At 61.3% G+C, this 56887-nt stretch carries 50 protein-coding genes, 1 tRNA gene and 4 pseudogenes (1 of these 55 cut by a window edge); 26 read left to right on the plus strand and 29 right to left on the minus strand.

All coding sequences use genetic code 11. The features are described from left to right. Positions 1 to 71: 71 nt before the first annotated feature. Positions 72 to 398 (minus strand): annotated as a pseudogene (locus tag CIC12_RS30905) (IS6 family transposase); the annotation flags it as partial. Positions 399 to 458: 60 nt separating this feature from the next. Next, the gene (locus tag CIC12_RS30910) at positions 459 to 1400 is read right to left on the minus strand and encodes a terpene synthase family protein (RefSeq protein ID WP_168670068.1); all 942 of its coding nucleotides are present in this window, start codon (positions 1398 to 1400) and stop codon (positions 459 to 461) included. A gap of 314 nt (positions 1401 to 1714) precedes the next feature. Between CIC12_RS30910 and CIC12_RS33965 the strand changes: the two are divergent. Beyond that, positions 1715 to 1874, plus strand: a pseudogene (locus tag CIC12_RS33965) (IS6 family transposase); the annotation flags it as partial. 64 nt (positions 1875 to 1938) lie between these two features. Here CIC12_RS33965 and CIC12_RS30915 read toward each other — a convergent pair. Continuing rightward, positions 1939 to 2064 (minus strand): annotated as a pseudogene (locus CIC12_RS30915) (recombinase family protein); the annotation flags it as partial. Between the two features lie 88 nt (positions 2065 to 2152). Here CIC12_RS30915 and CIC12_RS33490 point away from each other — a divergent pair. Next, positions 2153 to 2377: pseudogene (locus tag CIC12_RS33490) on the plus strand (IS3 family transposase); the annotation flags it as partial. A gap of 159 nt (positions 2378 to 2536) precedes the next feature. Here the strand turns inward: CIC12_RS33490 and CIC12_RS30920 are convergent. Both CIC12_RS30920 and ppnP read right to left on the minus strand, forming a co-directional pair. Further along, positions 2537 to 2621 (minus strand) — tRNA-Leu (locus tag CIC12_RS30920). A gap of 209 nt (positions 2622 to 2830) precedes the next feature. Then, positions 2831 to 3151, minus strand: a complete 321-nt coding sequence (gene ppnP, locus CIC12_RS30925; protein ID WP_168670070.1) for a pyrimidine/purine nucleoside phosphorylase — start codon at positions 3149 to 3151, stop codon at positions 2831 to 2833. A gap of 589 nt (positions 3152 to 3740) precedes the next feature. Between ppnP and CIC12_RS30930 the strand changes: the two genes are divergently transcribed. Next, on the plus strand, positions 3741 to 5504 hold the full coding sequence (locus CIC12_RS30930; RefSeq protein ID WP_168670072.1) for an MOSC domain-containing protein: 1764 nt from the start codon (positions 3741 to 3743) through the stop codon (positions 5502 to 5504). Between the two features lie 5 nt (positions 5505 to 5509). Here CIC12_RS30930 and CIC12_RS30935 read toward each other — a convergent pair whose 3' ends face one another. Then, on the minus strand, positions 5510 to 6094 hold the full coding sequence (locus tag CIC12_RS30935; RefSeq protein ID WP_168670074.1) for a TMEM175 family protein: 585 nt from the start codon (positions 6092 to 6094) through the stop codon (positions 5510 to 5512). A gap of 183 nt (positions 6095 to 6277) precedes the next feature. Next, positions 6278 to 6910 carry a CGNR zinc finger domain-containing protein gene (locus CIC12_RS30940; RefSeq protein WP_168670372.1) on the minus strand — a complete coding sequence of 211 codons (633 nt, stop codon included), beginning with the start codon at positions 6908 to 6910 and terminating at the stop codon, positions 6278 to 6280. Positions 6911 to 7078: 168 nt separating this feature from the next. Here CIC12_RS30940 and CIC12_RS30945 point away from each other — a divergent pair, with 168 nt between their 5' ends. The 4 genes from CIC12_RS30945 (at position 7079) to CIC12_RS30960 (ending at position 9628) form a co-directional block, all read left to right on the plus strand. Further along, on the plus strand, positions 7079 to 7774 hold the full coding sequence (locus CIC12_RS30945; RefSeq protein ID WP_168670076.1) for an alpha/beta fold hydrolase: 696 nt from the start codon (positions 7079 to 7081) through the stop codon (positions 7772 to 7774). Between the two features lie 67 nt (positions 7775 to 7841). After that, the gene (locus CIC12_RS30950) at positions 7842 to 8696 is read left to right on the plus strand and encodes an alpha/beta fold hydrolase (RefSeq protein ID WP_168670078.1); all 855 of its coding nucleotides are present in this window, start codon (positions 7842 to 7844) and stop codon (positions 8694 to 8696) included. A gap of 3 nt (positions 8697 to 8699) precedes the next feature. Continuing rightward, positions 8700 to 8819 (plus strand): zinc-binding dehydrogenase, encoded by a 120-nt coding sequence (locus CIC12_RS33730; protein ID WP_168670080.1) that lies wholly within the window; start codon positions 8700 to 8702, stop codon positions 8817 to 8819. Between the two features lie 38 nt (positions 8820 to 8857). Continuing rightward, the gene (locus CIC12_RS30960) at positions 8858 to 9628 is read left to right on the plus strand and encodes an SDR family oxidoreductase (RefSeq protein WP_168670082.1); all 771 of its coding nucleotides are present in this window, start codon (positions 8858 to 8860) and stop codon (positions 9626 to 9628) included. A 61-nt stretch (positions 9629 to 9689) separates the two neighbouring features. On the opposite strand, the gene CIC12_RS30965 is transcribed toward CIC12_RS30960, so the two are convergent. Continuing rightward, entirely contained in the window at positions 9690 to 10289 is a 600-nt protein-coding gene (locus CIC12_RS30965; protein ID WP_168670084.1) for an NUDIX domain-containing protein, read from the minus strand. Positions 10290 to 10371: 82 nt separating this feature from the next. Here CIC12_RS30965 and CIC12_RS30970 point away from each other — a divergent pair, with 82 nt between their 5' ends. From CIC12_RS30970 to CIC12_RS30995, 6 genes are all read left to right on the plus strand, one after another. After that, positions 10372 to 11127, plus strand: a complete 756-nt coding sequence (locus tag CIC12_RS30970) for a DeoR/GlpR family DNA-binding transcription regulator (RefSeq protein ID WP_168670086.1) — start codon at positions 10372 to 10374, stop codon at positions 11125 to 11127. A 140-nt stretch (positions 11128 to 11267) separates the two neighbouring features. Continuing rightward, a complete protein-coding gene (locus CIC12_RS30975; RefSeq protein ID WP_168670088.1) occupies positions 11268 to 11723 on the plus strand; it encodes a hypothetical protein in 456 nt (151 codons plus the stop codon). 618 nt (positions 11724 to 12341) lie between these two features. Continuing rightward, positions 12342 to 14888: a sensor domain-containing protein gene (locus CIC12_RS30980; RefSeq protein ID WP_168670089.1), complete on the plus strand. Its 2547-nt coding sequence runs from the start codon at positions 12342 to 12344 to the stop codon at positions 14886 to 14888. A gap of 335 nt (positions 14889 to 15223) precedes the next feature. Next, the gene (locus tag CIC12_RS30985) at positions 15224 to 15661 is read left to right on the plus strand and encodes a PRC-barrel domain-containing protein (RefSeq protein ID WP_168670091.1); all 438 of its coding nucleotides are present in this window, start codon (positions 15224 to 15226) and stop codon (positions 15659 to 15661) included. Positions 15662 to 16246: 585 nt separating this feature from the next. Next, entirely contained in the window at positions 16247 to 16822 is a 576-nt protein-coding gene (locus CIC12_RS30990) for a Fur family transcriptional regulator (protein WP_342030593.1), read from the plus strand. 85 nt (positions 16823 to 16907) lie between these two features. After that, on the plus strand, positions 16908 to 17096 hold the full coding sequence (locus CIC12_RS30995; RefSeq protein ID WP_168670095.1) for a hypothetical protein: 189 nt from the start codon (positions 16908 to 16910) through the stop codon (positions 17094 to 17096). Between the two features lie 69 nt (positions 17097 to 17165). Here the strand turns inward: CIC12_RS30995 and CIC12_RS31000 are convergent, their stop codons facing one another. From CIC12_RS31000 to CIC12_RS31020, 5 genes are all read right to left on the minus strand, one after another. Then, complete coding sequence (locus tag CIC12_RS31000; RefSeq protein WP_168670097.1) at positions 17166 to 17471, minus strand: H-NS family nucleoid-associated regulatory protein; 306 nt, start codon at positions 17469 to 17471, stop codon at positions 17166 to 17168. Between the two features lie 210 nt (positions 17472 to 17681). Continuing rightward, positions 17682 to 19034, minus strand: a complete 1353-nt coding sequence (locus CIC12_RS31005; protein ID WP_168670099.1) for an MFS transporter — start codon at positions 19032 to 19034, stop codon at positions 17682 to 17684. Positions 19035 to 19238: 204 nt separating this feature from the next. Then, a complete protein-coding gene (locus tag CIC12_RS31010; protein ID WP_168670101.1) occupies positions 19239 to 20171 on the minus strand; it encodes a 3-keto-5-aminohexanoate cleavage protein in 933 nt (310 codons plus the stop codon). A 40-nt stretch (positions 20172 to 20211) separates the two neighbouring features. Next, complete coding sequence (locus tag CIC12_RS31015) at positions 20212 to 21009, minus strand: SDR family oxidoreductase (protein ID WP_168670103.1); 798 nt, start codon at positions 21007 to 21009, stop codon at positions 20212 to 20214. Between the two features lie 120 nt (positions 21010 to 21129). Continuing rightward, the gene (locus CIC12_RS31020; RefSeq protein WP_274597590.1) at positions 21130 to 21849 is read right to left on the minus strand and encodes a GntR family transcriptional regulator; all 720 of its coding nucleotides are present in this window, start codon (positions 21847 to 21849) and stop codon (positions 21130 to 21132) included. Between the two features lie 265 nt (positions 21850 to 22114). On the opposite strand from CIC12_RS31020, the gene CIC12_RS31025 reads away from it, so the two are divergent. Beyond that, on the plus strand, positions 22115 to 22378 hold the full coding sequence (locus CIC12_RS31025; RefSeq protein WP_168670105.1) for a hypothetical protein: 264 nt from the start codon (positions 22115 to 22117) through the stop codon (positions 22376 to 22378). Positions 22379 to 22752: 374 nt separating this feature from the next. Then, a complete protein-coding gene (gene cqsA / locus CIC12_RS31030; RefSeq protein WP_168670107.1) occupies positions 22753 to 24042 on the plus strand; it encodes an alpha-hydroxyketone-type quorum-sensing autoinducer synthase in 1290 nt (429 codons plus the stop codon). A gap of 43 nt (positions 24043 to 24085) precedes the next feature. Here the strand turns inward: cqsA and CIC12_RS31035 are convergent, their stop codons facing one another. Next, entirely contained in the window at positions 24086 to 25087 is a 1002-nt protein-coding gene (locus CIC12_RS31035; protein ID WP_168670109.1) for a response regulator, read from the minus strand. Between the two features lie 2 nt (positions 25088 to 25089). After that, the gene (locus CIC12_RS31040; protein ID WP_238812973.1) at positions 25090 to 26433 is read right to left on the minus strand and encodes a sensor histidine kinase; all 1344 of its coding nucleotides are present in this window, start codon (positions 26431 to 26433) and stop codon (positions 25090 to 25092) included. Positions 26434 to 27043: 610 nt separating this feature from the next. Here CIC12_RS31040 and CIC12_RS31045 point away from each other — a divergent pair. From CIC12_RS31045 to CIC12_RS31055, 3 genes are all read left to right on the plus strand, one after another. After that, positions 27044 to 28024 (plus strand): hypothetical protein, encoded by a 981-nt coding sequence (locus CIC12_RS31045; protein WP_168670378.1) that lies wholly within the window; start codon positions 27044 to 27046, stop codon positions 28022 to 28024. A gap of 504 nt (positions 28025 to 28528) precedes the next feature. Further along, a complete protein-coding gene (locus tag CIC12_RS31050) occupies positions 28529 to 30742 on the plus strand; it encodes a beta-glucosidase (RefSeq protein ID WP_168670111.1) in 2214 nt (737 codons plus the stop codon). Positions 30743 to 31061: 319 nt separating this feature from the next. Then, positions 31062 to 31937: a class I SAM-dependent methyltransferase gene (locus CIC12_RS31055; protein ID WP_168670113.1), complete on the plus strand. Its 876-nt coding sequence runs from the start codon at positions 31062 to 31064 to the stop codon at positions 31935 to 31937. Positions 31938 to 31983: 46 nt separating this feature from the next. Here the strand turns inward: CIC12_RS31055 and CIC12_RS31060 are convergent, their stop codons facing one another. After that, positions 31984 to 32460 (minus strand): YqhA family protein, encoded by a 477-nt coding sequence (locus tag CIC12_RS31060; protein ID WP_168670115.1) that lies wholly within the window; start codon positions 32458 to 32460, stop codon positions 31984 to 31986. 355 nt (positions 32461 to 32815) lie between these two features. On the opposite strand from CIC12_RS31060, the gene CIC12_RS31065 reads away from it, so the two are divergent. Then, complete coding sequence (locus tag CIC12_RS31065) at positions 32816 to 33667, plus strand: glycosyltransferase family 2 protein (protein ID WP_168670117.1); 852 nt, start codon at positions 32816 to 32818, stop codon at positions 33665 to 33667. 45 nt (positions 33668 to 33712) lie between these two features. Here CIC12_RS31065 and CIC12_RS31070 read toward each other — a convergent pair whose 3' ends face one another. Then, complete coding sequence (locus CIC12_RS31070) at positions 33713 to 34549, minus strand: DUF2182 domain-containing protein (RefSeq protein ID WP_168670119.1); 837 nt, start codon at positions 34547 to 34549, stop codon at positions 33713 to 33715. After that, positions 34546 to 35313, minus strand: coding sequence for a DUF899 domain-containing protein (locus CIC12_RS31075; protein WP_168670380.1), 768 nt, complete (start codon positions 35311 to 35313; stop codon positions 34546 to 34548). The genes CIC12_RS31070 and CIC12_RS31075 overlap by 4 nt, the downstream gene beginning before the upstream one ends. A 140-nt stretch (positions 35314 to 35453) precedes the next feature. On the opposite strand from CIC12_RS31075, the gene CIC12_RS31080 reads away from it, so the two are divergent. Together CIC12_RS31080 and CIC12_RS31085 are read left to right on the plus strand one after the other, a co-directional pair. Next, the gene (locus tag CIC12_RS31080; RefSeq protein WP_168670121.1) at positions 35454 to 36674 is read left to right on the plus strand and encodes a helix-turn-helix domain-containing protein; all 1221 of its coding nucleotides are present in this window, start codon (positions 35454 to 35456) and stop codon (positions 36672 to 36674) included. A 9-nt stretch (positions 36675 to 36683) separates the two neighbouring features. Continuing rightward, positions 36684 to 37370: a Vgb family protein gene (locus CIC12_RS31085; RefSeq protein ID WP_168670123.1), complete on the plus strand. Its 687-nt coding sequence runs from the start codon at positions 36684 to 36686 to the stop codon at positions 37368 to 37370. Positions 37371 to 37475: 105 nt separating this feature from the next. Here the strand turns inward: CIC12_RS31085 and CIC12_RS31090 are convergent, their stop codons facing one another. After that, positions 37476 to 37892 carry a hypothetical protein gene (locus tag CIC12_RS31090; RefSeq protein WP_168670125.1) on the minus strand — a complete coding sequence of 139 codons (417 nt, stop codon included), beginning with the start codon at positions 37890 to 37892 and terminating at the stop codon, positions 37476 to 37478. Positions 37893 to 38252: 360 nt separating this feature from the next. Between CIC12_RS31090 and CIC12_RS31095 the strand changes: the two genes are divergently transcribed. The 3 genes from CIC12_RS31095 (at position 38253) to CIC12_RS31105 (ending at position 41901) form a co-directional block, all read left to right on the plus strand. Continuing rightward, positions 38253 to 39551 (plus strand): TAXI family TRAP transporter solute-binding subunit, encoded by a 1299-nt coding sequence (locus CIC12_RS31095; RefSeq protein ID WP_168670382.1) that lies wholly within the window; start codon positions 38253 to 38255, stop codon positions 39549 to 39551. A 321-nt stretch (positions 39552 to 39872) separates the two neighbouring features. Further along, positions 39873 to 40946 carry an AI-2E family transporter gene (locus CIC12_RS31100; RefSeq protein ID WP_168670127.1) on the plus strand — a complete coding sequence of 358 codons (1074 nt, stop codon included), beginning with the start codon at positions 39873 to 39875 and terminating at the stop codon, positions 40944 to 40946. Between the two features lie 367 nt (positions 40947 to 41313). Beyond that, positions 41314 to 41901: a hypothetical protein gene (locus CIC12_RS31105; RefSeq protein WP_168670129.1), complete on the plus strand. Its 588-nt coding sequence runs from the start codon at positions 41314 to 41316 to the stop codon at positions 41899 to 41901. A 70-nt stretch (positions 41902 to 41971) separates the two neighbouring features. Here CIC12_RS31105 and ggt read toward each other — a convergent pair whose 3' ends face one another. From ggt to CIC12_RS31140, 7 genes are all read right to left on the minus strand, one after another. Further along, positions 41972 to 43564, minus strand: coding sequence for a gamma-glutamyltransferase (gene ggt / locus CIC12_RS31110; protein WP_168670131.1), 1593 nt, complete (start codon positions 43562 to 43564; stop codon positions 41972 to 41974). Between the two features lie 157 nt (positions 43565 to 43721). After that, positions 43722 to 44534: an amino acid ABC transporter ATP-binding protein gene (locus CIC12_RS31115; protein WP_342030594.1), complete on the minus strand. Its 813-nt coding sequence runs from the start codon at positions 44532 to 44534 to the stop codon at positions 43722 to 43724. 1 nt (position 44535) lies between these two features. Further along, complete coding sequence (locus tag CIC12_RS31120; RefSeq protein WP_168670133.1) at positions 44536 to 45303, minus strand: amino acid ABC transporter permease; 768 nt, start codon at positions 45301 to 45303, stop codon at positions 44536 to 44538. Between the two features lie 15 nt (positions 45304 to 45318). Further along, on the minus strand, positions 45319 to 46137 hold the full coding sequence (locus CIC12_RS31125; RefSeq protein ID WP_168670135.1) for an ABC transporter substrate-binding protein: 819 nt from the start codon (positions 46135 to 46137) through the stop codon (positions 45319 to 45321). A gap of 84 nt (positions 46138 to 46221) precedes the next feature. Then, a complete protein-coding gene (locus tag CIC12_RS31130) occupies positions 46222 to 46890 on the minus strand; it encodes a GntR family transcriptional regulator (RefSeq protein WP_168670137.1) in 669 nt (222 codons plus the stop codon). Between the two features lie 288 nt (positions 46891 to 47178). Continuing rightward, the gene (locus CIC12_RS31135) at positions 47179 to 48420 is read right to left on the minus strand and encodes an NAD(P)/FAD-dependent oxidoreductase (protein ID WP_168670139.1); all 1242 of its coding nucleotides are present in this window, start codon (positions 48418 to 48420) and stop codon (positions 47179 to 47181) included. A 53-nt stretch (positions 48421 to 48473) separates the two neighbouring features. Beyond that, positions 48474 to 49262: an ABC transporter substrate-binding protein gene (locus CIC12_RS31140; protein ID WP_168670141.1), complete on the minus strand. Its 789-nt coding sequence runs from the start codon at positions 49260 to 49262 to the stop codon at positions 48474 to 48476. A 226-nt stretch (positions 49263 to 49488) separates the two neighbouring features. On the opposite strand from CIC12_RS31140, the gene CIC12_RS31145 reads away from it, so the two are divergent. Beyond that, complete coding sequence (locus CIC12_RS31145) at positions 49489 to 50466, plus strand: ornithine cyclodeaminase family protein (RefSeq protein ID WP_168670143.1); 978 nt, start codon at positions 49489 to 49491, stop codon at positions 50464 to 50466. Between the two features lie 78 nt (positions 50467 to 50544). Beyond that, positions 50545 to 51189 (plus strand): helix-turn-helix transcriptional regulator, encoded by a 645-nt coding sequence (locus tag CIC12_RS31150; RefSeq protein WP_168670145.1) that lies wholly within the window; start codon positions 50545 to 50547, stop codon positions 51187 to 51189. A 166-nt stretch (positions 51190 to 51355) separates the two neighbouring features. Here CIC12_RS31150 and CIC12_RS31155 read toward each other — a convergent pair whose 3' ends face one another. The 3 genes from CIC12_RS31155 to CIC12_RS31165 form a co-directional block, all read right to left on the minus strand. Further along, positions 51356 to 53164 (minus strand): NAD(P)/FAD-dependent oxidoreductase, encoded by a 1809-nt coding sequence (locus CIC12_RS31155; RefSeq protein WP_168670147.1) that lies wholly within the window; start codon positions 53162 to 53164, stop codon positions 51356 to 51358. A gap of 83 nt (positions 53165 to 53247) precedes the next feature. Beyond that, positions 53248 to 54408 carry a sigma-54-dependent Fis family transcriptional regulator gene (locus tag CIC12_RS31160; protein ID WP_168670149.1) on the minus strand — a complete coding sequence of 387 codons (1161 nt, stop codon included), beginning with the start codon at positions 54406 to 54408 and terminating at the stop codon, positions 53248 to 53250. 545 nt (positions 54409 to 54953) lie between these two features. Further along, on the minus strand, positions 54954 to 56887 hold the 3' portion of the coding sequence (locus CIC12_RS31165; protein ID WP_168670151.1) for a glycosyltransferase. It continues 2059 nt past the right edge of the window; only the last 1934 of its 3993 coding nucleotides appear in the window; its start codon lies beyond the right edge, outside the window; the stop codon is at positions 54954 to 54956.

The following is a 56887-nucleotide window of genomic DNA, read 5'->3' on the forward strand; positions in this document are numbered from 1 at the left end:
ATATGGCGGATGGCTCTGTCGCCTTGCCGAGTGCATGACGAGATATCGTCAATGACCGTCGTGCCTCTGAACACGGTGGACGGAGCTTGGGCTATGCCGGTGAAAAGATGCCCGGCTTCACGTCGCGCGGCGAGCTGTTTGCGATACGGCGAAGCGCGCAGCAGATGCCGCTTGAGCGCGAAGTGTTGCCGGATCGGGGCTGAGCTCGAGAGAAAGGCACGCGTGCGCTCAGGCAGACGGAAACCTCGCATCCAGCGCTCGCGTTCACGCGCGGGCCGGTGGCTGTTTTCAGCGCGGTTGTTCACGCGTGCGCGAGCATTGACGAACACGTGCTTTACGTTTGCGAGTTCCGGGATCTCGAATCTGTAAATCCTCCACGGCGTAGTTGGGGTTTTACGGAATGCCAATCAGATAGCCGTGTGTCTATGTGTGCTGCAGTTGGGAGCTGCTCTGCATGATCAGGATGAAGCCAGAATGATAGCGGTGGTATGGGAACTGGCGTATCTCGGACACAAGGTGTGCCAGTAGCTGAATCCTTCCGCACAGTATTGCAAGGCTTCGCCCCAGATCCTGACGTTTCCGCTGCAATTTCGAACCCTGCTGTCAAGGGAAATGACCGATTCATTATGGATTCTGATTATCGCGGCCCTCGCTTTGTCCGTTTCACAACCGTGAATGTTCGAATATACGTTTATCAGGTTGATCCATTCTGAATCTTTGTGAAAACTGACGACCTCATTCGCCATTCCGACAATCTTGCAGGAATCCCGTACCATTTCCCTGGTTTCGCCGGAGTCAGCTACTCTTACGCCCGCGAAAACCTGAAGCAGCAGTGCAGTCTGTACCATGCCAATCGTCATGAGTCGTCGGTCGAAATACGTTCCAAAATCTCCCATGACGGCGTGCCAGGCACTCGCGCGCTCCATGACCGCGGCATCGAACCATGTCTGCATGCTTCTTGCCAAGCATTCCAGATACTCCTGCGAGCCGTTCCTTTGGCGCAAATCCGATACGACGCTCCACCACGCACGCATATAGGGATCGGCCATATCCGGCGTTTCACGTAAGGAAAATATCCGGTATATGATCTCGCCGTTGCCTCCCCCCGTCTCAATGACAAAATCATCCCAGAGCAGCCATAGCGTGATGTATTTTGCATAGAGCAGCAAATCGGCATGCCCACCATTCGGATAGGAGCAGCCTGCATATGCCCCGACATCCATGGCGACTACCCTGTCCAGTCTTTCCTTGTCACGCAGGAGTCCGAAATCGTTCATCCACGAAATGACTTCCTCTGCCAGAGTTCCTGAATAAGCGGATTGACGGACATGTATGAGAGCCAGTTGCGGTGTGGATGGAGAACTGACGGACACATCGACAGCCTTTGGTAGGTTTTTCATGAAGGGTACCCGTGTATCGAATCGCCCATGAACGCGGACTGTATTCAGATTGCAGAAACTGACGGCCGACAGGGTGTCTGTCAACCGTCAGTTTAGTGCGTCACCTGCTTGAAGTTGACCAGGGTTCCATTCCCGAACCCGATCACATCGGCTTGCTTGCGTCTTTCACCGAGGTAAATATCTGCAGACTTGCCGGGTCAAGGTTGCACACGGTGTGGTTTGTATCTGAGAGAGCGTGCTCCTGCGACGCGACTTTCGCACACCCAAAAGTTTAGGATATTTAAAAGGAATTCGTGGAAAATGGTACGCAGAAACGGGCAATCAAGCGGCGCATCCGCCCCATGCTCGGGTTCAGGAAATTTCGCCGCGCCCGCCTCCTCCTGGTTGGCACTGAGGTCATGCATATAATTGCCGAAGGGCGGATGGAGAACGTCGGCATCGACCAGTCCCGCCGAACAGTTTTACTCACTCTCGATACAAGTACTCCTAATCATATCTGGACCTAGTTGTCTTGCGATCTTTATCACGACAAAACCGGCCCGGTGCGTCCGGACTTCACGCCACTTGCGGTGTCCTCGAACACGCGCTTGCACCCAGCCTTTGTCAGGCCGTCGCGTTGCGGGTCGAGATGCTGATCATCCGTCGAGACACGGGCATTTCCAATGAACGGCCAGTTCCAGTTTGTCCGATGAAAACCCAGTACGGTCGGACATAGAAAAATGGAAGCTGATGCTGGATGCCTTTATGCCTTCGGGGTCGAGCCGATCTGCGAGGTTTTGCGGATTGCCTGTCGGGCTATCGGGAGTCATGCAGCACAGCTTCGCGATCCATCGCGCCGCTGCGCTCGTGCGATACGCGATGCCCGTCTGCGCTCCAAGATCCAGCGTGTCTGGTAGGCCAACATGCGGGCCTACGGAGCCCGGAAGCAAATGACGCGGAAGCGTATCGCGGGGGCTCGCTGCACTGTCGAACGGCTGCGGGGTTGTTTTCCGCCCGCTGTGCGCTCGATATGCTAGAACCCCTGATGGGGGTTGTTATCGGTGGTAAACCATTGGATACCATGGCAAACAAAAACCCCGCTCAGCATTGTCTGGCGGGGTTGTGTCGTGAACCGTTGAAATCGGTTGAAGGGTATCTGGTGCCCAGGGCGGGATTTGAACCCGCACGCCTTTCGGCGCTACCCCCTCAAGATAGTGCGTCTACCAATTTCGCCACCTGGGCAAGGGGGCGCCATTGTAACGGGCGAATCATCTTTTGTGAATGCCCGTATCGTTACCCGCCAATGGGATGTGAACAACCGTGGTTCAGACGTACGGTGCCCAAGCGAACTCCAACGCCGCCACGCAGATCGTAGCCACCAACGCGGGGCTTCCATACGACCGCACGGGCGCAAAACCGCGTGCGGCAACGGACGCCGCGCGCGTCCACCTTTACAGATAGCTGCAAACGTAATCGAGTGTTTCGATCGCGTCGATATCGAAGCGGCTCTTGCCGGGCACCGAGAACGATTCGCCCGCGCTATACGTCTTCCACTCGTCGCTGCCTTCGAGGCGTATGCGACACTGGCCGGCCTGCACTTCCATCAGTTCCGGCGCGTCGGTGCCGAAGTTGAGCGCGCCTGGCAGGATCACGCCGAGTGTCTTTCGCGAGCCGTCGGCGAAGAGCACGGTGTGCGAGACACACTTGCCATCGAAATACACGTTGGCTCGTTTGATAATGGAAACCTGATCGAACTGCGTTGCGGCCGTCATGGCGAGTCTTCCTCTGGGTCGTCGTGAATGGATAGGTTGGCACCGGGGAATCGCGGCAGCGGTGCGCGATCTGCGGCGCGGGCCGACCGCGCGAGCTTCGCTCCGGCGCGAGCCCGCCATCATACAGCTTGTCGGCGATCCCAATCGCGGCCTGGCGTGCAAAGACGCATGCCCTCGGCGAGCCTGCCAATCTGCTCGTGCCCCAGCACCGTGCACCGAGCGCATGCGTTCAGATTTGCGCACTCAAGCGTGCGCATCGCGCCAACCATACGCTCGACCAGCAAGGCGTTTACTTACCCGGCAAATAGTTTCACTATGGTCATCGCATGCGTGATCATCCAGTGTCCAATAGGCCGGAACTTCGCTAACGCCGTTTGAACTAACCTGGCAAAAGCACGCGTCACCCCGCCCGCCGATGGCGTTCTACGAAGAAGACGAGCGGATCGTCGGTCATGCCGCCGACAGCTATCATCGCATCGACATTTGCCAGGCCCCGACCGTGAGCTGAGCGTCGACGAAGTGCTTCCGGCCCGCAACCGGCTGTGAGCGAACATTCACTCACGCGCGCTCGCGACTGCGGAGAATAACTATGGCTCGACTGCTATCGATCAACGTCGGACTTCCGCGCGATATCGCCTGGAAAGGCCGCACTGTGCACACAGGCATCTGGAAAAACCCGGTGCAGGGGCGCTGCTGGGCCGGCCGGTTGAACCTCACGGGAGACGGCCAGGGCGACCTCGCGGGACACGGCGGTGAGCAACGCGCTGTCTTTGTCTATCAGATCGAATCGAGCCGCTATTGGCAGGAGCAACTGCAACGGACCGATCTCGCGTACGGACAGTTCGGCGAGAACTTCACGGTCGAAGGCATGCCCGATTCCGTCGTGTGCATCGGCGACCGTTATCAGATCGGCGGCGCACTGTTCGAGGTGACGCAGCCTCGGGTGACATGCTATCGCGTGGGTATCCGGATGAACGAGCCACGCATGCCGGCTTTGCTGACATCCAGCGGGCGGCCGGGCTTCTACTTGCGCGTGCTGCGGGAGGGCGAAGTGGGCGCCGGCGACGAGATCGTGAAAGTGGGCGAGGCATGCGAGCGCATGACGGTCGCCGAGGTCAACGCGCTCCTTTATTCATCCGATCATCCGCGCGACCGGCTGGAACGGGCTTTGCGGATAGAGGCGCTGTCGCGGGGATGGCGCTGGTCGTTTGAGGCACTACTGCAAAGCCACACGACAGGCGCGAAGGACGGCAACGTGGGGCTTGCGCCCGCAGCCGCGTCGCATCCGGTCGAAGCGGGATTCAGGCCGCTCACTGTCGCAGCCATCGAGCAGGAGTCCGCCGATGTGGTGTCGCTGAGGTTCAGGAGCGCCGATGGACGGCCGCTGTGCGCGGCGCTGCCTGGCCAGTACGTCGTGCTGCGCCTTCGACCGGCAGTCGGCGGCCCGCCACTTTTTCGCAGCTATTCGCTGTCGGGCGACATCTCGACCGAGCGGTATCGGATCAGTGTGAAGACGGAGCCGCACGGCGTTGCCGGCATCTACTTGCAGGAGCATGTTCAGGTGGGCGACGTGCTCGACGTCAGCGCGCCGCGCGGAAGCTTTGTTCTGCAGCCAGGAGACGGCCCGGTCGTGTTGGTCAGCGCGGGGATCGGAGCGACGCCGGTGCTCGCGATGCTGCATGCACTGTCGTCCGCGCGCTCGACGCGGCGGGTCTTGTGGCTCCACGCGGCGCACGACAGGCAGCATCATGTACTCGCTGGCGAAGCCCGCCAGCTCGTGCTCGCGCTCGCTCATGGGCGCAGCCATGTCTGTTATAGCGCGCCGGGGACACAGGATCGCACGGGTGAGCATTTCGACACGGCGGGTCATCTGTCGCGGGCCGTTCTCGACGAGGTCGGTGTCTCGCGGGATGCTGACGTCTACATCTGCGGACCGTCCCGTTTCATGACCGACATGAAACAAGCGTTCGCCTCCCTCGGCGTCGCGCCGCAACGGATTCACGTTGAACTCTTCAACGGCAGCGAGTCGCTGAATCCGGGCATCGTCGGGGCTGCGGCGCGCGCGCCGCATCTGCCGGAACACGACACCAGCAATGGTCCGTTGATATCGTTTGCGCGCAGCGGCATCGCGGTGCATTGGGACGCGTCGGTGTATCAAAGCGTTCTCGAACTGGCCGAAGCATGCGATGTCCCAGTCCGCTGGTCCTGCCGCACAGGTGTCTGTCACAACTGCGAGTGCGGTCTGATATCGGGTGAGGTGATCTATGGACCTGAGCCGCTCGACAAGCCTGCCAGCGGTAACCTTCTCGTTTGCTGCTCACAACCGGTTGGCGACGTGGTGATCGATTTGTGAAGCCCTCACGAGCGAGGACCTGAAACATCGGGCCGCAGGTGAAGCATCAATGACCCGCATATCAGCGCAAAGCCGATGCGCGGCGCGACGATGGCAACCAGCATGGCGATCGCAAAGCCCGCGAGCACGATCAATGAGCGGGACCGTGCCGCGCGACGCGCACGCGCGGGCAGTTGGCCCGGATCCGCACCGCACAGGATGCGGTGTTCGAAGATGTTGTACGCAATGTCGATGCAGACGAACAGTCCCGCATACAACACCACTGGAGCCGACGCGAGTTGCGTGCGCGCGACCCACGCGGTGGCGAAGGGCAGCAGTGAAACGAGGAAGAGATGGATGAAGTTGATCCAGATGAGCCCCAGCGTCGGCGCACCGGTGAACCTCATCAGGTGATGATGGTTGATCCAGATAATGACGATGAATACGTAGCTCATCGCATAGCTGACCGCCATCGGCCATAAGGGCCACAGGTTTGAAAATGCCGGTTCCTCGGGCGCCTTGAGTTCCAGCACCATGATGGTCACGATCACGGCGAACACGGCGTCTGAAAATGCAGTCAGCCGTTCTGCGGTTACTTTTGCTTCGCGCATAGCACCCTCCTGGAATGAGCAGGACGTCGATCGAGCCCGAACATGGACAGGCGAATACGGTTAGCGACCTGCGCTCACTCAACGTCAGTGCCGGAACCAGCCATCACGCTGATGGCGCCACGTTCCGCACGCGTTTCCAGCAATCGGGTTCAGGCGATCCGCTTCGGTGCCGTGGACGCGTCGTCAGCCGTTCTTCTGTTCCCTGATCCGCGCCCGGTGGGCGGCGACCTTCGCACGGTTGCCGCAGATCGCCATGCTGCACCAGCGACGCGCGTGGCCCCGGGTGTGATCGGCGAATAGCAACGTGCAGCGCGGACCCTCACACGCTTTCACGTACATGAAGTCTTCCTCGCATACCAATCTGGCGAGCAATTCCGCGAGCGGCATCAGCAACGACTCCGCCGATTGCCAGCGGCGATTCGCGCGAAATTCGAAGCGCGTCGCGCCGTCCGCGGTAATCGCCACGATTTCGCCGTATTGCGCGTCCCGCTCGAGCAGCTGATTCAGCGGGCCGAGATCACGCAGGTCTTTCGCGCTCAGCGACCGTCCCTTCCTCTTCTGGACAAAGCCCCTGAACCACTCGCGCAGCGAACGCGCCTGGGCCGCCACGGCGTCCAGCTCGGCGGAGGTGGACTGCGCGCGGATTGCCGCAAGTGCGGCCGGCGGCACCAGCTCCGCCTGTTCCAGCCAGGCCAGCAGACCCGCGCCGTCGCTGATCCAGTCGACTTCCTCGTCCACCGGCGTTGCAACCGAGTTCAGGAAATCGAGGCCGGGCGCGTCGGCCACAAGTATCGGGGGATTCTGGTGGTAGTCCATCTCGTCACGCCAGCAAAAGAGAATGATGAAGTGTAACCAGTAAAAATGTCGTTGACAAGTTACTTTAAAAATGAGTAACCTGTATAAATGGCATTTTGCGGTTACGTGACTGTCGCGGTTGGGCGACATCAAGCGTGGCTAGGGTCGACTTTTCTTCAGGAGCGAAACATGTCTCGAGGCAAGCTGAATGTGGTGCTGGTGCACGGCGCATGGGCGGATGGATCGAGCTGGAGCAAAGTGATCCATGGTTTGAAAGTGCGGGGCGTGAACGCGGTCGCGGCGCCGTTGCCGCTAACGTCACTGAACGACGATGTGGCCGCGCTCGATCGCACGCTCGAACGGATCGATGGTCCCGTCGTGCTGGCGGGTCACGCGTATGCGGGAGCGGTGATCGGATCGACTCGCGCGGCAAACGTCGCGGCTTTGGTCTACGTCGCCGCTCTTGCGCCCGATGAAGGGGAAACGGTGGCCGACCTGTTTTATCGCGGCGCGGCGCATCCGCAAGCCCCGAGGCTGGCGCCTGATGCGCATGGCCGGATATGGCTGCCGCAGGACGCGTTCGCCTCCGCGTTCGCGCAGCACGCGGCGCCGCAGGAACTGGCACTGCTTGCCGCGGTTCAGCGTCCGATTGCGGCAGCGTGCATCGGCCAAAAGGTCGAGCGCCCGCTCTGGAGAGACCGGCCGAACTGGTTCCTCGTCGCGGAACAGGACCGGATGATCAGCCCGGATACCCAGCATTTCATGGCACGCCGCATGAGCGCCGAAGTGCGTGCGTGCGAGGTCGATCACACGCCGATCATCACGGCGCCCGAGGCCGTCACCGACCTCATCGTCGAAGCAGCGCGAGCCGTGCCGGCGCGTTGAACGTGCTGGTGGTCCGGTCACGTAGTCGAGCTAGTCGCTCAATCCCGTTCATTTGTGGAGAGAAACCATGTCGCCCATTTATTATCGCCATGCCGACGTTGACGGCTTCAAGGTGTTTTATCGCGAAGCGGGTCGTCCCGGCGCGCCGAAGCTGCTGCTTCTGCACGGATTCCCGAGTTCAAGCCATATGTTTCGCGATCTGATTCCGAAGCTCGCCGACCGTTTCCATATCGTCGCGCCCGATCTGCCCGGCTTCGGACAATCGGACATGCCGTCACGGGACCGCTTCGCCTACACGTTCGACAACGTGGCGAACGTGATCGATCGCTTCACTGAAGTGGTCGGCTTCGATCGCTTTGCGTTGTACGTGTTCGACTACGGCGCGCCGACGGGCTTTCGCCTCGCGCGCAAGCATCCCGAGCGGATCACGGCGCTGATTTCGCAGAACGGCAACGCTTATGAAGAGGGTTTGAGCGACGGCTGGAATCCGATCCGCGCGTATTGGCAGGAGCCTTCTCGCGCCAATCGCGAAGCGCTCCGTGCTCTGCTCACGCGCGAAACGACGGTCTGGCAATACACGCACGGCGTTCCCGACGCGGGCGCCGTCTCGCCGGACGGTTATTCGCTCGACGATTTCTATCTGAGCCGGCCGGGTGCGGCCGACGTCCAGCTCGATCTGTTCGGCGACTACCGAAGCAACGTCGCGCTGTATCCGTCGTTCCAGCAGTATTTCCGCACGCATCAGCCGCGCTTTCTCGCGGTGTGGGGAAAGCACGATCCGTTCTTCCTGCCCGCTGGTGCGGAAGCATTCAGGCGTGACTTGCCGGGCGCGGACGTGCGCTTCTTCGATACCGGTCATTTCGCGCTGGAGACGCACGCGAGCGAGATTGCCGCGGCCATTTCGGATTTCCTCACTCGCTGAACCGTGTACGCCGGTCGCCTCGATGCAACGCCGTCGCGCCTATTCGGTTTTGACGAGATTCGCGCAGCGCATCGCGTGATGGAAGCCAACGAAGGCGATGGAAAGATGGTCGTCGTTGTTTAACCAGCCGTTCAGATGTTCTTGAATTCAGGAGAGCGGAAATGTCCAGCAGAGTTGCAATCGTCACAGGCGCAAGCCAGGGAATCGGCCGTTCGACGGCGATCAGGTTAGCGCGGGATTTCTCGTCGGTCGTGATCGTCGCCCGCAATCGGGAGAACCTCGATGAAGTCGCGATCGAGATCAGGCAGGCCGGCGCCGAAACGCTCGTCATCGATCTCGATCTCGCGCAGCCCGATGCTGCACAAGAAGTGGTCGATCGAACGCTCGCCGCGTTCGGAAAGATCGATGCGTTGCTTAACATCGCCGGCGCCGTGCCGCAGATCGACGTATTCGACATGACCGACGAGCAATGGGAGCGCGGCTTCGCACTGAAGCTGCACGGTGCGCGGCGTCTGACGATGGCGGCATGGCCGTCGTTGAAGAAGACGGGTGGATCGGTGGTGCTGATGTCGGGCAACTCGGCGCTGTTTCCCAAGGCGCCGTATGCGGCGGTAGGCACGATCAACGCGGCGATCGTCGCGCTCGCGAAAGCTTTCTCGGACCGCGGTATTACCGATGGCGTGCAGGTCAACAGCGTGTTGCCGGGACCGGTGATGACCGGCCGACGGCGCGCCTATCTGGAGCATTGGGCGCCGCTGCACGACATGACCGTCGAAGAAGCGACGGAGAAGTTTCCCGCCGAAGCCGGCATTGCGCGCTATGGCAAGCCGCAGGAGATCGCCGAGTTGATGGCGTTCGTCGTCTCGCCCGCTGCTCACTGGATGACGGGCTCGACGTTGCGAATGGACGGTGGAGAAGTGAAGGCGATCTGAATGCGACGCGACGTCACGCGTGGAGTGCAACAAGGGTCGGCAACGAGGATAGGGCGTAAGGTCACTGTGAACGCTGCTGCGCCTGTTCGCGCAGCGCAAGGAATTGCAGCAGCATGATGGTCTTGGCGTCGACGATCTCGCCACGGCGCATGCCTTCCAGGGCTTCTTCCAGAGCCAGCTCGACGACCTCGATGTCTTCGCCTTCGGTGTGCACTCCGCCGCCGTTGCCGACCCGCGTCCCCGCATCGTATTCGGCGATGAAAAAGTGCAGCTTCTCCGTCACGGAGCCGGGGCTCATATAAGCCTCGAAGACTTTCTGCACGTGTTGCACGCGGTAGCCGGTTTCTTCCTCCACCTCGGCGCGAATGCGTTCTTCCGGCGACGCCTTCTCGAGCAGACCCGCCGCGGCTTCCAGCATCATTCCGTCGTGACCGTTGACGAACGCGGGCAAGCGGAATTGCCGGGTCAGCACCACGGTCTTTTTCGCCCGGTTGAACAGCAGCAGCGTCGCGCCATTGCCCCGGTCGTACGTTTCGCGCGTTTGCCGCTGCCACGTGCCGTCGCGCCGCAGGAATTCGAACGTTGTTTTCTTCAGTACGTACCAGTCGTCGGACAGCACGGTCGTATCGATGATGCGTACACGGTCTTGCGTGGCTGCCATATAACAAGCTCCTGCTGGTCGGATCGTGGCATTTGATGATATCGTGCATATTCGTGTAATATCAAGAAAAAACGTGCAAATTATGTTGACCAGCCAACGTAAGAAAACCATCCTCGAATGGCTTGCCCGGGACGGGCAGGTGCTCGCGGCGCCGCTCGCCGTGCAGTTCGGCGTGTCGGAGGACACCATACGGCGTGACTTGCGCGAACTCGCCGCCGAGGGTTCGCTGCAGCGGGTTCACGGCGGCGCGCTGCCCGCGTCGCCAGCTGTCGCTTCCTTTTCGAAGCGGCGCACGCTGGCGTCTTCGGGCAAACGCGCGATCGGCATGGCCGCGGCAAAGATGATCGAGCCAGGACAGATCGTGGTCATCGACGGCGGGACGACCTGCGCCGAACTTGTCAGGCACATCCCGCCCTCGCTGGCGGCGACGGTCGTGACGCACAGTCCCACGATTGCCGTCGCGCTGGCCGAACACCCGTCGATCGAAGTGATCGTGATCGGCGGCAGGCTCTACAAACATTCGATCGTGACCGTCGGCGCAGCCGCCATCGAGGCGATGTCGCATATCCACGCTGACCTCTACTTCATGGGCGTGACCGGTGTTCATCCAACTGCGGGACTCAGCACCGGCGATCTGGAAGAGGCCTATGTAAAACGCGCGCTTGCCGCGCGTTCGGCGGAGACCGTCGTGCTTGCGACCAAGGAAAAGCTCAACGCAGCGTCGGCATATGCCATCGGCGACGTGACGCTTGCACAGACCGTGGTGGTCGAGCGTTCGACCGATGCGCAATTGACCGCGCCGCTGGAGGCCGCTGGCGTAAGCGTGGTGCGTGCGTAACGTCCAATGCGCGCGATAAGTGGCCGTTCTTCTTGCGCAGGGCTTTCGCCCATGTCCGCGCGAGTCGCGCAAGCGGACCCGCGAGCGCTTCCGGCACACAGCTATAATCGCGCTCGAATGTGGCTTAGGAGGTTTGACTCGTGAAAAAGATCGCTGCTTCTGTGCTTGCTGCGCTTGTGCTCGCCGGTTGCTCGTCGCCTGAAAAGCAGGCGAAGCAAGCCGAGCAATTCCTCCATAACGAGACCGGCCTGGCTGCTGCCCAGCGCAATGCGACCGTCACTTGCGATGCGCAGAACTGCGACGCGGCGTGGGCGCTGACCAGGCGCTACATCGAACAGCATTCCGACACGCATGTGACACGCGCGGACGCGGTCGCGATCGAAACCGACGTGCCCTCTGGCTCGGGCGATGCCGCCTTCTCAGCGAGCCGCGATGCGAAAGGCGCGGGCGCGACGCTCACGCTCTTTGCACAGTGCCGCGGCATGTACGGACCGGACGGCGCGAAGGGTTCGGACTACGACGAGTGCGCGGAGAAAATCCTCAAGACGCAGAATGGTTATGTGGCGTTTCTGCGGGCCCATACGTCGGGACAATAAGCGCGTTATTGAATCTCTGCTCTGACGCGGTGAGTGCGCTTTGTTCAATCCTGATTCGGTCATGAATTAATCACCGTTTTCCTGCGCGTACTCATTGCGCGTTGCGAGCAACTGATCGATGCGACGCGCTCAGGCATGTCCGGGCAACGGCGTCGCGTGATGTTGGCCGATGCCGTGCCGACGAAGTCGCTGTCTATGTGTTTGATGCGTGCCGCCGACGCCACGTCGATTTCGACCGGCTGCTCAGCCGGGCGCGTTGATCCCTGCAAACCGTTCGGTAAGTTATCGATACCGTCGAATAGTGCGATAGATCCAAAGCCGGGGACCGGAACCGTGCGGTGAATCCAGCCGTCGTCATCGAGCTATGAATTTTCGTTTCCGCACTTATGCGAACGCAGGGAATGTGTAGGCCGCCCCGGCTTGCATCGGAGGGTTCGGGTAAACGCTTTTATCGGTTCTCAGTATGCGTTATGGCGTTCTCTTTGCGGCTGCATTACTCTCGTTGAAAAGCGGCGCGCGGCAGCCGTCGGCCGGCTGCAAGACGCAACGCCGATACATTGAGCCGGGCGAAGTCGGCGTCAGCGTGGGGAACGGTAGGAACGGCAAGGGGCGAAGACGATGCTGCAAGCTCAAACAGCCAGGATTCTCGTGCAGGTGCTGGCACAGATGCCGGTCGCGGTGGTGCTGGTGGACGAAAACGGCGCCATTGGATTCTTCAATCCGGCGGCCGAAGCGCTGTGGGGTCTGACCGCCGCGGCAGTGCTCGGCCGCGATGCCGGCACGCTGCTGCCGCCAGGGTTTCAATCCACCGACCATGCTGCGCGGGCCGGCAACGTCGACGGCATCATATCGGACCTGCAAATCGAGCGTAACGATGGCGCGACGCGGCGCGGCGTGATGTCGGTACATCGGTTCGAAGTGGATGGGCGCGCATTTCGTGCGGCCTTCATCCAGGACGTGACGGATCAGCAACGGCAGCGCGAAGAATGGCAGCAACTTTCGATGGTGCTGAATGGCAGCGATCAGGCGATTATCGTGGCGAGCCTCGACGGCACCATTTCGTTGACCAACGACGCCCTGAGGAAATTGCTGGGCTATGCGCCCGCCGAAGTCCGAGGCATGCGCCTTTTCGAGCCGTTTTCCGGGCCGCATACGAATCTGGAGACGGTTGAACGCTTGCAGTCCGTGATCCGGCAACCACCGATCGCGAGCGAGCCGCTGCGCGAGGACCTGCTCGTGTACACGAAGAGCGGCACGCCGCTGTGGATCAATGCGGGTATCACCATCGTCAGGGACAGCGCGGGCGTGCCGGTCAACGTTCTCGCGATGCTGACCGACATCACGCTGACGAGGATGCGCGAGGAGCTTCAGCAGAAGGTGCTCGATGCCATGGCGCGCGAATTGCCCGCGACCGAAGTCGCCGGCATCTTATGTCGCGAAGTGGAGCGCATCGCGCCCGAAATCGTAGCGACGTTTCTGCGCGTGGATGATCAGGGGCGGCTCTTCACCATGGCGGCGCCGCGCTTGCCCGCCACGGTGACCCGCGCGATGGACGGCGAGCCGATCGGCCCCTGCGCCGGCTCGTGCGGCACCGCCGCGTGGCGAGGCACCCCGGTCGTGGTGACGGACATCGCCAGTGATCCGTTGTGGAGCGGTTATCGTCACCTGGTGCAGCCGCTAGGACTCGCGGCATGCTGGTCGTATCCGGTCAAGGGCGCCGACGGTTCGGTGCTCGGCACGTTCGCGTTCTACTATCGCGACAATCACGGCCCGGTGGCATTTCATCAGAGCCTCGTGGATATGGGGCTGAGTCTTTGCGCACTTCTGCTCGAGCGCGAAAAAGCACGCATGCGCATTCATCAGCTAGCGTTTCACGACACGCTGACCGGCTTGCCGAATCGCAATATGTTCGAGGTTCAGGCACAGCAACTCGTCAACGATGCGCGCCGCGCCGGGAGCGATCTGGCCTTGGTGTTCATCGACCTCGACCGGTTCAAACGGGTGAACGACACGCGCGGCCATGCAACGGGCGACGAGGTGCTCTGCGAGACCGGCCGCCGTTTCAAAGCGGTGCTGCGCGACGGCGATCTGCTCGGCCGTCTCGCGGGCGATGAATTCGTCGCGGTTCTGCCGCATTGTGGCGTGCAACAGGCGACGAGCATCGTCAAGCGCCTGCTCGCCGCGACCGCGCCGCCGATTATCGTTACCGGCGCGTCGATCCATACGAGCGCCACAATCGGTATTGCGATATACCCCACGGACGGCCGGGACGTGTTGACGCTACTGCGTCAGGCGGATATCGCGATGTACCAGGCGAAGGCGGAAGGCCGCGGCGGCTTTAGTTTCTTCCGCGAGGAGATGAGCCGCAACATCGAGGAGCAGGCCATGCTGGAGGCCGACCTGCGCGTTGCACTGAAGCACGACTTGCTCGACCTCTGGTATCAGCCGCAATTCGATGCCACGAACGGACACACGCTCAGCGGCGTCGAAGCGCTGCTGCGCTGGAATCACGCGACGCTGGGCAGCGTGCCGCCGGTGCGCTTCGTCGTGCTGGCGGAGGAGTGCGGATTGATCGGCGACTTGGGCAAATGGGTGCTGGAGCGAGCATGCCGGCAACTGGCTACCTGGCGCGCACAAGGCGTGAGTATTCCGCGTGTGTCGATCAATCTGTCAGCCAGCGACTTCCGCGATTGCACGCTGGCCGACCGCGTAGCGCGGACCTTGCTCGCACACGCGTTGCAGCCATGCGACCTGACGCTCGAGATGACCGAAAGCGTGATGCTGAGCGACGAGCCCGGCGTGTTGCTGATGATCAACGCGCTTCACCGTCTGGGCGTGCAGCTGTCACTGGATGATTTCGGCACGGGTTATTCGAGCCTCGGCTACCTTCACCGTTTGCCGCTCGATGAACTGAAACTCGACAGAAGCTTCGTGCGTGATCTCGATCACAGCGACTCGGCGCGAGCGTTGACCTCGACGGTGTTGCGCATCGGCGAGAGCCTGAATATCAAGGTCGTCGCCGAAGGCGTGGAGACCGAAACGCAGCGGCAATTCCTGATCGACCATGGTTGTCCCGTGCTGCAAGGCTACCTGCTGGGACGGCCGATGACACCGCCTCTGCTCGAACAGTGGTTGCGCGGCGCGCATGCGAGAGTGCCTGTTTGACGGCGGCGCGCGACCAAGGCTTCTTCCATTTTTCTGCCCGACTCTTTCGCACAGCGCTAAGCGTGCATCTATTCACTATATTCGCGCCGGCGTGCACACGCCGTGGGAGATGTGTTCAGAATTGCGTTTGCACCACTCGATAGAAAAGCGATCTGCTTTCGCTTTCATCGGCAATGGCCGAATTGGACTACTCCATTTCGTGCGTTCATTACAGATGCCATGTCGTTCTATTGAAGGATTTTGATGCTTTACTTTTCGATTTTTGTCGACTTTAATAAAGACGCTTCACTTCGCCATCGCCATCGATTAGACGAACAATATTTAATGAGGACTTCATGAAATCAAAGATCGCCGCATTAGCGCTGATGTCCGCCTCGTTGGGCATGATCTCTTCGCCCTCATACGCGCAAGTTGCGGGCACGCAGCCTCTCGGTGTCAGCGTGACGGAGTCGACGGATCTTATCCTTGGGTGGAGCGTCAAGAAGTCGGTGCTCAACAAGGCGGTGTACAACGAGAATGGCGAAAAAGTCGGCGTTATCCACGACATTATCGTTGCGCCCGACCGGTCGGTTTCGTTTGCCATCGTCGCTGCGAATCAGTTCCTCGGCGTATCGCATCATGACGTCGCTATTCCGGTCGATCAGCTGGACTACACGGATGGCAAGCTCGTGCTGGCCGGCGCTACGAAGGCTGCGATCAAGGCGCTGCCCGTGTTCCAGTACACGAAGGTGAAGGCGACGCCGACACCGCGTTCGGAGTTTCCGCACCATTAGGCTATAGATGTGCGAGAGCCGGGTAGTTCGGAGAAGCATGATCCCGGAGACGACTGTGCCGCCGCGCCGGGTGTGAGTGACGTGCGGCGGTACAGCTCGCGATTGTTTCCGTATAAAGGCCCCGGCGCGAGCCACCTTTCGCCCCGTCTATGCCACGTACGCGGTATGTTGCGTTCATACCAATTCGCCGCACCACCTACACCATCCGCAGTCACATCCCTTAACGCCGTCGAGGCTACGCGAGCGTCTCGGTGCGGACCGGTCCGTCGCACGGACTTGTCAGGAAGAGACGGTGCAATCGGAAAAGGCCTTCAGGAATTGACTCGGTTCCCTTTCCCATCGGTGATCTGAAGCGAGCCGCGAAGCACCGGATACCGAGTTGCAAACCACAGCAGCGCCGCGCACTCAAAACGCCGTGCTAACTCGTCGTCTCGACAGGAACGGCGTCAACGAGCCGCGCGCCGACTGCATCGGCGAAGACCTGGCGCGTGATTCTCCGCAGTTGCTGACACGGTTTGCACAAAAACCCCTCGTTCGATCTGATTCGTCGTGACACGACGAGTGACTTAAGGCTCTCTTAAGGAAGTGGCTCACATAGTCTGGCAACTCGCAGATCGCCCTGCCGCGCAGGCCGACAGCCTTATCGACCACTTCCTCGCATTTGACAGACGACCCAGGCGCTTCCGGTTGCCCGTCTTGCGTTGCCACTATGTCCATGAACATTCACCGAATCCTGGAACGAGCCGGCTTGCGGCCCACGTTCCCACGTGTGCTGGTGCTGGAGTTCTTTCAGCAGCATGCCCACGAACACTTCAGCGCCAACAGCTTTACAAGCGGTTGAACGAGGACATGCGCAATCTGAGTTTGGGCACCCTCTACCGGGCGCTCGGTTTGCTGGTCGACGCGAAATTGCTGTCGAGCATGGCGTTCGGCGACGGCCGTCTGGTTTATGAACTGAACGACGGCAAGCGGCACGATCACCTGGTGTGCACGGCCTGCGGCTGCATTCATGAGTTTTTCGATGCCCAGATCGAGGCGCGGCAGAAGGCGGTGGCGGACGACCTTGAGTTCGACGTGTCGGAGCGGCAACTGGTGGTGTTCGGTCTTTGTGCCGAATGCAGAAAGGCCGAGGTGCGCGTGAAGACGGTGGTCAGGCAATAGCATGCCCACATGGTTGACGATAGGCGGCTAGCCCGTTGAACGGCGGTGCCGATTCGACAACTGCGGAGCAAGCACGGGGAGTCGCATGGCAAGCATTCAAGGGCCGCGCTTCTCCTGGGACTCGTGCATCGCGATGATGATCGCGCCGCAGCAGATGCGGGCGGCCTTGCTGCCCGCAGTCGCTAAACACAGGAAAGCGCTTGCCGATGACCTTGTGCGTTGCGTGCCGGCAAGGCCGGGCGCGATTGCACTCGCGCATCGCGCAGGCAAGTAGCTCGTTATCGGGCGACACGAACTACATCCTCAACTCCCCTTGCTCGGGCAAGTGACCGCCACGGCGCCGTTACTCGAAGAGATCAGCCTGCACATACTGCGCGCTGGAATGTTTTGGCGCGGGCTCAGGCTTTGACTCGATCCTGAAGAAAGCCGGGTCGACCCCGGCATTTTTTGCCGCCCGGAGCCAGTCGGGCATGTCGCCGAGTCCGTTCCAGTCGTTGCCCTTGGCGTCACGGTAGATCGGCGGATTGTCGAGATCGTGCTGGATTGATTCGGCGAGCGCTTCGAACGTGATGCCGAACTCGCTCATGCGGCGGCGAATCCAGATAATGAGACGTTCGCGCGCCTCACCGTCGGCGATTCTTCCTGTCATCGTTGTGCGTGCTGTGTCGGATAAGAAAAAGCCCGCTCGGAGGCGGGCTGAATCCATATCAGAGGAGACATGGAGGAGACGTGCTTAGTATAAACCCGATAACTCAATCGTGGTCGGTGACGCGGTCAATCCGTTGTGTGCTTGCCACTGAGGCCGCCGCCAGCGATCCGTATCGAAAGACGCTTCGGTGCGACCGAATCATCATCGGCCTCACACTGCTTTTTCCGCATCCCGGCAATACACAGCACGCGCGCGACGATCCTCGTCACCATGCCGCAAGCGAAGACTGCCCGCCGCGGCGATGATCAGCGCAACCGCCAGAACGATGAGGCCGTTGGTCGCGCTGCCCGTCGACTGTTCGATCAGGCCCATGACCGTAGGCCCGACGAATCCCCCGAGCAGCCCGCACGAATTGACCAGCGCGAGACCGCCGGCCAACGCGGCGCCGCTGAGCCGCGAGGAGGGGAACGTGAAAATGATCGACTGCACCACGAAGAACATGAATGCGGCGGGGCACATTCCAAGCAGACCGATCGCGGGCCGCGAGTGCGCGGCGATCAACAACCCGAGCGCCATCACAACCAGCCCGCCGACCAGCAGTAGCCGGCTGCGTGCCGAAGTGCTCGCGAAACGCGGCAGCGCCGCCGCGCCGATGGCGGCGGCAATCCACGGTGTCGCCGACAACGTTCCCACTACCAGCGGCGAGAAATGTCCCGACGCGCCGATCACGCCCGGCAGAAAGAAGATGGTCGTGTAGATGGTCAGTTGATGGCAGAAGTACACGAGAATGGCGAGCCAGACTTGCGGATCGCCCAGTGCGTGGCGCAGGGAATGGCTGGCACGTCCGTCTCCGGCTTGCGCGTCGCGTTCGGCGGCGAGACGCGCCTCGATCTCCGCGGCCTGCGCCGGCGACAGCCACGATGCTTGCTGTGGCTTGTCGGGCAGCATCTTCCAGACCACGACCGCGAGCAGCACCGCCGGCAACCCTTCGATCACGAAAAGCCACTGCCAGCCCTGCAAACCGAGCATGCCGTCGAGTTCAAGAAGCGCCCCGCCGAGCGGCCCGCCGACAATGTTCGCGACGCACACGCCGATCAGGAAATAGCCTGTTGCAAGCGCCCGTTCTTCGCGGGTGAACCAGTATGTCAGGTAGAGCATGACGCCCGGGAAGAGGCCCGCTTCAGCGGCGCCCAGCAGTAGGCGCATCACGTAGAACGACGTCTCGCCGCGCACGAAGGCCATGCCAATCGACAGCACGCCCCACGTCACCATGATGCGCGTGATCCATAGCCGCGCGCCCACCTTGTTCATCACCAGGTTGCTCGGTATTTCCAGCAATGCGTAGGTGAGAAAGAACAGTCCGGCGCCGAGTCCATAAGCGGCAGCGGAAAGCCCGAGGTCGATGCTCATGGTGTGTCGGGCCAACGCGATATTCGTGCGATCGAGAAAGCTGATGACGTAGACAACGACGAGTAACGGCATCAGCTTGCGGATCAGGAGCCGTGTAAGTGCGGATTGCGCAAGCTGATCGGCTTGCGGCTTCATTGATCGATGCGTTGACATGTGATTCCCCCGATCTGGGTAGGTGGAACGTCGGAGATCCCGGTGCCCGGTTCGGCGCAGCAACTGCGCCCTGGCAACGGACAGCGACCCGCTTTGCGCGTGTATGCGTGGAGGCGAAGGGCGAGGCACGCGCGGCCAGATGCCTTTCGACTGCCCCTGCCATCTCCTTCCGTTTCCGTGCCGGATGGCTTGCGTGGGCGGCGATCAGAAACGCACGTTGTCCTTGCCCTTGAGACCCAGCATCGCGCGCGCTTCGGCCGGCGTGGCGATGTCGAGAGACAGTCCTTCGATCACTTTTCTGATCTGCCGAACCTGGGCGGCGCTCGATTCAGCGAGTTTGCCTGGTCCAATCCAGAGCGAATCCTCGAGGCCGACACGGACGTTCGAACCCTGCGTCAGACCCATGGTCGCGAGCGGGATCTGGTTGCGGCCGGCTCCGAGGATCGACCAGACATAGTCGTTGCCGAACAGACGGTCGGCGGTGCGCCGCATGTGCATCAGGTCTTCCGGATGAGCGCCAATGCCGCCGAGCAAACCGAAAACGCTTTGAATGAAGAACGGCGGCTTGGCGAGATTGCGCTCGACGAAGTGGGCGAGGTTGTACAGATGCGAAATGTCGTAGCACTCGAACTCGAAGCGTGTTCCATTGGCGCCGCATGATGTCAGGATGTACTCGATGTCCGCAAACGTATTCTTGAAGACGAGATCGCGGCTCGCTTCGAGATGCTGCCGTTCCCAGTCGTGCTTCAGCTCCTTGAAGCGTTCGAGCATCGGATAGAGGCCGAAATTCATCGAGCCCATGTTGAGCGAGGCGATCTCCGGCTGGAAGTGATGCGCGGGGCGCAGCCGCTCCGCCACGGTCATATGCGGGCTGCCGCCGCTGGTGAGGTTGATGACGGCGTCGGTTTGCGCCTTGATCTGCGGCAGGAATTCGGAAAACACGGCCGGATCCTGGGTGGGTCGTCCGTCACCGGGGTCGCGGGCATGCAGATGCAGGATCGCCGCGCCTTCGGTTGCTGCCGCCAGTGCGGCCTCCGCTATCTGCTGGGGGGTGATCGGCAGGTAGGGCGACATCGACGGTGTGTGGATCGCGCCCGTCGGCGCGCAGGTAATGATGACTTTACGGGTTGAGGCCATGAGAATCGGAGTCCACGCAGAGGAAGGAAAGAGGGAAGCGTCAGAGCACTTCGACGTTGCCGCACACGGAGATAGCCTGGCCGGAAATGCCACTGCCGCCCGGCGTGCACAGGAATAGCGCGGTCGCCGCGATTTCTTCCTGAGTGGTCATGCGGCGCAGTGAGATCTTTTCGAGGTACTTCGCTTCCATCTCCGCGCAGCTCAGACCGAGCTGCTGGGCTCGCGCCGCAATCACCCCTTCCATGCGGGGGCCGCGCACAATACCCGGCTGAATGGCGTTCACGCGAATGTTGGCGGGTCCGAGTTCGATAGCGAGGCTTTTGGTCATGCCGATTACAGCCCACTTCGTGGCGGAATAGGGCGCGCGATATGCATAGCCCAATCGCCCGGCCACTGACGACATGGCGATGATCGAGCCGCCGTGAGGCGATTCGCGCAGCAGCGGCACCGCCCGTCGCGCGAAATAGAACTGCGCGTTCAGGTTGATCGCGACCGTCTGTTCCCATTGTGCGGCGTCGATTTCATCGATGCCGCCGGTCGGCCCGGCGATACCCGCATTGTTGATCAGCACGTCGAGGCCGCCGAGCCGGGATTGGACGTCCTCGAAGACACGGGCAACCGCGCTTTCATCGGCAACATCGGCGAGCGTGGCCGAGATGCTTTCGTTGTTCCTGTCGGCGCGCATCGCTTCGAGCACGCGTTCGCTCGCGTCGCAGACGTGCACTTTTGCGCCCACCTCGGTAAAGGCCCGCGCGATGGTGAGACCGATCCCACCGCCGCCGCCTGTAATCAGTACACGCAAACCCGGCGGTGGTTGCAGCATTGTCACAATACTCATGTCTTCTCGCTCCGTTGACAGACTGATGTGCTGACGCGTGTCAGCAATCAGGAATGGATAGAAATAGTTGTACTAATCGAATCAATTGCACATGATTCCATCCGGATTCATGCGTGTTCGCTAGCGGTTCGCCTGTTTTCCGCCGACGTCTTCGCGCATCTGCAGGCGCTCGATCAGACTCTGGGCTGCGTCGCCGATATCGCGCGCAATGCCCGCCCGCGCGGCTTCGCCGTCACGCCGGCAAAGCGCGTCGACGATCTGCCGATGGGCTTCCATCGAGCGCCGCATGTGCGGGATGTCCGGCGCGACGACGTTGAGGAACGGCCCGATGCGAATCCACAAGCTCTGGATCGTGGCGAGCGTGATTTCGCTCGCGCCATGCCGGTAAATTCCGCTGTGGAACGCAAAGTTGCTGCGCAGATAGTCCGCGACTTCGCCGGCTTCCGCGTGCCCGTTCATGACCTCGTAAATATCCTGAACGGCCCTGAGATGAGCGTCGGACATGCGGGTGGCGGCGCGCTGTGCCACGCAGCCCTCCAGCGCGATGCGCACGTCGCGCAGTTCCTCGACGAGTTCGAGTGTGATCGGCGGGACCATCAACGCCCGGCCCGGCCCGTCGACGAGCGCGCCTTCTGTCTGGAGCCGGGTGAGCGCGGCGCGCACCGGCATCGTGGAGGACCCGACGGCTTCGGCGACGGAACGCAGACTCAACGGCAGACCCGGCTCGAACCGGCCGCTCATGATCGCTTCGCGCAGTTGTTGATAGACCTTGCCGGCCATCGTTTCGTGCGCGACCACTTCGAGCGGGAGCACGGATGGGGATGTGGGACGCGGTGCCAAGCTCGACTCCGTTGATTTGCATTGCTGTGATGTGTGATCACAGTGAGGCAAATTCTATCCGCTGGTCGTGGGGAAGGGGCCTGGGGGAAACGTTAAGTGCGTGAGTTTGGTTTCGCCGCCGCCTCGCGCTTCATTGCCGGCTTCGATGCGGACGCCGCTGGGTATCTCACCATTTGTCTGTTTTTATCCGCCTTCATTTTCCTTGCGGCACGCAAGATGCTCACTCTCAGAACAACGGCATGCGCCGTGAAACCAGGAGACAGTCATGGACACTTTGAAAGTTGCTTGCGCCGCGCTCGTGCTTGGCATGAGCAGCGCGGCCTACGCGCAACAAGCCGGCAAAGCACCGGCCAACAGCGGCGCGCAAACGAAGGAAACTCAGCCCGGGCAGGCGGGACAGACCATCGACGCCCCGGCCGCGCAAGGCACCCCGAACAACTCGCCCGGAACGCTGATGGATAAGCGTGCGAACGCGTTGTCGCCAAATGGTGCGTCATCGCCGCCGCGAACGGGGACGGTGAAGCAATAGCAATAGACGAGCGGCCTTTGTACTTCGCGATGCATCGTGGCGCAAAGGCCCGCATCCGCATGCGTAGCGCCAGCAGCGGCGTGACGATCGGAGTACCGCCAATCGGGCCGTCGTTCAGGCATTAGCCGCGAATCGAATCCAGATCTCGGCGCCTGGTAAGCACGGCGGCAGCCTCACCTGTCTGACGAGGGTCTTTCCGGTCAACCCTACCATCTGGATTCCTGCCTTACGCCGAGAAGAAGGACGCGGGCGATCAATTTTTGCAGCGCTCAACCCATAACGCATAACTTGCCTGACTTTCCGCACACGTCATAAATGACGGGCTCACTATGGACCCGCTGTCCGCTAGGCAGCTAATCCTATGGAGCCAAAAAATGAAAAGCGTTCTTGATCGCACGACACAGCGGCACAACCGACCGGTGTTGCCGGCCTTCGTCACCTCGCGCGTCGAGCGGTATTACCGTGAGCGAGTGCAGGAAACCTGGGGCGGCGGACATATCATGCGCGGCCGCATCGCCGGGCCTGACGCGTTGCATCTGTCGAGCAACGACTATCTCGCGATTGCGAGGCATCCGGACATCATCGACAGCATGGCCCGTACGCTGCGTGAGGACGGCAACGGTCTGCTGATGTCGGGCATCTTCCTGCACGGCGATTGCCCGCAGCTTCGATTCGAAAGCCGGCTCGCCACGTTCATGCATGCGGAGGCGGGCGTGCTGTGTCAATCGGGCTACGCGGCCAACACCGGGCTGCTTCAGTCGATCGCGTCGGCGCAAACGCCGGTCTACGTCGACATGATGGCGCACATGTCGTTGTGGGAAGGCATTCGCAGCGCGGGTGCGGTGCCGGTCGCCTTCCGGCATAACGACGTTGCGCATCTGGAGCAGCAGATCGGGCGTTATGGACCGGGGGTCGTACTGGTCGACTCGGTGTACAGCACGACCGGCGGCGTCTGCCGGCTCGTTGCGATCGGGGACGTCTGCGAGCGGCACGGCTGCGTGTTCGTCGTCGACGAATCGCATTCGCTCGGCACGCACGGTCCGCGCGGCGCGGGACTCGTTGCCGAACTCGGGCTGGAGTCCCGAGTGGCGTTTCGTACCGCGAGTCTGGCGAAGGCGTTCGCGGGCAGAGCTGGCTTCATCACCTGTCCGGTCGATTTCCAGGAGTACTTCAAATTCGAATCGAATCCCGCCATCTTCAGCTCCACGCTGTTGCCGCATGAAATCAGCGGGCTCGACGCAACGTTGTCGGTGATCGAAGCCGCAGACCGGCGGCGCGCGCGACTCACCGCGAGCGCCGCCTGGCTCAGGCAGCGTTTGACCGAACTCGGGTACAACCTGAACGGCAGCCAAAGTCAGATCATCGCCCTCGAAGCTGGCACGGAACAGCGCACGATCGTGTTGCGCGACGCGTTGGAGTCGCGTGGCATTTTCGGCTCGGTGTTCTGTGCGCCTGCGACGGCGCGCAACCGTGCGCTGATCCGCCTGTCGATCCACGCGGGGCTGAGCGATATGCAGGTCGAAAAGATCGCGAGCGTGTGCCGCGACATCCGCGCCGAGGTCGAACTCGACAAGTGGGCTTCTACGTGGCGTCTCGGGGATGAACTGTCGTCCCGCCGGCGCAAGCGCGAGACCATGGACGAAAACACCGCTGTGACAGCCTGACAGGCGCGTGACATGGGGCCCGGTTTTCCGGGTTCCATGGCGCTTACTTTTCGCGATCGAGCCGTTCGAGGTAGCGGTCGTAGCTGAGCACCTGGCTCAGGTCCAGCCCAGGTGGGTTGGGTATGACCGAGTACACGTAATTCTGCCGGCCGCCGAGTTGCGTCGCCGGGTGCATGTAGGGTTCCCACGCCGTGCAATCCGTGGGGTAATGTCCCTCGCTTTGCCAGAAGTAAGGCAGGCTGCGCCGAGCGTCGAGTTCCTTGAGAAACTCCGCAGGCGCGTCCTGTTCGAGGGCTATTTCACGCAGACCCCGCAGTGTCTCGTCCGTATGGACGATCAGCAGATACGACTTGCCCGCGCTGTCGAGCATCAGCAGTCCGCCGGGGCAGTACGACAGATAGTGTTCGACGATGCCGAGCGAGTCGGAGATCTCGGTCACTCGCGCGGCCAGCGCTTCGTCGCGCAGGAACGCATATTCCGACACGGCCAATGTATCGAGGATCGACTGGCACACGTCGTCGAAATAGGCGTTCTGCAGATCGCGCACCGCGCGATTGAGCGCCGGCACCGCCGCCGCATCCTGCTTGCTGATGAAGCGGTGAATGATGCCTTCGTTGAAGCTCTGCACTGCGATGTGTTCGTCCGCTTTGCCGGTCAGCATGATCTTTCGCACGGCGGGGTCGGTCATGCGGCGGCAAAACTCCAGACCGTTCATGCCGGGCATGTCGTAATCGACCACCACGACCGACGTCGCCAGGAATCGCTGCGCGTTGTGCACCTGCTTGCGGACCGTATTGACGCTCAGCGCGATCACCTGGTGAGCGACGTCCTCGTCGGTCCGGTCACGAAACGGCGCGAAAATCGGTTCGTCCGATGGTCCCGGGCGCGGGCGGCTGTTCACGAAATCGAGCGCCTCCCCAGGCGAACTGAAGAAACGGAAAGCCAGTTGCGGGTCGAGCTGAAGGCACAGATTCGACAGGAAGGTCGGGCTGTCGTCGACGAACGTGACGGTCGTCGGGAAATAGAATGGTTTGATCGTGTGCATCGTTATGGCCGGGGAAAGGTCAAAGCGAATTCGGTAAACATCCCTTCGACAGACTTGCAGTCAATGGCGCCGCCTATTCCGCGCATCACATCGCGGCAGAAAGCGAGACCGATGCCGGTACCGATCGAGGCGTCATCGATCCCTGCCGACGACGTATAGAAGCGGGTAAAGATGTGCGGCAGCACATCGGGTGCGATGCCTGCGCCGGTGTCACGGAACAGCAACTGGTTGTTCCGCGGCCCCGGCACGAGCCGGATCGAGATCAGTGCGCTGTCCACACTGGCCATGCCGCGCAACGCGTTTTTCAGCAGATTGAACAGCACGTGGACCATCAGCATGTCCGAGCCGTGGAACGTGAAATCTGTGGCAAGGTCGGTCAGCACCCGGTCCCGTTCGCCTTCACGAAACGGATAGCGCTCCAGCGCGCTTTTGACCGACTGCGCGATCGAGCAACCGGTAGCGCCATGCGCGTAGCCGCCCGTGAAACGCGCGTTCGCGAGCAGCATGTCGATGATCGCATTCGAATGGATGGCCTCCTGTTCGATGCGCGAGAGCACGCCATCCATGGACTGAAGATGCACGAGACGGATTTTCGGAACCGGCAGTTCGCTCTCTTGCGCGATCGAATAGGTTTCGAGCAGCGACGGCAGATAACGGCCAAGCCCCGAAGCGCCGGCGCGAATTGCGAGCAGCGGCGTACGTAGCTCGTGGGCAATGCTGCTCGCGGTGGCGAGCATCGCGCGCTCCTGTTCGATTCTGATCCGGTCCATGTCGTAGTTCGCCACCACGCCGATCGCGACCGCGAAAGAGAAAATTGCCAGATGCGCGGGGTAGGTCGTATGAAGGACGACGGGGTCCGTCGTCAGCCAATAGGCGAGATACGCGACCCCGATGCCGATCACGAAATTGAGCAGCAGCATCAGCCAGTCCAGCAGCAGCACCATGACAAACGCGGCAATCAATGCGCTTTCTATCCATACATTGGAGCCGTTGTTTTTCAACAGCATGAACGTAAAGAAGAAGGGCAGCGAATAGAAGATCGTTATGTACCAGTAGTACGGTAAGAATTTCTTGACCGGCGCCGGCCAGCGATCCGAAAACAGAATGGGGACAAACAGGGCAGAGCCTACGAGGCGCAGCGGCAGGTTTTCGTACGGCTGTGGGAAGAGCGTGTGCCAGACGTAGAAATAGAGCGGGAAGCCGATGATCGCAATCAGCGCAAAGGGACCCATCCGGCGGCGCATGTATTGCAGATTGCGCGCAGCAGGGATAAATGCCTGAGTCAGAAACGGGCGCACTGCTGCCAGTTTGCGCATGCCCCAAGGCGATATTCCGGTAGTACTCATCTGTGCGGAGCCAGGAATCTATCAGCAATTTCCAGAGCGGCTCTTCTCCCAACGATCGCTCCCCGTCCACATGCGCCGGCAGAAACAACCGGCCATGTATTTGTACTGCGCAAATCAGGCATTACGCCACGGCTATGACTGCCGTGTGAATGCGAATTCTGACTGACCACGCCGCCAATGTCACGGCAAATGAGTGAATTCTGAATTTGACGACGATGGGTCATGCATGCGCGAAGCGTTTAAAGGACGGTAAAAAAGTCCGCCAATTATGCAAATCGGATTAAATGGCGCATCTCATCGCTCGGCAAACTCCGCGTACCCAGGTATTGCCGGCCAATCGATCGCTTTTCAATCACGCGATTCTAAATGAGCGATGCACAGTCGTCATAATGGAATAAATTCAGCTATGCCACGCGCTGGCGACGGATGTCAATTTCGCATTGGGCGAAGTCCCAGCCCATGCGTCGCTTCTCGTCCCGCGTCGATCTCAACGCGCGTTGTTTTCTGCCGTGGTTTTGCACGAAGTCATGCCACAATGACCAACAGATACGACCTGAATCGCCGGTCGTCATGCGGTGCGTTCTTCAATACCACTGACAGCAAGGCGGCGATGAAGACTACCTGTACGCTTCTCATTGCGGCTGTGGCATTTTGCGCGGGTGCCAGCCGGGCTGTGGCCCAGGAGTTTGCCCTGTACGCCGGACCGTTAACCGGCGAGCACGAACACACTTATGCGTGGGCGATCGACTACACGGAGGGATTCGGCCGCTACTTCGCCGGCAGCATCACCTGGCTCAACGAAGGACACATTCCCGGTCATCACCGCGACGGTCCGACTGCCCAGGTTTGGGGCAGGCTTCCACTGGTGGATCGGCGCATCGTCCTCGCGCTGGGCGTCGGTCCGTACCGTTACTTCGATACCGAGGCCGCCGAGCAAGGCGCGGGCTATTCGAATACGCACGGCTGGGGCGTCGTGTACAGCGCCCGCGCGACCTGGTATTCGTCGCACCGCTGGACGGCCAATCTGCAACTCAATCACGTGCAGGTGACCAACGGCTCGTCGACGACCGCGATCATGCTCGGCGTCGGTTATCGACTGGACGCACCCGACACGCCAGGCCCGCGCGAGTTCGCACTGCCGCGCTCACAGAAAGTCACGAACAACGAAATCACACTGATGGCTGGCGCGACGATCCTGAACAGCCTCGATTCGCAGACCGCGGCGGCGCAGGCGATCGAATACCGGCGCGGCCTGACGAACTACCTCGACGCGACGCTCGGTTATCTGCACGAAGGCAGCGGACTCTCTGCGCGACGCGATGGCGCGACGGCCCAACTTTGGCTCACACGTGCGTTCTTCAATGACCATCTCTCGCTCGGCATCGGCGTGGGTGCGTACGCAGCAATCCACCACGGCAATTCGGACGCCGACAGCGACACGGGCGATGGCATCCTCTCGGGGCTCGTGTCGATGTCGGCTTCGTATCGCATCACGCAGCGCTGGTCGGCACGCGTGACCTGGAATCGCGTGATGACGCGCTACAGCCGCGATACGGACGTGATTCTGGCGGGCGTCGGCTACCGGTTCTAGCGGTGAAGCGGTGGGCCATGACGATAACGAAATCTCCGCTTAAATTTGCCGATGGCACACTGCCAAGTTACAAATAGCTTATCAAAGTGCGTATTGCATTTGCACAAATTCAATAAAAAATGGTGCAGAAACGCGCAGGAAAAGATGGCAGCCTGCATTCATCATTGAATGCGCAATGGACGCCTCGGTACGCCACGTGCTGAATGCAAAGCCGCTTCATGCTTTAAACAAACTGAATGGCCTCTCGCTTTTAATTAGCATAGGCTATTCAGCATAAAAGCGTATTCTATTGGTATAAATACCGATGCTGTAGTCAGACTACATTCTTACATTACCTCACACGGAGCATCGCTAACAGCCAATCCGGCTGGCCCGATTCTTCTGCTGGCAGGTACACGTCCTCGCAGTCACCCTGCGTTGCCGGCGCTCGCGTCCGCATCGAACCCATTCGACGCGCTCCACTTTCGCATCGCCCCATCCAAGCTGGATCTCGGAGAGACAGACATGCAAAAAAGACTATTACCGGTCGTCGCGTTAGCGGCGACCGTGTGCGTCGCTGCGCGCGCCGGCGTGCCCGATTTTCCACTCGATTTCAGCCCCACCTCGGCGGTCCTGAATGCGTTTGAATCGGCTGTTGCGCATCGGCGCGCCGATTCCCTCGTCGGCAAAATGACGCTCGACGAAAAGCTGCAACTCATCCATTCGCAGTACGTCATGTCCGCCGTGCCGGGCGGCGGCGGCGGCTACATTCAGGGCGTGCCACGCCTCGGCATTCCTGACCTGAACATGGTCGATTCGTCGACGGGTTCGGGCAGCACGTCGCAGCCGAGCACGACCTTCCCCGCGACGATCGCGCTCGCGGCAAGCTGGGATCGCGGCCTCTCGTCCGACTTCGGCAAGCAGGTCGCCATCGAACTGCGTGCGCAGGGCTTCGGCATGGGACTCGGCGGCGGCACCAACCTCGCGCGCGAACCGCGCGGCGGCCGGCTTTTCGAGTATCTCGGCGAAGATCCGGTGCTCGCTGGCGAAATGCTCGCCGAGCGCACCGACGGCACGCAGAGCCAGAAGGTCATCGCGACGATCAAGCACTACGCGGGCAACGAGCAGGAGCACGGCCGCAGCGGCGGCAACAGCCAGATCGACGAGCGCACGCTGCGCGAACTCTATCTGTTGCCGTTCGAAATCGCCGCGAGACGCGCCCAGCCGGGCAGCGTGATGTGCAGCTACAACAGGCTCAACGGCGACTATGCATGCGAGAACGCGCATCTGCTCAACGACGTGCTGAAGAACGACTGGCGCTTTGAAGGTCAGGTGCAGTCCGACTGGGGCGCGGCGCACAGCACGGCGAAAGCGATCAATGCGGGTCTCGACGAAGAAGAGGATGTGGGCGCGACCGTCTATCTGACGCCGGCTGCGGTGAAGCAGGCGATCGCGAACGGCTCGGTGTCGACCGCGCGTCTGGACGACATGGTCAAGCGCAAGCTGTATGTGATGATTCGTACCGGTGTGATGGACCATCCGGCACAGGCCGGCGGCACTATCGACTTCGCTCGCGCAAACGTTTTCGCGCAGTCGGCCGCCGAACAATCGATGGTGCTGCTGAAGAACGACAACAACCAGTTGCCGCTGTCGGCAGGCTCGCTCAGCCGGATCGCGGTGATCGGCGGCCACGCCGACGCGGCCGTGCTGACAGGCGGCGGCTCCGGCAACACGCGCGATCCGGTCACTGGCTCGTTCGCAGGTTGCGGCGGCTTGACGTTCGGCACGACGAGCGGCTGCAGCTGGTGGAGCAATCCGTGGCTCAAGCTCGATACGCCGATCGTCGCGGCGGTTCGCGCACTCGCGCCGTCGGCGCAGGTGAGCTTCGCCGGCAACAGCGATCAGCAGTCGCCGTTCCGCGCCTACACGCAACAGGAGATAGACCAGGCGGCAGCGCTCGCGAGTCGTTCCGATGTCGCGATCGTCGTCGTTGCGCAGCCGGCCGGCGAGGACATCGGCGATCTGCAAAGCCTGAGCCTCGCGAACCCGTCGAACCAGGAGGCGCTCATCGATGCGGTCGCGCGCGCTAATCCGCGCACGATCGTCGTGGTGGAAAGCGGCAACCCCGTGCTGATGCCGTGGAAGGATCGCGTGGCCGCGATCGTCGAAGCGTGGTATCCGGGCGAAGGCGGCGGCAAGGCGATCGCGAACGTGCTGTTCGGCAAGGTCAATCCGTCGGGCAAGCTGCCGGTCACGTTCCCGCTGCACGATCAGGACACGCCGACCTGGGGCCAAAACGGCGCGTTCGAGACGGACCCGGTCTACTCGGAACAGCTGAACATGGGCTACCGCTGGTATGACGCGAAGAACATCGCACCGATGTTCGAGTTCGGCTACGGGCTGTCTTACACGCACTTCTCGTACTCGGGGCTGTCGGTGGCGCATCGGCCGGACGGCGCGCTCGACGTGTCGTTCACCGTGCGCAACGATGGCCGTAGAGCGGGCGCCGAAGTGCCGCAGGTGTACCTCGGCGTGCCGTATAACGGTGAACCGCCGCGGCGTCTGGTCGGCTGGGAGAAAGTCGGCATGAACCCGGGCGAAACGCGCCGCGTGCGCATCACGGTCACGCCGCGCATGCAGAGCGTGTGGGACACCTCGCGCAATGGCTGGCGGTATGTGCCGGGCGGGACGGTGTACGTGGGCGCTTCCTCGCGTGATATCCGCTTGCAGGGTAGCTAGGCGGTGTAGGGCTGTCGCGTGCCCGGCGGTGGAATGGTTCGCATCCGGGCGCGTGACTGTCGACTGTCGATGTATCGGCTTTAGCGTTTGACGTCAGTTGCGCGCAGCCTTCGCTTCGCGCTTGTCCTTCTGTTCATGACGCCGACGCCGACGCCGACGCTGACGCTGACGCGCTTCGGACGATGACCTCTTTGCGAAGCGCACGAGTTTCTGGCCTCGTTCATCGCCGCATTCGCGCCGGTGATATTCTCGCCGCTCACTACTCTGCGCCATGCGGGCACGGTGCAAAGATCAGGACGCGGAACCAGGACTGAATGTCATGAACGACGAGCAGGACATCGCACCAGACAGCACCGCGGCGCGCGTCGCTTTGTGGCGTGCGCTGCACGTCGCGGCCGATGCGCCGCCGCACGTGCTCGAAGACACAATCGGCCTCCAATTGCTGTCCCCGGACGAGGACTGGCGCAAGCGCGGCGACATGGACCCGCAGCTCACGCGCGCCTTGCGCGCGTCGATCGTCGCGCGTGCGCGCTTTATCGAGGACCTCGTCGTGGAGCAGGCCAAGCTCGGTCTTACTCAGTATGTGATTCTTGGCGCCGGCCTCGACAGCTTCGCGCAACGCAGGCGGGAGATTGCAGCCGGCCTTCGGGTGTTCGAGATCGACCGGCCTGCTCCGCAGGCATGGAAGCGTCAGCGTTTGATCGAACTGGGTTTCGGCGTGCCGGACTGGCTGCGCTTCGTGCCGGTGGATTTCGAAGCGGGTGAGGCCTGGCGCGAGCGGCTCGTGACGGCCGGCTTCGATGACAGCAAACCGGCCATCGTGGTTTCCACCGGCGTCAGCATGTATCTCAGCAAAGAGGCGAACGCGGCCGCGCTGCGGGAGGCCGCCGGCCTCGCACCGGGATCGACGTTCGCGATGACGTTCCTGCTGCCGTTGGAGATGGCGGACCCCGAGGTACGTCCAGGGCTCGAGACGGCGGAGAAGGGCGCGCGAGCAAGCGGCACACCGTTCGTGAGCTACTTCACGCCGGCGCAGATGTTGACGCTGGCCCGCGAAACAGGCTTTGGAGAAGCGCAGCACGTATCGGCCGCCGATCTCACACGGCGCTACTTCGCGCATAGAACAGACGGTCTGCGCCCCCCGAACAACGCGGAGGAACTGCTGGTGGCGAGGACCTTGCCGCCCGTCCGCTGAAGCAGGGGCGATCTGCGGGCGCTGCGTCGCCGGCCATGAAGCAGGCTCATTTGCGCCGGACGTTGTTCTTCATCAGAAAGAAAGTGAGCGCGGCAATCACCAGCGCCAGCGCTACACCGAAAGCGGCGATGTCGCGCGTACCGTCCCAGGCGACGGCCTCGCGCAGAAACAGCACGGCAAGCACCGCGATCACGACGCTGACCAGATTCCCTTTCAGGTCTTCGAGATTGGTGACTTCGAGCCACTTCGGCAACGGCAGCTTGTCGTCGATGAACAGCGAGTAGAGCCCGATACTGATGATGTAGACCGCGATCGCGATCAGAAACACATCGACTGCCTCGACTATTCCTACCGCGAATATCTTGACCGACTTGGCCGTCAGAGAGCCGAGTCGCAGCGCGGTGACGCCGCTCCAGAACAGGACGAGCGTCTCATACAGGAGCAATGCGACGGAACCCAGAAACGTCCCGATGACGGGAACGATCATGATGTAGCGGCTCGAAGCCAGGACACGTCGCAGCATCGAAGGAACCTCTCTTGGATAAGCGTGATGAAACGGCTTGAGGGCAGGTCATTCTGCTTGCGGCGCGGCCCGTTCGGCTCCCCGCTCCGAATTTATAAGGGAAGCGGCTGCGAATCAAGCCAATGACTCGATTGCGGGCATCCTCGCAACGTATAGCAACCGTGAATGGGCGACGCGCTAACCGGGCGCGGGCAGGCCGGGACCATGCAGATGGATCATGGAGACATGCCGGTTTTGATCCTCGCGTGCAGCGGAATGCGGCACAGCCGGTGCGGGTCATGCCGGATACGTTAAAATTCTCAACGTTTGGAATGCCGGGCGAAAGCGATGGCAATTGAAAAGTTACAAATCGGCCATGACAAAAATATCCATCGTTGTTCCGTGTTTCAACCAGGAAGAATTCATCGGGGAGACCTTGGAGTCGGTGTTGCGCCAGTCGTACAGCGACTGGGAATGCATCGTCGTGAATGACGGGTCCACCGACGGGTCCGAGGGCATCATTCAGCAGTACGCAAATAAGGATCGTCGGTTCCTGCCGTTTATCCGAGCGAACGCCGGGGTCGCCGCCGCGCGCAACTTCGGCTTCTCGCAGGCGAAGGGAGCGCTCTTCGTGCCCCTCGATGGCGACGACAAGATACACCCCGATTTCCTGAAGCTGTCCGCCGAATGCTTCGCCGAGCATCCTGATACCGATCTCGTCCACTGCAAGACGAAGCGCATCGGGGAGTCGAACAAAATCTGGCGCTTGCCCGAGTACAGCTATGAGAAGCTGCTTTGGCAGAACATGATCGTGAACACGACTATGTACCGGCGTGAGGGGTTTTTCCGTATCGGCGGGTATTCGTCGGAAATGATCCACGGCTTCGAGGACTGGGAATTTTACGTGCGGCTTCTGAGCCCGCAATCGAAGGTGCGATTCGTCGATGCGCCGCTCTACCTGTATCGCGTGAAGAAAAGTTCGCGCTCAACCGAGCTCGTGACGTTGGGCAAGGTCGAGGAATCGCAACGCCTCATATTCACGCGCAATCGCGCGAAGTACGAGCAGTTTCTGGACAACCCGATCAGTGTCTTCGGTCAACGCATGAAGGAGTTCGCGCCGTTCTATGCGTCGCGCTACAGGCGGCAGGTGCGCTACATGCATATGGCCTACGCGGGCGTGATCGTCGTGCTGCTGGCGGGAGGTGCCTTTCTGCTGGGGCATCACTGAGGCGCGGTGCTTCGCCCGGCGAATCCGGCCACTCCGACTCGGGCGTCACCCACGCCCGGCAGCCTGCACGATCAGCACTACCCCCGCGCCGACAACGACCGTGCCAATAGCTCGCGCGACGCGTTTCCCACCCGGCAGCAGACGTTCGCTGGTAATCGCGGTTGTCACGACCGCCATCGCGCGCAGATCCATCACGCCGACGACGAGCAGGATTGCGGTCAAGCCGGCGCAACAGCCACCACAGTGAAGGCCGAGGCTCAGCCCGTGCCGCCAGGCAGTGCGGGCATCGGCAGGCAGCTTGCGGCCACGGGCCGGCGCGTGGCGGCAGCACGCGAGCTGACGCGCCTTCCACCCGGTGAACTGCAGTGCGCCCGCGATCAGCACCACCACGCTGATCGCACCGGGAACGGCACGCGCCAGCGCCGGCACCCGCATGACGAGCGCAGCGAACGCGGCGCCGAGCCCAAAGACGACGACGCCGAACGCCGTCCACACGACGAAGTACCCCACGGCGACCAACGCGGTCAGCCATCCGGTGCGCGCTTGCCTTGCCCTGCCGAGCGCCTCGCGATAACGCCACAACAGGGGAACGAGAGACGGCAGCATCATCGCCACCATCATCACGGTCCACATGCGGATAAACGGTGCCGCGAGTTCAGGCCATGTCTGTCCGCACATTCGCGTCCAGAGCGCCGACATCGTCCAGCCGCCGGGCATCGGCGTGCCGCCCATCGCCGCCATCGATGCGCTACCGATGATCGTTGCCGCCGCGCTCGCCGCGAAGCACAGCGCGCAGACGCCAACGAGCACCGCGCGGGAAACGCCGCGCCGCGCGAACGTTGCTTGCGGCGCCGCGCGAGCGGCACTCACGGGTTTGCTCATCGCCTGTTGTACTCGTCGTGGCGGCGCCACCAGATGCCTGACTCGTTGCGTCCTTTGGGCGCGCGGTCCAGCCACTGATACATGCCCCACAGCCCGTCCACGCCGCGTGCATAGGTGGAGTAGGTGTGATAGATCACGCCGTCCTCGATCACGAACGCGCTCATGCCTGGGCGGTCGCGCGAGTAGGTGGCCGGATCGGTGCCGGACATCGCTGCGAATTCGACGACGGGCTGCGGCGCCGGTGTCGCGTCCATGGCGTGGCCGCCGCGCTCGAAGTTGTAGTCGATATCGCCCGTGCGCTGCTGCTCTTCCGTGAAGGACACGTTGAAGTCGAAATTGAAGTCGCCGCCCGACGAGGACGCCCACGGGAATGTCCACCCCATGCGGTGCTTGTACGCCTGCAGTTTCGCGAGCGGCGCGCGCGACACTGCAATCAGCATCACATCGTGATTCGCCAGATGGACCGCGAAGCCGTCGAAGCCATCCGCGACCGCCGAGCACGACGGGCATCCCGCCGTATAGTCAGGCCCGAACATGAAGTGATAGACGAGCAGTTGCGAGCGTCCTCTGAAGAGATCGGCGAGCGACGCGCTGCCTTCGTCGGTTTCGAACCGGTAGGTCTTGTCGATGCGAACCCATGGCAATGCCTGACGTTGCCGCGCCAGCTCGTCGCTGCGTCGGGTGAAGTCCTTTTCCGCGGCGAGCAGCTCGCGCCGCGCGGCCAGCCATTGCTCGCGTGTTCCGGTCAGATGTTGTGTCGTCATCATGCGTACCTCCGAGGGTCGTCCCGCGCCGCCCGGCCGGCTGCCGATACGGCGTCGTGTACGGGTTGTGGGTCGTGCTAGATTAGTACCGGGCCTCGACCAGGGGGGAGTGACAAGTGTGGCGGGATTTGGCTGACCCGATGGACTCGCCGATCTCGGCGGCGGCGCGTGCGCTCGCAGCGGGTGATCCGCTTGGCGCGCTCGACCGCGTCGCGTTGCGCGACGACGCGCCCGCGCTCGCGCTTCGCGGCATCGCCATGGCACAGCTCGGCGATTTCGTTCGAGCGAAGGCGCTCGTGCAAAGCGCGGCGCGCGCCTTCGGTCCCGACGCCGCCGTGGCCCGCGCGAGATGTGTCGTCGCCGAGGCCGAAATTGCGCTCGCCTCTCGCGATCTGGCTTGGCCCACGAAGACACTCGACGCCGCGAGAGCGACGCTCGACGCTCACGGCGACCGCGTGAACGCCGCGCATGCGCGCTATCTCGAAGTCCGGCGCCTGCTTTTGTTCGGACGTCTCGAAGCGGCCGAACAGGCGCTCGACGGATTCACCCCCACGCTGTTGCCGCCCGCCTTGAGGGCCGCCCACGAGTTGGTCGTCGCGGGTGTCGCGCTGCGCCGCTTGCGCACCAGGCCCGCACGCAGCGCGCTCGTGAGAGCCGGACGCGCCGCGCGCGATGCGGGTATCCCGGCGCTGACGGCGGAGGTCGAAAGCGCGTCGCTCGTGCTGAGCACGCCGGCTGCGCGTCTGCTCGCGCGTGGCGGCGAGCGCCTGCTGCTGCTTGACGAAGTCGAGGCGTTGCTGGCGTCGAAGACGCTCGTCGTGGATGCGTGCCGTCATGTCGTGCGCGACGCGGGCGCGGTGGTGTCGCTCGCGAGCCGTCCGGTGTTGTTCGCGCTTGCTCGCACGCTGGGAGAAGCGTGGCCCGACGACGTGGCGAGGGACGTGCTCGTCGCGCGTGCGTTCCGGGCAAAGCGCGCCGACGAGTCGCATCGCGCGCGGCTGCGAGTCGAGATCGGCCGACTTCGCGCGGCGCTCGGCACGCTGGCCGGCGTCAGCGCGACAAAGCGCGGCTTCGGGCTGACGCCGCGCCGCGCCAGCGAGGTCGTCGTGTTGGCGCGGCCCGTCGAAGGCGAGCATGCGCAGGTGCTCGCATTTCTCGCTGACGGCGAGTTGTGGTCGAGTTCGGCGCTTGCGCTGGTGCTTGGCGCGAGCCAGCGCACCGTGCAACGGGCACTCGATTCGCTGGCGGCCGCGGGCAAGGTGCAGTCGTTCGGGCGTGGCCGGGCGCGTCGCTGGATAATGCCGCCCATGCCGGGATTCGCGACGGCTTTGTTACTTCCCCCTCCACTACCCCATGATTAGGATGGCGATATGAATCGATCATCGGCCAGAATCATTCGTGAATATGGACCCTTTGCAGGTGTCGATAAAGTCCATGGGGTGACGTATGACGGCCGGCAGGTGTGGATTGCCGTCGGCGACAGTCTGAACGCGTTCGATCCGGCCAGTGGCAAACCGCTGCGCTCGATCGACGTCGCCGCCGATGCAGGCACGGCCTTCGACGGCACGCACCTGTTTCAGATCGCCGGCGGGCGCATCCGCAAGATCGATCCGCAGAGCGGTCAAGTGCTCGCGACGATCCCAGCGCCGGGCGGCGGTGGCGACTCTGGGCTCACCTGGGCGGAGGGGACGCTGTGGGTGGGGCAGTATCCGGAGAGGAAGATTTATCAGGTCGATCCCGAAAACGGCGCGGTGCTGCGCACGATCGAATCCAATCGCTTCGTCACCGGCGTTACGTGGGTCGACGGAGAACTGTGGCACGGCACCTGGGAAGACGACGCCAGTGAGTTGAGGCGCATCGATCCTCGCACGGGACAAGTGCTGGAAAGCGTCGAGATGCCGGCCGGCATGAGCGTGTCGGGACTCGAGTCCGACGGCGCGGATCGCTTCTTCTGCGGAGGCGGCGGCAGCGGAAAGGTGAGAGCCGTCCGGCGGCCGGGACGAGGTGACGAAGACGGCAGCGGGACCGAGGTGCCGGCCGATTCGGCGAGCGAATGACGTGAAATAAAAACGGCCCGTTCGAGCAGGCTCGACGGGCCGTTGAATGAAACGGGTGGTCGACGTGCCGCGCTTTTCTCGCGGCACGTTATCGGTCAACAATGGTTACTGCGAACCCGCCCAGGTCTGACCAGACGGCGTCGAATCTTCGATGCCCCGGAAATCGTCGTACGCGCTGCTGCAATCCACCGCATTCACCGTGCTCAGCGATTGCGAGGCGGTACCGGTCAGCGCGACGCGGTTTGCGTTCGACGGGAAGACCGGCAGGTTGACGGTGTTCAGCGTCAGGTTCGCATTCGACGTGGTGACGCCACGTTGCCCGGCGAATCGGCGAGCACGTTGGTGAGGGTCATGCCGAGCGGGAGCGCGGCATGCGCGATGCCGCCCGTGTCCGCCTGGAAGTCCTCGAAGATCGACGACGTCGTGCCGATGATATGGACGTTCGACAGCGTATTGTCGAGGAAAAAGGGCAAAAACGGGGGAGAGCAGTGAGATTGAGATGACCATGCGTGCGATCTGCATGGCTATACGAACCGGCTTTGCACGCCAATCTTCATTCGCTGACGAGGTGTTGCAAGAAAACAATCTGGTATCGTGAGGCCGGAGAAGCAGAAGAGTTGAGCGACGGCAACGAACTCGCATGCGGGACGTGCATGGGGGTTCGAGCGGCGCGTCATCCGGCTCGCTTTCAGCTCTGTTGGCGAGGCAAAGAGCCCGTGCACCAGATGACAAATATCGCTCGCTTCACGAAGATTGTCGGTCGACCGGGGCGCTGCCACGCGAACGCGTGCGAGGACCGCACTCCGCTCGAGCAAGGTTGATGAGAGAAGGCGAACGATGCCCAAGCACGACCCAGCGCTTCATCGTATTCAGAGAACCCCGATGACGCGTGCCCGCCGGCGGTTTCTCATCATCTGGGCGATCGTGCTGTTGACCGTGCTTGGCTGGGCGCTGGTGACGGCGCTCAGGCCCGCGCTTCAGCGCACGATCGTTATTACGACTGGCGCCGACAACGGCATCTATCGGGGCTTTGCGGAACGCTACGCGCCGATTCTGAAGCGCGCAGGTATCAAGCTCGATATCCGCAGTTCTTCCGGCTCGGTCCAGAATTATCAGCGGCTGACGAATCCGGACAGCGAATACGAAGTGGGCTTCATCCAGTCGGGCACGATCAGCCCGAAGGAAACCGATAACCTTCAGACTATCGCCGCCGTCTCATACGAACCGATCTGGGTGTTCTATCGTGGCGACACCGTCATCAACCGGCTGGCCCAATTCCGCGGCAAGAAAATCGGCATAGGCGTTCCCGGCAGCGGCTTGCTCAACGTCTCGCTCGTCTTACTCGGCTATAGCGGTGTCACCCGCGACAACAGCACGCTGCTGGAGCTCGACGCGCTCAACGCCTATCAACGCCTCGAAAGTGGCGAGCTCGACGCCGCGTTCTTTATCGGCCGCCCCGACGCCGCGATACAAACAAAGCTCTTGAACAGCGATCTGAAGCTGATGAGTTTCGCCCAGGCCGAGGCGCTGGTGCAGAAATTCCCGTCGCTCTCGAAGATCATTTACCCGCGCGCTTCGACGAGCATCGTCAACGATCTGCCGCGGACCGATGTCACTTTGCTGGCTGCCACGGCACTGCTCGTCTCCAGAGACACCCTGCACCCGGCGCTCGTTTATCTGCTGCTGGACGCGGCCAAAACGGTCCACGGCGGCGAAGATTACTTCACGCCGCTCGGCACGTTCCCCAATCTTCGTACCGAGGAATTTCCCGTTTCGGACGAAAGCACGCGCTACTTCAAATCCGGCCGGCCATTTCTGCAGCGCTACCTTCCGTTCTGGCTGGCGAGTCTCATCGAACGACGCTTCCTGATTCTCCTGCCCTTCATGGCGCTGTTGATCGGCTTGCTGCAGGCATTGCCGCGCATGGTGGAGGCGCGGATAAAAAAGCGGCTGGTGGTCTGGTATCGGGAAATCAAATCGCTGGAAGATGAAACCTGGAAAAACACGCAGCCGACTCGCGCCCAGATCGCGAAATGGCGCGACGAGATTGAGAACATCGATGCGCATGCGAGCCAGATACGGATTCCGCATCGTTATTTCCAGGACGTTTATGCGCTGAAGCAGGCGATCGGTGTGGTGCGGGACCGGATTGCTCAAGTGGCGACGAAGGTAAAGGAGTAGCGGAGCCATTGAAGAGCGCGGTTGGGGAAGTGCATGGCGTTGCCGGGGCAGGGTGTTTGCCCGCCATTGACATATCGATGCGCTATGGTGCACGTATCGTGCAGCAGGTTTGAACACATGCGATTTCTTGCCGCACCACCCGAAATACATGCGAGCATGGCGCTGAAGAAATTCAGCCGTCCAGGTTGCCGGCGCCGCGTGTAAGGTAACCGTACGGCAGCTTGGGCAACGGAGAGGAAACGACGATTTGGCCGCCGCTTGCATCGTTCATGCGGCAATACTCGACAGCGAGCAGTTCGCAGATCAATGGAGCAGGGATAGATGAGCGACAGATTGCAGGCGTCCGTATGCGTTGTCGTACTGCTGTTGATTGTCGGCTGGGTGCTCTACATTGGGCGCGCCGTTTTCGTTCCTATCGTGCTCGGCATCATCGCAGTTTATGTGATCGTCGGTTTCACCCGATTGCTGGAGCGCATTCCTGTCGTCGGAGCGAGGATGCCGACGCAGTTGCGTTATGCGCTGTCCGTGTTCGTGATCGCGGCTGGAATATTTCTCGCTGTCGATATGCTCGTCGCGAACTACGACGGCCTCATCGCGCTGGCGCCGCGCTATCAGGAATCCGTTCTCGCGCTGATCCAGAAAGTCGCCGTACTGCTGCATGTGGAGACCGAGCCCACCTGGGATTCGTTGCGGCGCGACATGCTTGCCCAGTTCAACGTTCAGGCGCTCGTCACGAGCATGCTGGCTTCGCTGTCGTCGATGATCGTCAATATCTTTGTGGTGGTTCTGTACGCCAGCTTTCTGCTCATCGAGCAGCGGACGTTCAGCGAAAAGCTGACGAACATCGCCGCGAATTCGAACAATGCCGAGCGCATCAAAAGCGTCGTCACCGACATCAACAGGCGCATTGGCGCCTATCTCGCGTTGAAGACGCTGCTAGGCGTGGTGCTCGGCGGCATAAGCTGGGGTGCGATGCGCGGCGTCGGCCTCGAATTCGCCGGGCTGTGGGCCGTGCTGATTGCGCTGCTCAACTATGTGCCCTATATCGGCTCGGTGCTGAGCATCGTCTTTCCGACGCTCATGTCGGTGCTGCAGTTTGGCGAGGTCAATGAGGTGTTCATCGTGCTGGTGTCGCTGAGCGTGATTCAATTCGTGATCGGCAACATTCTCGACCCGTATTTGATGGGTAACTCGCTGAACCTGAGCCCGTTTGCGATTCTCGCCAGCATGGCGGTGTGGTCGGCGATCTGGGGTGTATCCGGCGCATTTCTCGCCGTGCCGATTACCGTCATCGTGATCATTATTTTCTCGGAGTTCGAGATGACGAGGCCGGTCGCGATCCTGCTGTCGAAGAACGGCAGGCTGACTTACGGTGGAAGTTCGCCGGCGGCCTGAGGCGCAAGCGGAGAATCCGTTTCCAGTTTCATCGGCCGGCAGGCAGGCGAACCATTGCCCGCTCCCACTATGTCGACTACGGAAAGCGCAGCCGCAGCCCCATAGCGTCCTATAGCGCAACCGATTGGTCAATAGAGAAGTGTGCTCTGTTGAACAATGGCAACTCCCGTCCGATACTCGGAACATCGTCCCCACGCTCACAAAATCATGGCAACGTGGACTCAGGGAGCAGACAGATTTGCTACCCTCCTTCCCCGGCTCGCGTGCGGGACCACGCAATGCGGGGGAATTCCACCGCCGTTGAAGCTTGCGGGAAAGACCCCCGAAAGGGCCGCCGAAGCACGCACGAGACTGAAGGAGCCCTGAAATGGCGCACGACGATCTGGCGGTACTCGTGGGCGTCGGGATTCTCGCGCTGGCTTGCCTGTTCGTATGCGGGTTGTATGTATACCGGAGCAGCGATACCTGCCGCAACCGCAAACGCCGATCCGAAACGCACGCAAGCGGCGTTCAGGCGAGCGGGTCGAACAGGGAATCGCTTTCGCACGAGGAGGCGATGATGGGCACGCAACTGAGCCATTGCTGCAAAACCTCACTCTATCGGGCCGTGTTCGGCCGCGGCCACGATGAGCGGATCGTATTCCTGATCGCCGGCAACCGCGACGACGCGCGAAAGCGCGCGACCATCGCGCTGGCCGCGATTCATGGCGTCGCGACCCACGAGGTGTCTCTCTGCAAGCTGGCCTCGTTCCGCGAGCTGATCGACATCGGCGTCAGCGAGGATGAAGATTTGCGCGTGTTCGAAATGGCCTGGAAGGGCGCAAATGTCAGTGCATGGGCCGAGCATCCGCTTTTCCTGACCGACGACTCGTCCTTGCTGGGCAAGTGGGCCGAGCTATACGCGGACCTTGCGCGGGAGCTGGCTACCAGCGCGATCGACCGGGCGCGAGGTTGACGAGCGTGTATGAAAGCCTTGGACATAGCGGCCACGTGCGCTTTCATTGCGCGTGGCCGCCGTCGATCGTTCAATAGCCCAGTGCGCAACCATCTTTACGATGATCCGACGCACCCGATAGCGTGCCATTTTCCCAATCGACCCAGATAGCCTGAGCGCCGCCGATGGGCGAATTCGGTCTGGCCAGCCTGAATCCGCGGCGCGTCAGTTCGGCGCGCACTGCCACAGGCATCGTTTCTTCAAACTCGACCGTATGGGTGCCCGGCCGTGGAAAAATGCGCGGCAATTGGATTGCCGACTGCATGTCCATACCGTAGTGCAGTACTTTGGACAGAAAGTGCGCATGGCCCATCGCCTGATAGTGGCCGCCCATGACGCCAAAGCTCATCTGCACGCGGCCGCCTTTGGTGACCATGCCTGGGATGATCGTATGCATTGGCCGTTTATGCGGCCCAATGGCATTGGGATGGCCTTTTTCCAAGGAGAAGCTCTGGCCGCGATTGTGCATGAGCACACCCGATTTCGGTGCCATCAGACCGCTGCCGAACGGGTGAAACAACGAGTTGATGAAGCTCGCGCAGTTACGGTCGCGATCGACCACGGTGATATACACGGTGTCCTTATGTTCCGCGGTAGCCAACGCGGGCAGGTCGGTCAATGCGCCGTTGAGATCGATCTGGTCGCGCAGCCGGTCGGCCAACTCGTCGGAAAGCAGCCAGTCGACATCGGGCTTTCCACCTTGAGGGTCGCCCAGAAAAGCGTCACGAACCGAATAGACCAGCCTCGTTGCTTCGATTTCGCGATGGATGCGATCGACGTCGAGCGGGTCGCCTTTGGCATCGAACTTCTGCAGGATCTTGAGCAGCATGAGTGCGATGATTCCCTGGCCGCTGGGAGGGCACTCGACAATCTCGTAGCCCTGAAACGTCGAGCGGATCGGCGTCACGTAATCGCCGTGGTAGTCCGCGAAATCGTCCAGCGTGTGAAGTCCGCCATGGCGTTGCAGATGGCCGACGATGTCGGCCGCGATGTCGCCGCGATAGAACGCATCGCGACCACCCTCGGCGATCGCGCGCAGCGTGTTCGCAAGAAGCGGCTGGCGATGAGTGGTGCCGGGCAGCGGTGCATTGCCGTCGACCAGCATCGCGGCGCGAGCGTTAGGGTCCCGGCCAAGCAGATGCGCTTCATTGCTCCAGTCCAGCGCGGTGCGCGGTGCGACGGCGTAACCCTGGTCGGCGTAGCGGATGGCGGGCGCCAGTACTTCGCCGAGCGCGCGGCGGCCATGGTCGCGATGCAGCGTCGTCCACGCGTGCACCGCGCCCGGTACCGTCACCGCGTGCGCCGAGTCTCGTTCGATTGCATTGACCCCGAGCTTCTGCAGCGCGTCGATCGACGCGGCCGCGGGCGCCCAACCGGCGCCGTTATACGCGACGATGTCGTCCGTGCCACCCTTGGAATACAGGGCGAAGCAGTCGCCTCCGACACCGGTCGAACCGGGCTCGACCACGCACTGAACCGCGCAAGCGGCGATCGCGGCGTCCATTGCATTGCCGCCGGCTTCGAGCGTGTTGATGGCGACTAGCGTCGCGAGCGGATGTGACGTCGCAGCCATGCCGTTGCGGGCGACCACCATTGAGCGGCCAGGGGCCTCGAAATTGCGCATGAAGAGTTTCTTGTCAGTGTAGGAAACGAGGCAAGCGCATCGCAGCCGTACCTCTGCGTCCGCTGCCGCGTTTCGTGGATTGGACCTTCAGGAATGGCCCGGTCTGCCGGGCTGCGCATCGGCGAGACCGGCGGCGCTTCATTGACCCTGTTGACCGCTAGGTCGGCTGAAGATTTTCAGCGGCCTCCAATGGTTTGAACATTCGGCGCAGAAAAGCCCTTGTACGCGGATGCTCGGGTGCGGTGAAGATCTGTTCCGGGGGCCCTTGCTCGATGAGTTCGCCTTGATCGAGCACGACCACACGGTTCGCCACTTCGCGTGCAAATTCCATTTCGTGCGTCACCACGATCATCGTCATGCCGTCGCGGGCCAGCTCCTTCATGACCTGCAGCACTTCGCCGACTGTCTCCGGGTCCAGCGCGCTGGTGGGCTCGTCGAAGAGCAGCACCTTGGGCTGCATTGCCAACGCGCGCGCGATGGCGACACGTTGCTGCTGTCCGCCGGACAATTGCGACGGATAGTGGCCGGCCCGATCCGCGAGACCGACGCGCGACAGCAGCTTGTTTGCCTGGGCGATGGCCTCGGCGCGCGGCATCTTCAGCACATGAATGGGTGCCTCGATGATGTTTTCGAGCGCGGTCATGTGAGGAAACAGATTGAAGCGCTGGAACACCATGCCGATATCGCGGCGCTTGCGGGCGATCTCGCGCCCGGAGTCGGGTGCCAGACTGCCGTCCGGACGCTCGACGTAGCCGAGCGTATGGCCGTTGACGCGCACGCGGCCGCTCTCGAACGTTTCGAGCAGATTGAGGCAGCGGATGAAAGTCGTCTTGCCGGACCCGGACGCGCCGATGAGTACGACCACCTCGCCCTTCGATACCTTCAGCGAAATGCCGTTGAGGATCTTGTTGGCGCCAAAGGACTTATGAATTTCCGACGCTTCGATGATCGCTTCATTGTGATGGTTCACGTCAGCGCCCCCGCAGCATTTTCATGGTTTGCAAACCGAACAGGCGACCGCTTGTGCTCGTGTGCTGTTCGCTGCGGCCGAAGTGGGATTCGAGCCAGCGCTGGAAGAAACCCCACACCGTCGTCAGCAACAGGAAATAGATCGCCAGCACGAGATACAACTCGAACACGCGGAAATTCACCGACGTAATCATCTGGGTGCTCAGCATGAGTTCCTGTACGCCGATCACGCTGACGAGCGTGGTGTTTTTCAGCATCACGTTGAATTCGTTGCCCATCGGCGGAATGATGACGCGCAGCGCCTGCGGCAAGACAACCCGTCTCATCAGCAGCGGGGTCGTCATGCCGAGCGAACGCGAAGCCTCGTACTGCCCGCGATCCACGGCGCTCAGTCCGGCCCGGATGATTTCGGCCATATAGGCGGCGGAGTTCATACCCAACGCGAGTATCGCGGCCTGAATGTTCGCCGGCAGCGTCAACGGACCGACCACGATGTCGTGAAAGCGGAAGATGTTGGCGGCCGCGAATGCCGTGTACAGGAAAACGATCTGCACGAGCAGGGGCGTGCCGCGAATCATCCAGATGTAGAAGCGCGCCACGCACTGCAACGGCACCTTCGACGACAACCGCATCAGTGCGACGCATAGTCCAAGGACCACGCCCAGCAAGACTGCCAGCACGCTGATCGCGCAGGTCAGCCACAGTCCATGGAGATACGTCGAACTCGGTGTCAACAGGAATTGACGAAAAATTTCCCAACTGAAATTCATGGCGTCATTCCACGTTTAGAAACGGTCGTTCTCGAGCTTCCACTTCTTTAGCAACTGCGTGTAGCGATCGCTGTGCACCAGGTCGGCGACAGCCTCTTTGACGGCGTTGCTCAACGGTTCGTCCTTGCGCGCGCCGATTCCGGTCGGGATGCGGTTGAAGGAGGGGACGGCTTCCTGGAACGTGTCGCCGGTGACGCTGCGAAAGTGCGCGGCGCTTTCCGCGGTCGTGCCGTAGGCATCGACCTGCTGCAGACGGAAGGCCTGGAACGCGTCGGCATCCTGGCCGAATACGACGATGTTCATCGGCGCTTTGCCGGCCGAGGTAAGCGTCGCGTTCTCCTTTTCGAGCAGGCTGCGAATGGTGGAGCCGTTGATCACCGCGACCTTCATGCCCGCGAGATCGGCGAGCGTCTTGATGTTCTTCGGGTTGCCGTGCGGCACCAGAATCGACTGACTCGAATACATATAGTCGATGATGTCGATGACTTCGCGACGCTCCGGTTTGTCGAAGAGCTGGCTGATGATCAGATCGCATTGATGCGCCTTGAGCGCCGGAATCATGCCGCTGAACGGCACGATGCGCCAGTCGATCTTCAGGTTGAGTGACTTCGCGACATCTTGCGCGACATCGACGGAGAACCCTTGGGGACGTTGCTGCAAATCGAACGAAGCCAGCGGCGGCGCGTCCATGCTCGAACAGTAGGTGAGGGTATGCTCCTGGAGAAGACCCAGCTGCCGGGTATCCGCTGCGGCGCTTGCGCCGGTATGCAGGGCAAGCACGAGTCCGGTGAAAAGGAATCCGAAGCGAAGGCGCTTGATGTGACGACCCGACATAGACGTGCTCCTATTTGTAATGACATGCAGCAACGACAGACGAAAGCCTGTGCTGAATATGAAATCGATGCGTAAAAAGAGGGCTCACGGATGAGGAGGCGGCGCAGGCGTGCTCTCCATGAAAGCGATCAGGCGCGACACGGTGGAAGACGCATGCTCATGCAGAACCTGTTCGGCCAGTACGGGATCGCGCGCGCGTAGCGCGTCGAGAATTTCTTGATGTGCGTCGCGCGCGCGGCGTCGTTTGGAGGTGATCTGTTCCATCCACAGCCGCATCGGCCCCTCGATCAAGGTGTAAAGCGATGCGATTTCGCGGATCAGACGCGGTCGGCCACTGATACCGCACACGTATTGGTGAAACGCGCAATGGCGCTGGACCCACAGTTCGGTGTTGTCGACGCAGGCGTCCATGTCGTCGAGCATGCGCTCGAGCGTCGCCAGATGCGCGTCGGTGCAGCGGGGAGCCGCAATGCGGATCGCGAGCCCCTCAAGCGCCGCGCGCATGTCGAAGATATCGCGAAGCTCGTCGACGTCGAGCCCTTTGACGATTGCCCCGCGATTCGGACGCAGAATGACGAGGCCCTCGCTATGCAAACGGCGCAATGCTTCGCGCACGGGCATCCGGCTCATCGACAATTCCGCGCCGATGCTCTCCGCGACGATGCGCTGCCCTGTCGTGTATCGGCCCTGGCAAATCGCGTCGAACAGATAGCGATACGCTTCTTCTTCTGCGGTCACTGCGGGAGTCGACATGGGATTCGATGAGTTGGATCAGCGCCTGGTGTGTCCTACCGTTGACGCAGTCTACATCGATTGGATTTTTGTATCCAATTTTTCAAAATAAATACGCAGAGGGTAAACCGCAATGCGGTGAGCAGTGGTGAGGCGTGCTCGGGAACCATGAGTGCCCTTGTCGGCGACCTCGCTCTTGCGCGTGTGCGGTTGTGCACAGGGCGACGGCTATGCCGTTCAAAGGTATGGCCGGGATGCTCAATCGGAAAGAGTTCGTCCATGCGGGCGAGTCTTCGCCGCTAGCCCTGTCTACCGGAACCGCTCGGGACGGAACGGGTGCACATCGATGAACGGCGCGGCGCCGGTCATCATCTCCGCCAGCAAACGTCCGCTCACGGGGCCGAGTGTCAAGCCGTGATGATTGTGTCCGAACGCGAACCACAGGCCTCGATGCCTGGGCGCGCGCCCGAGCACAGGCCGCATGTCGGGCGTGCAAGGACGTAGCCCGAGCCACGGCGCGTCGTCCAGACGCTCACCCAGGCCGAAGGCCGGTTTGGCGAGGCGTTCGGCGCGCTCTAGCTGAATCCCGGTGGGCGCAGCTTCACGCCGCGCAATTTCGACGCCGGTGGTGAGCCGCAAGCCGCCGCGCATCGGCGCAATCACGTAGCCTTCTTCGGTGTCGACCACGGGAACGGACAGGATCGTCTGCGTAGGACGATAGTGCATGTGATAGCCACGTTTCGCGCGCAACGGAATGCGATAGCCGAGTGGCGCGAACACCGTGTCCGACCACGGCCCGAGCGCGACCACCACTTCCTTCGCGCTGATTTCCTTGTCGTCGCTTTGAACGGTCCACGCGTCGCCCCGCGCACGCAGCGTGCTGGCGTCGCCGTTCAGCAGCGTCCCGCCGGCCTGTTCGAATAAACGCGCATAGCCTTTCGTCAGCGCGCCCGGATCGGAGATGCTCTTCGGGTCCTGCCAATGCAACGCCCCGCAAAATCCTGCGCCGATGCCCGGCTCGTTCGCGCGCAATGCGGCCGCATTGAGGGGCTGCACGCGCAGACCGTGTGCACGCACGGCGGCTTCGGCCACCTTCGTCTGATGGTCCAACTCGCTTTGCGTGCGAAATGCTTCGATCCAACCGCCGTCGTGCGCGAGTCGTCCAAGACCCGCGCGCGCGATCAGCGCATCGTGTTCGGCGACGCTGGCCCGGATCAACGGCAACATGTCGCGCGCCGCCATCGCCAGCCGCTCGGGTGACGACTCCCACCAGAAGCGGCCAAGCCATGCGGCGAATGCGGGAAGCGCGCGGTAGTCCCAGTAAAGGTCGGTCGATTGATTGCGCGCGTAGCGCAGCAATGTGCCCAGACGGCGCGGAAAGCCGTACGGCACGATCGACGAACTCTCGATCAGCCCAGCGTTGCCGAAACTGGTTTCCTCACCGGGCCCGCGCCGATCGAGCAGCGCGACGCGGCGTCCGCGATCCTGCAGATGCAGGGCGGACGACACCCCGACGATGCCGGCACCCAATACGATTACATCGAAATCCATAGCCTGGCTCTGTTCCCCGCGCCGGTTCGCGCGGAAGGCGCTTATTTCACGAGTTATTTCGCAATGATGTCGCGCTTGAAATACTTCACCGACAGATTGCTCAGCGTGCCGTCTTTCTTCAGCGCGTCGAGCGCGGCGTTGACTTTGCTCTCCAGCGCCTTGTCGCCTTTGCGCAGCCCGAAGCCAGTGCCTTCGCCGAGTGTCGCCGGGTCTTTCAGCGGCTCGCCGACGATCATATAGTCACGCCCGGCCGGTTTGTCGAGAAATCCGTCCTGAGCGGTCTGCGCTTCCTGCACCGCGGCGTCGAGGCGACCCGCCGTGAGATCGCTATACACCTGGTCCTGGTCCTGATACGACACGATCGACACGCCCGCATTCGCCCAGTGCTGCTTCAGGAAGTCCTCCTGCGACGACCCTTGCAGGACGCCCACGCGCTTGCCCTGCAAGCTCTTGACGTTGGGCAGCAACGGCGAGCCGTGCTTGACCACCATCACGATGGGCACGACGTAGATCGGCGGCGTGAAATCGATGCTTTGCTTGCGTTTCGCGGTGATGTTCATCGCGGAATTGATGACGTCGAACTTGCGCGCCTGTAGCGCCGGAATCAGACCGTCGAACGAGTTCTCCACCCACACGCACTTCACGCCCATCTTCGCGCAGACCGCATTGCCGACATCGACGTCGAAGCCCTGCAACTGGCCAGTCGGCGATTTGCTCTCGAACGGCGGATACGCTGCCTCGATGCCGAAACGCAAAGTGCCGGCGGTTTCGGCGTTGGCTGCGCCGGCCACGCTGACCAGGGCGGCAGCAAGGCAAACGGAAAGCGAGAGCTTGAGAATCATGATGGGTCCAGGCGTAGTTGAGATCGCTAGAAAGGGGCCGAATGGAACAGCATGAGCTTGCCGCGGAGCCATCGCATGGACGCTGCCTTGTCGCTGTTCTGGAACATGAGTCTATTCTGGACAGCAATAATTGCAAGGAATTTCAAAAAAAATAATCCAAACTGGACTTTAAATTTAGAATCGAGCCCATGCCGGACCTCTGGCACCGACCCTGGAGAGCAGACACATGAACCACAGCGAAACGACAACCCCGCTCATCGTCCAGGAGGAGGCGGTGCGCAACGCGCTGCCCGAACTGGACGTGCGCCGCGCCTTGACCGAGATGTTTCGCGCACTGCACGTCGAGCAGGCAGTGCAGCCGCCGCAAAGCCTCACGCTGTTTCCCGCGAACGCGGGCGATTTCATCACCTACCTTGGCGCGATGGCCGACGCGAAGGTATTCGGCGCGAAGATGTCGCCGTACATCGTCACGGGCGCGAAGCCGATCATCACCGCATGGACCGCGCTGATGTCGATGGAAACCGGCCAACCGTTGATGTGGTGCGATGCCGGTCTGCTGACGACTGAGCGCACGGCAGGCGCCACTGCGCTCGCAGTCGAGCATCTCGCGGCGCCTCACGCCCGCCGGCTGGCTATCGTTGGCGCCGGCGCGGTGGGACAAGCGCATCTGCGCCACATCGCGCCGCTGCGTCCGTGGGATTCGATCCACGTCTTCTCACCGAATCTGCAGGGCAACGCGGCACAGCGTGCCGGCGTCACCTCGCTGGACCCGCGCGTGAGTGTCAGCGCGACGCTCGCAGATTGCGTCCGCGACGCCGACGTGGTGGCCTTGAGCACCTCGTCGGGCACGCCGGTGCTGGCCGAAGGCATGCTGACGAAACCGGCGCTGGTCACGTCGATCAGCACCAACGTCGCCAACGCCCATGAGATTCCGCCTGCGTGGTTGCCACAGATGGACGTGTATTGCGACTACCGCCGCACGACGCCCGCGAGTGCCGGTGAAATGAAGCTGGCGGCCGAATGGCACGGATGGTCGCCGCAGAACATCGTAGGTGACTTGCCCGAGCTGGCGAGCGGCAAAGCGGCTAAGCCGTCGTACGAGCGGCACGCGTTCTTCCGCTCGATCGGACTCGGACTGGAAGATGTGGCGATCGCGTACGAGCTGTTTCGATATCTGAGCACGCGGCACCCCATGGCAAAATAGTACGGACCAATAGGGGCGACGGCGTGCCGGGCGGCACCATGCCCGGCACCCCGCGCCCCAGGAATCTCCCCGACCTTCATGCGAAAGACAAAATCCAACCCGGCTCGCCGACAGTTGCTCGAACGCTATAGCCGCGTCGCCGACGGTATCGCGCTACTGTTTTTTCCCTACGTCGAAGTCGTCATTCACGACCTTCACAGCCAGACCATTGCGTACATCGCCAACAATCTGTCAAAGCGGGAGTTGGGTGACGACTCGGCGCTGGAAGAGATCGACCACGTCGCGCAGCCCGGCACGATTGGTCCGTACGAGAAGATCAATTGGGACGGCCGGCGCATGCGTTGCGTCAGCACGGTGTTGCTCGACGACGAAGGCGTCGCTTCGGGCGTGATGTGCGTGAACTACAACATCGCCGTGTTCGAAGAGGTGAAGCATGTGATCGACCTCGTGATTTCGGGCGTCGGCGTGGTGAAGCAGCCGGAAGAATTGTTCAAGGACGACTGGCAGGAACGGATCAACACGTTCCTCCATGGCTGGCTTCAGGAGCGCCAGTTGGCGCTCAATTCGCTGACACGCGATCATCGGCGCGAACTCGTCGCCGCGCTGTGGGAGGAGGGCGCATTCAAGGGGAAGAGCGCGGCGAACTACGTCGCAAACGTCCTGGGGATGGGACGCGCGACCGTCTATCAGCACATCAGGGATTTGCGCGACGCGGCGCAGTAGCGTCGGCCTGTTCCTCCGGTACCGGTTCATGGCTCGGGCGATGAGGCGGCGATTGGGCGCGGCGGCGCTGCGTTCGGCAACGTACCGCTGCACCCAATACTTTCCACCCTTGGCTATGTCACGGTTGCGGCGGCCATCTTAAGGCCGCACCCCGCGATCCGAGTCATTACGACAGGTGATGAACCTCCTGCAATCCGAACACCGGCGTCGCGATACCTTCCATCCGGGCCTTCAGTTGCAGTGACAGGTACTGCGAGTAGTGGCGCGACTGATGCAGATTGCCACCATGGAACCAGAGCGCCGTCTGCTGCGTCGGTTTCCACATGTTGCGCTGCTCGCCTTCCCATGGCCCCGGGTCTTTGGTCGTATTCGAACCGAGTCCCCACACCTTGCCCACCTTGTCGGCGACTTCGCGCGAGATCAGGTCGGCGGCCCAGCCGTTCATCGAGCCATAGCCCGTTGCGTACACGACCACGTCCGCTTCGAGTTCGCTGCCGTCGCCAAGCAGCACCGAGTGTTCCTTCAACTCCACCACGTCGACGCCGCTTTTCAGTTTGATCTGGCCATTGGCCACCAGATCCGACGCACCGACATCGATGTAATATCCCGAGCCGCGCCGCAGATACTTCATGAATAGTCCGGAATCGTCATCGCCGAAATCGAGCATGAAGCCGCTCTTTTCCAGCCGGTCGTAGAATTCGGCATCGCGTTCCCTGATCGCGTTGAACACCGGGATCTGGAATTCGTGGAGTATCGCGTACGGAATCGAGGCGAAGGTCAGATCGGCTTTCGGCGTCGTCATGCCGGCCGCCACCGCGCGCTCCGAATACAGATCGCCCAGCGCCAGTTCCATGAGCGAATCCGACTTGACGATGTGGGTGGACGAACGCTGCACCATCGTCACGTCCACGCCCGCTTCCCACAGCGCGGCGCAAATGTCGTGCGCCGAATTGTTCGCGCCGATCACGACGACTTTCTTGCCGCGATACCCGTCCGGCCCGGGATGTCTGGACGAATGATGCTGTTCGCCCTTGAACACGTCCATGCCCTTGAAGTTCGGCACGTTCGGCTTGCCCGACATGCCGGTGGCGAGCACGAGTTGTCTGGGCCGCAACGTGATGGCCCGGCCGTCGCGCTCGACCTCCACGATCCATTCGCCTTTGGCTTCGTCGTAACGGGCGGACTTGCAGGTGGTCGACCCCCAGTAGTTCAACTCCATCACCTTCGTGTACATCTCGAGCCAGTCGCCGATCTTGTCCTTCGGCGTGAAGACCGGCCAGTTGTCGGGGAAGGGCAGATACGGCATATGGTCGTACCAGACCGGATCATGCAGGCAGAGCGTTTTGTAGCGCTTACGCCAGGCGTCGCCGGGTCTTTCGTTCTTATCGACGATGATGGTCGGCACGCCGAGCTGCCGCAGTCTCGCCCCCAGCCCAATGCCGCCCTGGCCGCCGCCGACGATCAAACAGTAAGGCTGCGACGAGTGGCCGAGCGCGTCGAGCTCGGCCTCGCGATTTTCCTTCCAGCTGGTGCGCTCGGGGCGCGCGCCGTGCTCGGCGCCCATCGGCCGCTTCGGTCCTTTGGGTTCTTCGTGGCCTTTGAGCTCGGCCATCGTCGTAAGGAGAGTCCAGATCCGGCCGTCCTTCAGACGAATGAAGCCGCTGCCGCGCGCCACTTCGGTTTCGAACGTGATCCAGCCCTGGGTCACGCCATTCGCATCGGTTTGCGGCTCGGGCTCACCTTCGGCGAGCTTTAGCTTCGACGGTTTGATCGCGCCGAGTTGCGCATCCAGCATCGCGGCGATCTGCTCGCGGCCTTCCATGGTCTTGATGTTCCAGGTGAACGCGACGAGATCGCGCCAATAGCAATTGGGTTGGAACAGTTCGACGGCCGCTGCCGTATCACCGCGTTTCAGCGCGGCTTCGAGTGATTCCAGAACACTGGAGATGGGCCGGTTGGCATTGTTTTCAGACATGGTTGCTCCTCCATACAATACGGATATCTAACTTCGATGGACATGCGGGTTCTGCGCCCGCTAAGGAAATCGATGCGGGGTTGCTAACACTTGTGTGGCGGCAGGATGCCGAGCTTGGCAATGCGCCGGTACAGCGTCGCGCGCGACATGCCCAGCGCTTGCGCGGCTTGCTCCGTGCGCCACTTCGCCTCGCCCATGGCCGCGACGATGCGGCTGCGTTCGAGCGCGTCGCTTTCGGACATCGTTGCAGCCGGTGCAGGTGTGGCCTGTGATGCGGCAGCGCCAGTCGGCGGTGGTGCCGGCCGCTTCGGCATACGTGCGACGGGCGGCGGCCGCACACGCGCATACAGTGTCGAACCGGTGTCGTTCAATCTGAGCGAGACGAGGCCGCGGCTCGCCTTGGCTTCGAACAGACGCTCCGCCGGGACATCGAAAAGCTCGCTGACGTGGCGCGGCAACCGCTTGAGGGCCGGTACGCATTCGCGCGCGCGGCGGTTCGCGGCGGTCGCGTTGCCGCACGCGTCGATCGCGATCAGGATTTCCGGCTGGGCCTCGACGTAGTGGCGATTGCGGTGCGCGAGCAGCACCCAGCAATCGGTCGCCGCGTTGAGGAAGTACGCGTCCTCGATCAACAGCGCGCTTTGCCGCACGATGTGATTGACGAGCCGCTGGCTCTCGCGCTCATCGGGCGAGCGCACCGCCGACGCGTCCAGCACGCCGAGCAACTCGCCGTGCAAGCCGAAGATTGGCGATGCGCTGCAAGTCAGCGTGGTGAACGCCGCGCGAAAGTGATCCGTTCTGTGAACGGTGATGGGTTCCGCGTCGAGCAGCACGGAGGCGACGCCGCACGTGCCTTCTTCGCTCTCCGACCAGCACGAGCCGAGATAGAGGCCCGCGCGCTTGAAGTCGTGACGACGATCGCGATCGACACGGTAGTCGATGGTCACGCCTTGCGCGTCGGTGAGCATCACGCAGTAGTCGGCTTCGCGCACCATTTCATGCAGCCGTGACAGACACTGGCCCGAGGCCCGCAGAAAGTTTTCTTCGCGATGCTGCACGTCGCGCAATTCGGGAACCGTCAGAACGCGCGGACCGGCAATTGCGCCGGGATCGAGATGGTATCGCTCGAGCGAGCGCCGGTACGACGACGCGAGCCGTTTGCCGTCGACGCCGGGCCGCACCGTCCGCCCTTCGATGATGTTGCAGACGCGGTCGATATGCTGGGTCGACGGAACATACGGCATCGCGAACCTCCGGGCGAATTCAGCGCGAGCAGGGTGCAGGAGGCATTGTGCGCCACTTGTGACGCCGTATGTCTGCTGCTGAAACGTATAGGACGTTTTTTAGCACGCGTGCTACGGGAGATCACACTGCAGTGCACCATGGCGGTGTGTGAGATTTTTTTCTCAACGATTCGCCCACGCCGTGCCTTTGAATCGGACGGGTTGTGAGCCACCCGTGCCATAGCCGTGTTGAGCGAAATGGCGAGGCTAAGGCAAACCCGACGTCGAAACGAACCCGCGATGCGAGACGTCTCTGCTTGTTGCCACTGCGACACTTCAGAACGGCTGGCCGCAGTGGCAGGAACGAACTGATCCGCCAACGCGACACGTTGATCGCAGGAAGGGTAAGACTGCGGCGCGAGCAATCTGACCCGTCCCCTTCTGGCGATGCCACATGCTGCGCGCACATAGCCCAGTCCAGCTAGCACCGGAATGGACACCACTCGACCTTGATTGACGTATATCTGACTTTATGCGCTGCAGTAGTTTGAGCACACCACGCTGCCCTATCGGGTATGAGACATGGACTGTTCTGACCCAATAGCCACCGGAAATTTTTTATAGAACGGTAAATAATAGTTTAGCGCCTTGCGGCGTTCCGCGATATATACAGGTGGCGGCTCGTTCCAGAAGTAGGTATTCGCTGTCTGCCTGCCCAGATCATAATAATCAGGCCGTTCTTTTTTCAAAATATCATTGAATAGCGAGGGACCTGTTACTTCAAAAATCTTCTTCTGGTAGGAATAATATTTTTTGTCGGAATCTGCATCGCCTCGTACATAAAAAGGGCGATCAACCAGAGACGATTTATTTTCCTTAAATCGAACATTCATTTCGTTTATTATATCTTTCAATACCTGATTGTCAGGCTGACTTGCAAAATTACTGGTGTTATAACCTGAAAATCCGGTTCCTCTATGGTCCACGCCGAAATTTAACAATATGTCATCCGGTACTGCTTTCAGATTGACATGGCTGACGTTTTTAGTAATGGCGTCATCTGTGTCGAGATAAATTCCACCGTATTTATTTATTAACGAATAGCGTAAAGAGTCTGTCGCGGCTGACAGATTTATGCTGTGGTCTGAGCAAAAGAATGTATAAATTTCTCCGGATGGACTACTTTTGAAATCGCTAAAAAATTGTTCTTCATTAAGATTGCGTACTTCGATTCGAGAATCGCTGTTTTTAAATTTATCACTAATTTTACGAAAGATGTTATTGTTTCTCGCATCAACATGGACTATGGATTTATATCCCTGGCTTCTTGTAGAATTTTTGATAATATTCGCGGCCAAATGGTCAGGAATTTCATTTCCCACCCAGATATAGTGAATCTCTTTTGGGATGGGCGTGGCGTCAGCGGGAATTGCCGGAATGCCATACAGGTTGATAGTTTTGAACTTTGTTGCGGCGGGCAATATGCCGTCTTGTGCGGCAGAAAATTCTTCTTTAGTCAGGGACTCCCATTGATCCTGGTCTGTTCGCAAAAAATATTTGTTATTTTCTAACACGCCATTTTTGTTAAATTTTCGCCAGGTCTGTGCATCCAGGTCATATGAGATCTGCACCGTACTCCCTCCCTTTTCATTGGCATAAAAATATCCCTGTTGCTCGACTACATCATCCATGGGAATCTTCGCATCAATTTCGCGGAGTGGAGTTCTGTTTCCGGCCGTTCCCGCGGGTACGGGTTGCCTGGAAAAATGAAAAAGATGATTCGAGTCATTAATGGGTAAGTTAGGCGGTTCAACGTCACGTGCAGGCTGATTGGATAAATGAGGAGGCTCGGCCGGTTTATGAAGTTTTGGTGGCTTGGTCAACTTGATATCGCCCGCAGGTCGAGTGCTTAAATGAACATTGGCCGGTCTATTAAGCCTTTGTAATTTAGTCAGTTCGATATCGCCCGCCGGGTACCCGTGTTCGCCATTGAGTCGTCGCAGTGGGATGAGCTCTTCCTGATTTTTAAGGATATTATTAACCCTGCTTTTGCTCAACTTATAAAAACCGACGGCTTCGTCGACACTGATCCCCGGCTTGAGGAGGCTCGGCTTGCCGAGGCCAAGACTCGCCCCCTCGATGCCGAGGCCTAGCAGTCCGAGCACCCCGGTCATAAGGGCTTCGTTGCGGTAGGCATCCGCCTGGTCCGGCCGATCAGCCTGGTGTGCCTGTGCCACGCTGATCGTCGCAGAAGTACCGTCAAGGGCCAGCGGGGTCAGCACGCGGGCCCAGGCACCCCCAGTAGAGCCGCCTGGAATGAAAGGCGCGAGTAGCGCGATGCGTCCCAGAAGCATCTTGGTCCCTTCCAGGACCGTTTCCGTGAGCCGTTCGCCGGGCGTAAATACGAAATAGTTGATGTCCGATAACAACCGCGTCTTCTCACTATCAACCATGTGGCTGAGCAGCGCATCCAGATTTTTCGGAGAGCTGAAGGTAATCG

This window comes from Paraburkholderia sp. SG-MS1 (assembly GCF_012275575.1).
Lineage (GTDB): Bacteria > Pseudomonadota > Gammaproteobacteria > Burkholderiales > Burkholderiaceae > Paraburkholderia.

What these genes read in the sequence shown, in the direction of transcription:
- CIC12_RS30910 (WP_168670068.1), bottom strand. Translation starts at nt 1,400, where the DNA reads ATGAAAAACCTACCAAAGGCTGTCGATGTGTCCGTCAGTTCTCCATCC.
- ppnP (WP_168670070.1), bottom strand. Translation starts at nt 3,151, where the DNA reads ATGACGGCCGCAACGCAGTTCGATCAGGTTTCCATTATCAAACGAGCC.
- CIC12_RS30930 (WP_168670072.1), top strand. Translation starts at nt 3,741, where the DNA reads ATGGCTCGACTGCTATCGATCAACGTCGGACTTCCGCGCGATATCGCC.
- CIC12_RS30935 (WP_168670074.1), bottom strand. Translation starts at nt 6,094, where the DNA reads ATGCGCGAAGCAAAAGTAACCGCAGAACGGCTGACTGCATTTTCAGAC.
- CIC12_RS30940 (WP_168670372.1), bottom strand. Translation starts at nt 6,910, where the DNA reads ATGGACTACCACCAGAATCCCCCGATACTTGTGGCCGACGCGCCCGGC.
- CIC12_RS30945 (WP_168670076.1), top strand. Translation starts at nt 7,079, where the DNA reads ATGTCTCGAGGCAAGCTGAATGTGGTGCTGGTGCACGGCGCATGGGCG.
- CIC12_RS30950 (WP_168670078.1), top strand. Translation starts at nt 7,842, where the DNA reads ATGTCGCCCATTTATTATCGCCATGCCGACGTTGACGGCTTCAAGGTG.
- CIC12_RS30960 (WP_168670082.1), top strand. Translation starts at nt 8,858, where the DNA reads ATGTCCAGCAGAGTTGCAATCGTCACAGGCGCAAGCCAGGGAATCGGC.
- CIC12_RS30965 (WP_168670084.1), bottom strand. Translation starts at nt 10,289, where the DNA reads ATGGCAGCCACGCAAGACCGTGTACGCATCATCGATACGACCGTGCTG.
- CIC12_RS30970 (WP_168670086.1), top strand. Translation starts at nt 10,372, where the DNA reads ATGTTGACCAGCCAACGTAAGAAAACCATCCTCGAATGGCTTGCCCGG.
- CIC12_RS30980 (WP_168670089.1), top strand. Translation starts at nt 12,342, where the DNA reads ATGCTGCAAGCTCAAACAGCCAGGATTCTCGTGCAGGTGCTGGCACAG.
- CIC12_RS30985 (WP_168670091.1), top strand. Translation starts at nt 15,224, where the DNA reads ATGAAATCAAAGATCGCCGCATTAGCGCTGATGTCCGCCTCGTTGGGC.
- CIC12_RS30995 (WP_168670095.1), top strand. Translation starts at nt 16,908, where the DNA reads ATGGCAAGCATTCAAGGGCCGCGCTTCTCCTGGGACTCGTGCATCGCG.
- CIC12_RS31000 (WP_168670097.1), bottom strand. Translation starts at nt 17,471, where the DNA reads ATGACAGGAAGAATCGCCGACGGTGAGGCGCGCGAACGTCTCATTATC.
- CIC12_RS31005 (WP_168670099.1), bottom strand. Translation starts at nt 19,034, where the DNA reads ATGTCAACGCATCGATCAATGAAGCCGCAAGCCGATCAGCTTGCGCAA.
- CIC12_RS31010 (WP_168670101.1), bottom strand. Translation starts at nt 20,171, where the DNA reads ATGGCCTCAACCCGTAAAGTCATCATTACCTGCGCGCCGACGGGCGCG.
- CIC12_RS31015 (WP_168670103.1), bottom strand. Translation starts at nt 21,009, where the DNA reads ATGAGTATTGTGACAATGCTGCAACCACCGCCGGGTTTGCGTGTACTG.
- CIC12_RS31025 (WP_168670105.1), top strand. Translation starts at nt 22,115, where the DNA reads ATGGACACTTTGAAAGTTGCTTGCGCCGCGCTCGTGCTTGGCATGAGC.
- cqsA (WP_168670107.1), top strand. Translation starts at nt 22,753, where the DNA reads ATGAAAAGCGTTCTTGATCGCACGACACAGCGGCACAACCGACCGGTG.
- CIC12_RS31035 (WP_168670109.1), bottom strand. Translation starts at nt 25,087, where the DNA reads ATGCACACGATCAAACCATTCTATTTCCCGACGACCGTCACGTTCGTC.
- CIC12_RS31040 (WP_238812973.1), bottom strand. Translation starts at nt 26,433, where the DNA reads ATGAGTACTACCGGAATATCGCCTTGGGGCATGCGCAAACTGGCAGCA.
- CIC12_RS31045 (WP_168670378.1), top strand. Translation starts at nt 27,044, where the DNA reads ATGAAGACTACCTGTACGCTTCTCATTGCGGCTGTGGCATTTTGCGCG.
- CIC12_RS31050 (WP_168670111.1), top strand. Translation starts at nt 28,529, where the DNA reads ATGCAAAAAAGACTATTACCGGTCGTCGCGTTAGCGGCGACCGTGTGC.
- CIC12_RS31055 (WP_168670113.1), top strand. Translation starts at nt 31,062, where the DNA reads ATGAACGACGAGCAGGACATCGCACCAGACAGCACCGCGGCGCGCGTC.
- CIC12_RS31060 (WP_168670115.1), bottom strand. Translation starts at nt 32,460, where the DNA reads ATGCTGCGACGTGTCCTGGCTTCGAGCCGCTACATCATGATCGTTCCC.
- CIC12_RS31065 (WP_168670117.1), top strand. Translation starts at nt 32,816, where the DNA reads ATGACAAAAATATCCATCGTTGTTCCGTGTTTCAACCAGGAAGAATTC.
- CIC12_RS31070 (WP_168670119.1), bottom strand. Translation starts at nt 34,549, where the DNA reads ATGAGCAAACCCGTGAGTGCCGCTCGCGCGGCGCCGCAAGCAACGTTC.
- CIC12_RS31075 (WP_168670380.1), bottom strand. Translation starts at nt 35,313, where the DNA reads ATGACGACACAACATCTGACCGGAACACGCGAGCAATGGCTGGCCGCG.
- CIC12_RS31080 (WP_168670121.1), top strand. Translation starts at nt 35,454, where the DNA reads ATGGACTCGCCGATCTCGGCGGCGGCGCGTGCGCTCGCAGCGGGTGAT.
- CIC12_RS31085 (WP_168670123.1), top strand. Translation starts at nt 36,684, where the DNA reads ATGAATCGATCATCGGCCAGAATCATTCGTGAATATGGACCCTTTGCA.
- CIC12_RS31090 (WP_168670125.1), bottom strand. Translation starts at nt 37,892, where the DNA reads ATGCAGATCGCACGCATGGTCATCTCAATCTCACTGCTCTCCCCCGTT.
- CIC12_RS31095 (WP_168670382.1), top strand. Translation starts at nt 38,253, where the DNA reads ATGACGCGTGCCCGCCGGCGGTTTCTCATCATCTGGGCGATCGTGCTG.
- CIC12_RS31100 (WP_168670127.1), top strand. Translation starts at nt 39,873, where the DNA reads ATGAGCGACAGATTGCAGGCGTCCGTATGCGTTGTCGTACTGCTGTTG.
- CIC12_RS31105 (WP_168670129.1), top strand. Translation starts at nt 41,314, where the DNA reads ATGGCGCACGACGATCTGGCGGTACTCGTGGGCGTCGGGATTCTCGCG.
- ggt (WP_168670131.1), bottom strand. Translation starts at nt 43,564, where the DNA reads ATGCGCAATTTCGAGGCCCCTGGCCGCTCAATGGTGGTCGCCCGCAAC.
- CIC12_RS31120 (WP_168670133.1), bottom strand. Translation starts at nt 45,303, where the DNA reads ATGAATTTCAGTTGGGAAATTTTTCGTCAATTCCTGTTGACACCGAGT.
- CIC12_RS31125 (WP_168670135.1), bottom strand. Translation starts at nt 46,137, where the DNA reads ATGTCGGGTCGTCACATCAAGCGCCTTCGCTTCGGATTCCTTTTCACC.
- CIC12_RS31130 (WP_168670137.1), bottom strand. Translation starts at nt 46,890, where the DNA reads ATGTCGACTCCCGCAGTGACCGCAGAAGAAGAAGCGTATCGCTATCTG.
- CIC12_RS31135 (WP_168670139.1), bottom strand. Translation starts at nt 48,420, where the DNA reads ATGGATTTCGATGTAATCGTATTGGGTGCCGGCATCGTCGGGGTGTCG.
- CIC12_RS31140 (WP_168670141.1), bottom strand. Translation starts at nt 49,262, where the DNA reads ATGATTCTCAAGCTCTCGCTTTCCGTTTGCCTTGCTGCCGCCCTGGTC.
- CIC12_RS31145 (WP_168670143.1), top strand. Translation starts at nt 49,489, where the DNA reads ATGAACCACAGCGAAACGACAACCCCGCTCATCGTCCAGGAGGAGGCG.
- CIC12_RS31150 (WP_168670145.1), top strand. Translation starts at nt 50,545, where the DNA reads ATGCGAAAGACAAAATCCAACCCGGCTCGCCGACAGTTGCTCGAACGC.
- CIC12_RS31155 (WP_168670147.1), bottom strand. Translation starts at nt 53,164, where the DNA reads ATGTCTGAAAACAATGCCAACCGGCCCATCTCCAGTGTTCTGGAATCA.
- CIC12_RS31160 (WP_168670149.1), bottom strand. Translation starts at nt 54,408, where the DNA reads ATGCCGTATGTTCCGTCGACCCAGCATATCGACCGCGTCTGCAACATC.